Raw genomic sequence first — 57671 nt, 5'->3', positions numbered from 1 at the left:
AGATGTCCGCAAAACACGGCAAGCTGGGGGTTGCATGCGCCGCGGCATACCGCAGCGCGGCCGAATAGGGCGCGCGCAGAACCATTAAGTCTGGCGCAAGTTCAGCAAGAATAGAGTCTGCTTTGCCCGCATTCATTTGCGCCAAGGGCACGCCGATCGAGCGCAGGTTCGGGGCAAGAACCATGTCATGCGCGGCATCACAGATGGACAATGTGGTGACATTATAGGCTGCTGCCAGCCCCGCCACATACGCCACAGACGCATACTGATCACGGTAGGTCTCGGGCGCGCCGGACTGAGCTTTCGCGTGAGCCTCGGCAAAATGGCCGTGCTGAAAGACCACAAGAGTTGGGGCGGGGGAGGTCAAGGCAGGAGAAATCCATAGGCTTGGGGCATATATGCTCAAGACATGTCATATCAGGGCAACCCTGTTCACGACAGGTCTTATCCGAGCGAAAAGCGATTGCTGAAGGCGACGCGGAGCAGATATAGCCAAAGGGGCGGAACAGGAGCCAACATGCCGGGTGACACCCCCTCCATTGCCAACAGCTTTCTAATAGGAGCGCAGAAATCCGGCACGACCTTTTTGGCGGCCCTGCTGGACCAAAGCGCGGATGTCTGCGTCTCCAGCCCCAAGGAGCCGTTCTATTTCTCGCAAAAGGTTTTGCCGCCGCCAGCAGAATATCAGCGCTGCTTTTCGAATCCCGCGGCCAAGATCAGGCTGGATGCTTCGACCACCTACGCGTTTCTGCGGCCCGCCCATGCGTTGGATATCAAGGACGCGCCGGGGCTTTTGGCCCCGGTCCCCCAGCGTCTGCGCGATCACGCGGGGAGCCCCAAGCTGATCTATATTTTGCGGGATCCGGTCAAACGTGCCATCTCGGCATTGCGCCATCACATGCGCACGCAGCCACAGCCCAGCGGACCTGTGTCTTTGATGGCGGAGTTGAAGCGCGATCCGATGGTCGAGTTGATCGGACGTTATGCCGACCAGATCGAGCGATATCTGGAAGTGTTTTCGCGCGAGGAGATTCTGTTCCTTGATTTTGACGAACTGACGCGTGACCCAGAGGCGGTTGTGGCCAAGACCTGCACCTATCTGGGCATCGATGCAGAGGGCATTGACGTCGACCCAACCCGATCCGAGAAACATTCGGCGCATCGGCTGACCATCGCTGGCCGGTGGGCCAAATCCGTGGCGCGGCATTTTCCGGGCGCAACCCGCAAGCTCAAATCTACGCTGCCACGCAGATTGCAGGGGCAGGTGGTCGAGGCTGTGATAAAGCGCCCTTCCGAGATTGTGTTCACCGATGAGGCGCAGGTAGCGGAGCTGTATCGCAGCGACCGCGATCGTGTTCTGGCCCTGACAGGGCTAAAAATTTAGACCCTAAACCGGTGGATCAGAGGTCACTGGATACCCGAGAGCCGTCAAATCAAGTCCTGTCATCGCAGCCGTGCGCGCATTTGAGGCGGCGAAACTTTCGCCGATAAAGGCTTCAATCTCAGTATCAATCGCCGAGGCCCGAGGGGCGCGGGCCTCCAGACGGGCAAGCGGCTTTTCAACTTTACGAAGCAGGTTCTGGCGGATGCGGAACCACAACGGGTTCCGGCTATATGTCTTGGGACGCACTGCGGGCTTTGGAAGGATGCGGTTGACGACCCGTTCCAGCCGCATGGCTGTTTCGGGACGGCTTCCATAAACGACATCCTCTGGAACCGGCTCTTTCCAGTCGGCCCCCAAAAACGAGGCCAGAGAGGCGATATAGGCCGACGTGTCATATTTCAGCTGCTCAACCGGCAAAACCAGAATGTTCTCTGCGCCAAATAGCCGGGCATAATGGCGGATGGTCAGATCATACTCGAAATGTTCCATGCGCAGGGGCGGGCGGTATCCGGTCCGGCCCAAATTGGTTTGCAGCACTTCTGTGAGGCTTTGGCCTCCGCCTTCCCGAACATACTGAAAATAGATCGACCGCAGCATCGAGCGTTGCTCACGGATGCCGATCAGGATGCGTGCTTCGGGAAAGGCTGCATGCATGCGGCGGGCGACAATATCCATATGATATTGTGCGTAGAACGGGTTCCCGGACAGACTCTCATGGGAAATCACCGGCACCCGCGTATCATCCTTGTCGAGTTGATCGGTGAATATCGCACGGGTGGTTGCCGCGTCGAACCTTCGCGGATGCGCGAGTGCGAACTGCTCGATGGCCTGTGTCGGCATAGAGCCCCAAGGCTGGGTAAATATTCGCGTGTTTGTAAATACCAGCTTTTGCAGGAAGGAGGTGGCGGTCTTTGGATAGCCGATATTGATCAAAAACGGTGTCATGCGGCGGGTGCTACCGGATAAGCCAGCGCCGCAAGATCAAGCCCCGTCAGCGCGGCAGTCCGCGCGTTGGAGGCGGCAAAGGATTGCCCCACAAGCTCGGCGATCTCGTCCCGCAATCCAGACGGGGCGAGCCCGATGCCGGCCGCCTTTTGAAACCCCTGGTCGGACAAACGCAACAGCTTTTGACGTGCGCGGAACCAGGCGGGATTGTCATTATATTGCGAGGCCTTCTCGGCCGGGATGGGTAAGACGCGGTTGACCAGACGCTCCAGCCGCATCGCAGCCTCGGACCGTCGCGCATTCACCACCTTTGCGGGTGCCGGGGCGTGCCAGTCCAACCCCAGAAACCCGCTGATGCGGGCGATATAGGTATCAGGGCTGTGGCGCAGCAACTCCAACGGCAACACCAGTACATTGTCAGCCCCGAACAGCTGCGCGTAATGGGCAATGGTCAGGTCATATTCGAAATGATCCATACGCAGGGTAGGGCGATAGCCGGGACGGTCGCGGTTGACGCAGATCATATCGCGTAGCTTTCGACTGCCACCTTGTTTGATGTACTGAAAATAGATCGAGTTCAGCATAGAGCGCTGCTCACGGATGCCGATAATGATGCGGGCGTCGGGAAAACCGGCATGGATACGGCCCGCGACACGCTCCATGTAATAAAGCCCGTGGATAGGGTTACCCGAAAGCGCTTCGTGGGACACCACCACGGGCTTTCCATCCGCTACGGGCGCCGCGCCATAGAGCGCCGCCCGCACGGCGTCAGAGCTGTAGCGTTCGGGATGGCACAGCACGAAATGCTCGATCGCCTCGGCGGGCTGGTTGCCCCATGGCAGGGTAAACACATCCGCATTTGAGAAGACGGATTTTTGCAAATAAGTCGTAGCGGTCTTGTGGAAGCCAATATGGAAAACGGGCGCAGGGCAGAGACCCTGCTGGCCGTGATTAACTGTCATGGCAGGTGCTTTCCAAACTCTTAGGCTCGCTTAGGTCTTGGGCATGAACCGTGGCAGCGGCTCGACAACTCCCAGCAGAACTTCGTTCAAGCGGGCCTCGGCATCTGCGTCGGTCTCGTTGGGTGTGATCAAAGTGGTAAGGCGTACAATACCACCGTCAACCCGACCTGTCATGATGCCGTCAACCATAAGATAGAATTTGGCGGCGAAGTCCCACGCGATGCGGCGGCCTTTTTGCTCGAACCAGTAGTAGACCATCATCCGGGTCTCACCCTTTTGAATGATGGCGCGGTTGATGTTGAACTCGGTCTCGGAGCCGACTTGAGCTGCGATATCCGTGCGCTCCAGCCACGCGATTTCCCAGCCTGCACCGGGCAGGCAAATCTCGGGAGAGTGGACACCGCCATTGCCCTGATTGCGGTACCACGCCATGAACAATCCGACCGCCGGAGAGTTTGCATCACGCACCAGATTGACCTGATGATAGTCATCCGCTTTCAGGGTCTTGGCCACACGAGGTTTGAGCAGGATGGGCGGCCCCTCTTGGCGCCAGTCGCCAAAGCTACGTGGAAACACCGCAAAGCTGTCCCGATCCATGGCGCCGATGGCGCGGTCGTCCGGCACCAATGTCCACAAGCCTGCCGCGCCCACCATCAGCACCGCTGCTGTAATCATGGCTTTGCTTGCGCGCACCAGCCGCAGGCGCATGGCCTGTGGTACCAATCCGTCAGTGTCCAGATCCAGCGCGTCTATCAGCCCCATTTTGGTCGGGTGAAAAAACAGCATGATACGTGCCAGCAGAAACAACAATATGATGCAGGCGAGGAAAATAACCCAGCCTTCAAAGAAATGGGTGAACCCTTCGAGCCAATCGAGCCCGTAGCGCTGCGCCAACACACCCGCCACCGCGATACGCACGGAGTTCATCAAAATGGTGATCGGCACGGCCGAGACCAGAAGCACCGCCTTGTGCCACATCGGGCCGCGATAGAGCACCGCGAAAATGTAGGAAAAGCTGAGGATCGGGAACAGGTAACGCAGCCCCGAACAAGCCTCGGCCACATGCAGCTTCAGCACGCCCAGATCAATGATGTTGCCGTCCAGAAAGACCGGAACATTCAACTGCTGCAAAAACCAGACCCCCAACTCGGAGGAGACAAATTGCAGCCCGGTACTCATTTTGTAATAGATCACGCCCGGCAGCGGCAGCATGTAGACCAGATGCAGCACCGGCGGCCAGAAATGTTTGCCGGTGCTCCAGCCAAAGCTGATCAGCAGGATCGCGCCGACCCACAAGATCAACGCATAAGCCACGATATCGGAGATATTGGACAGCTGTCCCAAGGCGCCGATCAGCAGCGCGAAGACCAGCAGCACAACGCCGGGCCAACGGTCTGGGATCGCGCCGGGGCGCTCCGGAAATTCCTTGAGCTGGCGCAAAAATAACAGGGCCGAAAGTACAGGGATCAGCGGGCCATGGCTATATTCAGGCACCTGCCATGCAGTGAGCAGCGCATCGATCCCGTCGGCAAAGAAGAAACCTGCGCCAATCGTTGCGGCGATCAGCGCCAGCATACCCCAGCTAAAAAAGCCTCCAAAGGATTTGGCGGCGGAAATGTTAGAACTTGTTACCGACATGGTTAAAGTAACCTCGACACATTAAATTTCGCCCCATCCAGAGGCATTTATAGCAGATGGGCTATGGTTTTCACATAGGACAGTTTTCTTCTGTCAGAAAAGTGACCCGTTTGATCCAAAACGGCAAAATGTGACCGGATCCGGCCTGACCTAGACGTAATCTGTAAACCCGCCCAAGGGGGCCTTGTTCAAAACGGCCTCGTAAATTCCGAGTGTATAAGCCGCTTTGGCATCCCAATCGAAATAGGTTGTGGCGTAATGCTCTGCGGTCTGTGCGAGCTGCGCGTGCTCTTGCGGATTGGTGATGCACCCCTCCATCGCCGCGCGCAGGTCCTCGACAAGCCCGTCCATCGGTTGCAACGGCACCTTCACGCCACGCCCGTTGGCGACCAAATCACCCGGCGCGCCGTAATCGGTCACAATGCACACCATGCCCGACGCCATAGCCTCGATCACCACACCTGCCCCCAATTCACGAATGGACGGGAACACAAAGGCATCGCACCGGCGCATGAAATCAGCGACCTCGGCTTGTGTTTTTTGTCCTTCGAAGATGACCCGATCTTGTGCGCCAGCCTCGGCCACAATCGCTTCCAGCCGCTCAAGTTCGGGGCCGTCCCCGACGATATGCAGAATGTGGGGTTTGAGCGTTTCAGACCCTATAAAACCACGAATGGCTGCTTCCGCCACCTTGTAAGGGACCAACCGGCCCGCAAACAGGAAATGTTTCTGCCCCTTGCCGGCGAAGGGCACCTTCCGGCCTTCAGAATGAAATATCTTGCTGTCGAACCCGATTTCGGGGACCGGAACGATGCGGTCGGACAAGGCGGGGTCGATATCGTCGATTGTATGCTGAAACGCGGCCATAATGCAGGCAGCCTTGCGGTAGGTGGAGCGGGCATAAGGCAGGTAGCGATACAACCCGCGGAGTTTGCGCAGCCCTTCGCGCTCGCGCTTTTGCTCGCCCGAGAACGCCGTCGGCCAGTCCAGATTGCCATTGAGAGGCCCGATGACGAAAGGGAGTTTGGTGCGCCCTGACAGGTAGCTGGGCAGGGCTGGCGACATTGGCGTGATGCGGTGAATCACATCAAACTCCCCGTCCTGAAAAGCCTTTTTGAAGCTGGTGAACACAGCCCGCTCAAATGCGATATAGGGGGGGTAGGACATGATCTGGTTGGTTGACCACGCGACCTCGGTTCCGCCGCGCAAGGCTGTCGACAGCTTATACATTGGACCTGCGATCCATTCGGTGTCGATGTAGCGTGTAATCTGCGTCAGCTCGCCCGCTTTTTCGATATTTTCGCGATTTCTGACATGCGTCACAAGCGTCACGTCTGCAATCTTGGCCAAAGCCCGCGCATATTTGTAACCGACCACAGGCAAGGATGGCCAATCAGGGTTGCAGCTTTCAGCAAGGATCAGGACGCGCAATTTTGACATGGCATATACAGCTTTTCTGGCTTGTGAGGCGGATGAGAGATGTTGAGGTGAACCTTAGGGCACGACGAAAGAAACGACGAGAGGCTGTTCTTGATCCGCACCGCGCGACTCAAGTTTTTCATATCAAACACCTCTTACCACTCACTCACGACAGATCCCTGTCATGGCACCTCGCAGTTTGAGCATATCCGTTCACCGGTTGCCACAAAATACACAATGGTGATCTTGTCAGGGTCTATTTCCCGTCACATCTGTGGTGTATGGACTGACAGAGTAGAGACCAGTACAAGCCGAGAATAGTCCATGACCACCCCATCCGACGCGTATCTGGCTGCCGAAGCCGACATGGGGGTCCCCCCCGTTTCGGCGCGTGGACGCAGTGATCAGAACCCGAAAGATATCGGCTTTTGGGCCTTGGTCGCAGAAGATTTTGCCACCCATGAGCGTAAGCTTTTCGAGCAAGGGTTCTGGGCGATTTTCGTGCACCGTTTTGGCAATTGGCGGATGGGCCAGCCGAAACTTATCCGTGCGCCATCAACATTGCTTTACCGCATCATGTTCAAGCTGGTGGAATGGATCTGCGGCATCTCGCTGTGGTACACCGTCAAGCTGGGCCGCAGGGTGCGTATCTGGCACCATTCCGGCATGAGCCTTGGCGCGCGCGCCATCGGGGACGACTGCCATATCCGCCAGAACACTACGCTGGGTGTGGCGCAGACAGGGCGTAATAACGAGTTGCCAATCATCGGTCCGGGGGCAGATATTGGCGCAGGTGCGGTTGTTGCGGGCGCGGTTTATGTCGGGGCCAACACCAAGATCGGGGCGAACGCCCTGGTGATCGCGGATGTGCCGGACGGGGCCACTGCCATCGGCAATCCTGCGCAAGTTTATGGTGGCACGCCGGTCGCGGCGCCTGTTTTGACACCTGCACCGCCAGCCTCAACACCAGAAACCCATCTGGAAACCCCACGCGACATGGGGGTGATTGCGCTGTTGGGGTCGAGCAATCTCGACACGCTGGCCGAAGATATCAAGGACTCTGCGCGGCAGTATTCGCTTGAAATAGACACTTACGTGCCGCCATTCGGGCAGGCGCGGATGGCGCTTTTGCAAGAGAGCTCGCCTTTGGTCGAGGCGTTGGGCGACGGGTTTGCCGCGACCTTGATCGTCGAGCGCGCCGAAGACCTGCTGGGAGAGGTCTACACCGCGCCGCTCTCCTTAGACAAAGAAGATGCGAGCAGCTATCTGGATGCGGCCCTGGAGCCGCTTTTGGATCTGGTCCGCGACGCGCGCAAACGTCTGCCCGGGCCCGTTTTCGTGATGCGTCTCGCAGTAATGACGCGGTCAAGTCTGGGGCTGGCTGATGCCACCGCAGAGGCCGGCCTGACAACATTGATCGAAGCGGCCAATCGCAAATTGCACGAGGCCTGTGCGGCCCTGTCGGACGTGCATTTGCTGGATGCCGACGCCCTGATTTCCGAGACGGGCCGCGATGCGGCTCAACCCGGTCAGTTCTGGCATCTGGGGCGCATGCCTTTCAGCACCGTCTTTAACCGCCGTCTGGCGCGGCGGGTTTTGGGGGGGCTGCTTTCCCTGCGCGGGCAATCGGCGCGGATTATCGTACTTGACCTCGACAACACACTTTGGGGCGGCGTGCTGGGGGAAGACGGTATGGAGGGGCTGGCGATCGGCCACAGCGCCTATCCCGGGTCTGCCTATAGCGCGTTCCAAGAAGCGTTGAGGGCCTTGACCCAACGGGGAATTGCCTTGGCGGTCGCGAGCAAAAACGACGAAGATCTCGCGCTGCAAATGATCGACACTCATCCCGAAATGACCCTGCGCCTGAGTGACATCGTCAGCCATCGCATTGGCTGGGTGGAAAAATCGCATGGGATTGCCGAGATGCTGGACGAGATCGGGCTGGGTGCTGCCAATGCCATGTTTATCGACGACAACCCCGTCGAGCGTGAGAAGGCCCGCAAAAACGTTCCCGGCCTGATCGTGCCGCCTTTCCCTGACGCCCCGGAGGATCTGGCCCGTTGGCTGCTGGACAGCCCCTTTCTGGAAGCGATGAGCCTGACGGGCTCGGACCTCAAACGCACGGCGCAATACAAGGTGCGCGCGCGCGAGGTTTCGGCCAAGCGGGAGTTTGCCAATATCGAGGAATTTTACCGCGACCTCGACATGCGCCTGACCTTCGAGCCTTATAGCCCCGCCAACCAGCAACGCGTGTTACAGCTATTTGTGAAAACCAACCAATTCAACGCCACATTGCGCCGCCATGACGCTGGTGCGGTGCAGCAGATATTGGACGAGGGCGGCGAGGTTTTCGCCATCGGGGTGGCCGATCGCCATAGCAGCTACGAGTTGATGGGCGTGATTGCCTTGCGGCCTGATGCGGCGATGAAAACTGCATATCCAGAGGATGAGGCGGTGCAATCGCTCAAGGCGGAGGGCGCATGGTGGGTGGATTCTGTACTCTTGAGTTGCCGTATTTTGGGGCGCACCGTCGAGCAGGCCATCGTGGCCTGGGCCACGGCGCATGCGCAAGAAGCGGGGGCCACGGCCCTGATAGGCCAAGTGATCGAAGCCCCGCGCAACACGCCTGTACGGGACCTGTTTTCCAAGAGCGGGCTGGACCCGGTAGCGACAGATTTTGATCTTGGGGCAGGAGGGCTTTATCGCCATGACCTGTCGAAAGGCGCGCTGGATGTGCCGGATTATTTTACCCTGTCCGACACGGCACCTGCGCCCGTAGCGACAACGGCCAAGGCTGCATCAAAACCAAGACCACCAAAACCGGTCTCCACCGCCGCATCGCCAGCCATTGCCATACCTGTCGCAGATTTGGAGCATGGCAAGCAAGCAGCCCTCGCCGACACGTTCCGGCGCGTTTTCCGCCTTGGGGCGGATGACGATGTGCAAGACACCACGATGGACAGCCTTGCCGCGTGGGATTCTCTGGGGCATCTGCGGCTCGCCATGGAACTTGAACAAAGTCTGGGCCTGCGCCTTCCTGCCGCGCGGCTTGGTCAGATCAGCAGCTATGCCGAACTGCAAAAAGCCGTGGCGGAAGCCATGCAGGGAGCCGCCTGAGATGGGTCCGGATTTCATTATCATCGGGGCCATGAAATGCGGCACCTCGACCATCAGCGCCTATTTTGAAGCGCATCCGGATGTATTCATGCCGTCGAATTTCGAGCCGAATTATTTTAGCCGGGATGAAATATACGCCAAGGGCGCGGAATGGTACGAGGCGCATTTTGCCGCGCGCGACGGTGAAACCATGGCGGGGGAGGGGTCCAACAACTACGCTTCTGGTGACAGGTTCCCGGAAAGCGCTACGCGTATGGCGGCCTATAACCCCGATATGAAGATCGTCTATATAGTGCGTAATCCGTTGGAGCGGATTATCTCGGCCTGGATACAAAGCCGCGCCGATAGCGGGGACAACGTACCGCCGACGCTGGATCGCGCTGTGCGGGAGCGCCCGGAACTGTTTGTGGATCAAAGCCTCTATAGCCGCAATCTGGCGCGTTACGAGGCCGTCTTTCCAAAGGAGCAGATTTTTGTCGGCTTCATGGAAGATATGAAAACCGACCCGGACGCGTTTTTCTTAAGGCTCACCGATTTTCTTGGTGTGGCCCATGCCCCTCAGCTGAAGCCAGGTCATGTGAATCCAAGTGCCGGTAAGGTCGTGCTGTCACCGCGCTATACCAAGCTGCGGCAGTTGCCGCTGATGGATATGCTCAGCCGCCTGTCGCCGCGCGGATTCAAGAGATTTGTGAAGCAGACGTTCTTTAGCCAGAAACTCTCACAGCATCCGACCTTCTCGCCTGACGCGCATCGCGAAATTGTCTCTCGATTGCAAACAGATGCTACGTTGTTTCTGACGGCACATGGCAAGCCCGAAGATTTTTGGCGCTACGACCGGACCTAATCGCGCGATACGGGTTTGAGACCCAGAAGCGGACGCAATCCATTGGCCCAAAAGTCACCGAAGAATTGTTTGGGCGCGATAGCCTGACGGCCGCGCAACCGTGACAGGATCAGATTGCCTGCCACCCCCTTGATCCAAGCACTGGCGGCCAGCAATGCATAGGCGCGACCATAGTTTTTGCGGAAGTAATACTGCCAGGAATGATACCAATATGCGGGCCTGCGGGTCCGGCCTGCATTGGCGGTGCGCACATCGGTCGACGCGCCTTCAATATGCACGACCTCGGCTTCGGCCACATGCCAGCATTCCCAGCCTGCGCGGGCGCAGCGCAGTGTTAGGTCAACCTCTTCGTAATAAAGGAAATATTCCGGGTCAAAGAACCCTAAATCGCGCCAAACATCAAACCGTGCCATGACGGCTGCCCCGGACACCCAGTCTACTTTCTGCGTGTCCAGCTTTGCGCCAATGGCTACCGAAAAGCGGCGCAGGAACCGCGTGACCGGGCCGAAATTGAACGAAGCTGCGAAGGTGCTGACCAGTCCTGGGAAGCGGAAAGCGGCGGTCACAGGGTTAGGGTCTCCGGGATTATATGCCCGTGCACCAGCCATGGCGGCCTTGGGGTGGGTCTCCAGAAACGTAGCGAGCTGTTCGATAGCATCATTTTTCAACTGCGCATCAGGGTTGAGCAGAAATACAAATTCCGGCGGTTCAGGGTCTGTTTCCAACTTGTGCAGCACAAGATTGTTACCGCGCCCAAAGCCATGATTGGTGGTCTCAAGGTAAAGCGTCACCCGATCACCCCAACCGATACGGGCCTTTTCCAGAATTGCCGCCCCGCCATCCGTGGAGGCATTATCGACCAGATGCACCGAGACCTCATGCCCGCCATGCCTACGGGCGGGGTCGAGCACGCTGTTCACTGCTGTCACCGCCAGCTCGGTTGCGTTGTAATTGACTATGATGACAGCGATTTTGGCCATGCTGGGTGCGTCCTGTTCAAGCTGGGCCGCAAGGCCTTGAGCGCGGATATGCCATAACGGTGCTGGTATCGAAAGGTAGCGCGGATATAAAGGGGAGGTAATTGGTTCAGGCACGTTCTTAATGCGCAACGCTACGACATGAAATACCGTCCAGAAATAGACGGGCTACGCTCTGTTGCGGTGCTGCCGGTGATCCTGTTTCACGGCGGGCTTGGCCTGTTTTCAGGCGGCTTTGTGGGCGTGGATGTGTTCTTCGTCATCTCGGGGTTCCTGATCACCACCATCATTTTGCAAAAAATCGACGAGGGGCGGTTTTCGCTTCTGGATTTCTACGCGCGGCGCGCGAGGCGCATTCTGCCCGCGCTCATTTTGGTCGTGCTATGCACCACGCCTTTTGCCTGGATCTGGATGCTGCCGACCGAGTTCAAGGATTACGCGCAATCCGTGGCGGCTGTCGGGCTGTTTTCGTCAAACTTCCTGTTCTGGATCGAGAGCGGTTACTTTGCCGCTGCCGCCGAGCAGAAACCTTTGCTGCACACGTGGTCTCTGGCCGTCGAAGAGCAATATTACATTTTGTTCCCCCTGATGATGATGGCGCTTTGGGCACGGTTACCCAAAGCTACGACAATATTACTGGCGGCGATCTTTGTTGTTAGTCTGGCGTTGGCCGAAGTGATGTGGCGGGTTGCGCCTGATGCCAATTTCTACCTGCTGCCGACCCGCGCTTGGGAGCTGATGACCGGCTCTCTTTGCGCGATTTTCGTGCTCAAACGCGGAGTGCAGTCAAACAATTTGGCCTCGGGCATTGGGCTTTTGGCCATAACAGTCTCTATTTTCGCCTTTGACGCCCACACACCTTTTCCGTCTCTTTACGCATTGGCACCCGTGATCGGCACCGGATTGGTGCTGGTGTATGGCACCAAGGGCACTTGGGTGGCGGATGTGCTGTCGATGCGCGCGCCGGTTTTTGTCGGGCTGATCAGCTACTCGGCCTATCTATGGCACCAGCCTCTCTTTGCGCTGGCACGGTTGCGCGATCCGCAAGAGCCGGAACTGGTCTTGATGATGGGGCTGGCCGGGCTGTCATTGGGGCTGGCCTATCTCAGCTGGCGCTTTGTCGAGCAGCCGGCCCGTCATATACCTTGGGCCGCATGGAAAACCGTGAGTGCTGCGGGACTGGTTTCGATCGTGGCTTTGGGCGTGGGCGCGACGCTGAGCGTTATGCCATGGCAAGCACAGTCCTTTCGGGCCAATCTTGCGCCGCAAAACCTGGCGTTGCTGGAGCGCATCAACACGATGCGCAGAATGGAGCACAAATTTACCCCCGCTGACGAGGACGGTGCTTGCCGCTTCATGGTGCGCCCCGATGATCCGCAAAGTATCACGAGGTTCGAGACTTGCGCCGCGGAGCATGGCCCGGCCTTGCTGGTCATTGGCGACAGTCATTCCGAAGACGTGTTCAAAGCGCTGCTTGCAGGCTCTGATGCGCCATTTCTGTTGGCGATGGGGCAGGGGCAATGTCGCCCCCATGTGGCAGGCAGCGATTGCACAACCACGCCGATGCCGCTTTTCCTGACCGCCCAGAAGGACCGGATTGCGCGGATTTATTTTGCCCAAGCCGGATTCTGGCTGCTGGAGCGCGCCGATGGAGCCAAGCCCGACCGTAATCTGTTTACCGCGGCCGGCAAAATTGACGGCCAGTTGGACGTTCCTGCGATTGAGCGCGCACTGGATGTATTGACGCGCTTTGATGCGTTGGCCCCCGTCACTTGGGTGGGACCCCGCCTTGAGCCGCATGTCAGCTTCGATGCGATGTTGGCCTTGCCTTGTGACGAGGCCCCCGATGTCCTGCACCTGCGCCCCACGCATCAGGCCCTGTTCGAGACACTGGACGCCCATTTGAAAACCGCCTCACAGATGCGTGGGATCGACTATGTTTCCACAATGGAAGCGGTTGCGTTCGACATGGCCCACGAGCTTTATAGCTGCGAGGCACTATACTGGTCGGACGGGGACCACTGGTCGCCGCAAGGCGAGGCGCTGTTCGGCCCCCGGCTGGCGCGAGGGGTAGGGCTTTGAAAGAGGACGACGCTGTTATGACCGATCGCCGCTACCTGCTGATTTCGCCTTGTCGCAACGAGGCGACATATATGCGCCAAACCCTCGACACTGTGGTGGCGCAGACGGTGACGCCTGCCAAATGGGTGATTGTGGATGATGGCTCAACCGACGAGACCCCTGCCATTCTGGCAGAATATGCCGCGCGGCATGACTGGATCGAGGTGATCGCAAAGCCTGACCGTGGCCACCGTGCCGTAGGCCCCGGCGTCGTAGAGGCATTCTATTTCGGCCTTGATAGGGTCGATATGGGCGCGTTTCCCTATCTGTGCAAACTGGATTTGGATCTGGCCTTACCGGAGCGGTATTTTGAGGAATTGATGGACCGCATGGAGGCGGATCCACGCATCGGCACCTGCTCTGGCAAGCCCTATATTCGCCAAAACGGGGCTTTGATTTCAGAGCGCCGCGGCGACGAGATGTCTGTCGGTATGACCAAGTTCTACCGCACCGGCTGCTTCCAGCAAATCGGCGGCTTTGTCCATGAAGTGATGTGGGACGCGCTTGATTGCCACAAAGCACGGCAGTTGGGTTGGCGTGCCGTCAGCTGGGACACGCCTGATTTGCGCTTTGAACATTTGCGCCCCATGGGATCGTCGCAAACTTCCATCCATACCGGGAGGCGACGTCACGGGTTTGGGCAATATTACATGGGGTCCGATCCGCTGTTCTTTGCAGCCACCTGTATTTTTCGCATGGCCGAACCGCCTTATATTCTGGGCGGGTTCTCAATGATGCAGGGCTATCTTGGGGCGTGGATACGAGGTGTTCCGCGCCATGAAGATGCGGAGTTGCGGGCCTTTATCCGCACCTATCAACGGCGCGCCTTGCGTGTCGGCAAAGCGCGCGCGGTGGCCGAAATCGAGTCTGAACGGGCAGGGTTGCTCACGACCTCTGGGTCGGAAGCGACGTCATGAGGCTTCCTGATTTTATTATCATCGGGGCCGCGAAGGCGGGCACGACCAGCCTTTATGCAATGCTTGAGCAACATGACGACATTTTCCTGCCCAAGATCAAAGAGCCAGAATTTTTCGCCCGCGATGACCTCTATGAGCGCGGGTTAGAGACGTATGCCCAAGCGTTTGCGCCCGCAGGTGAAGAACAGATCACTGGTGAGGCCTCAACGCTTTATTCCCTGTCGCCGCTCTTTCCTGACACGGCGGCCCGAATGAAGGCGGCAGTCCCGCAGGTCAAGCTGATCTATGTCATGCGCCACCCCGTTGAACGAGCCTATTCCTATTATGTTCAACTGGTGAAGAACTACCAGAATTCCAGTGGTGACACGGGGGTGAACCGCAGCTTTGAAGAGTTTGCTTTGCCCAAGGCCCATGCGCAGGCCGCCCCGCGTGACCAGGCTTTCTCGCATCATGATACCCATTTGCCCGACACGCCGGAGCTGTGTTTGGCCGGCAGCGACTACGTCACGCAAATCGAGGCCTATCTGGCGCATTTCCCCCGTGAACAAATCCTGTTTTTGACCCAAGAAGACTTGCGCCGTGACCGTGTTGGCACGATGCGACAGATTACGGAATTTCTAGGTGTTAGCCCTCTATCAGACCCTGTTTTGAGCGGCGGAGCCGCCGCGCGAAATGTCTCTGCCACCTATTTCGAGGACCGCGGTAAACGTGCTGCGCTGCGCGGGATAGCAAAACGGCTGGGACCGCTTTGGACCTTGCGCAAGTTGCTACCGGCCAAGCTGCGGCACGGGTTGCGGGGGCAGGCGCTGAACCGGGTCAATCCGGAGCCACAAATCACGGCACCCCCCCCGATGACGCCTGAAACACGCACCGCACTTGAGGCACGGTTCGCCCCGATGCTGCCACGTCTTGAAGCGTTGAGCGGGCTGACTTTCGAGCACTGGAACCTGCGGTGAAGCGTCCCGTTTTAGCCCCGCGCCTTTATCCCTTTTTGAACAAGGTGCTGTTCTCCTCGCGTGGGACGAGGTCGGCAAAAGACGGCGCCTTATCTATCGAAGAAATCAGCCCGGCTGAAACATCAGACTTCCCCCCGGTTTTGATGCTGGATGGGGATTGGGACCGGATTACCGCGTTTCAGCGCCAGACCACGCCAGAGCTGGAACGCATTCGTGTGGCTGGGGGGATGCGTGAAAACCAGGCAACACTGCGCTATACCTACCGCGATGTGCTGGCGACACCCCGAGGCCAATACATGTTGGGCAAATCCCTGAACCACAAAGGCCCGGTCCCGCTACAAGCCCTCCTGAGTGGGCCAATTCCACGCTATTCCAAGGGATATTGCGCGCAAACCAGTGTCACGCGGGATTATTTCGGCCACTGGCTCAAGGATGGGTTGCCTTCGGCGCTTCTGCGGCGCCCCGACGAGGCCTTGTACCTTCCCGTAAAGGAAGGTTGGGATCATGCTCACGCATATGTCCGCCTACTGGGATGGGACCCCACCCCGGGGCAATTGGCCTATTTTGAAGAGATGTCGCTATGTGTCGATATCGGTCAGAATGCCAGCAGGCGGGCGCGAATTTCGCAGATTCATGATCACTTGAAGCAAGACATAGCGGCCTCTTCGGCCCCTGGCGCGTTTTTGCGCCGAGGCAATACCGGCGTGGCAAGACTTGTGGTCAATGAGGATGAGATCGCGGAGCTGCTGGCCGCACGTGGCTTTAACATCTGCCATGCAAGCGACGATCTGGCGACCATCCGGCGCGCCTGCGCGGGCGTACCATGCGTCGTGTCGATGGAAGGGAGCCATTGGGGCAACGCCTATTTTGCCGCGCGGCGCGGGGCGCTGCATGTGACGTTCAACCCCTGTGACCGGTTCAATTGCCACTATGCCGATTTCATGCCTGCACTTGACCAGCGGCTTGCCACTTTGGTGGTTGGGCAGGCGGAGGGCGGGTATTACGTGGACCCTGAACGGTTACTCAGACTGATCGATCTAGGGCGGGCTCAGTCAGGCATGTAAGGCTCAGGCCTTGGCATATCGCCGCCTGTCCCTGCAAAGAGCGCACCGATACGCGCAGCTTCCTGCGAGATATCAAATTCGGCCTGCACTTTGGACCGGCCTGCGATCCCCATTCTGACACGCAAGGCCGGATCATCAGCGAGCTGTCCAAGCCGCGCGGCGAATGTATCGACATCACCAGGTGGCACCAGAAAACCCGACACGCCGTCATCTACCAATTCGGGAACGCCGGCGACAAGGCTGGCGATCACCGGCTTACCGCTAGCCATCGCCTCCATCAGCACAACAGGCACTCCTTCGGCGAAACTCGGCAGGACCAGCATATCAGCCTCCGCCAAAATGGCCGCGACCTCATCTTGTGATTTGTAGCCCACAAACTGCACGGCATCCCCCAACGGCTTGGCCAGCTTTTCCAGATGCGCACGGTCATCGCCATCGCCTACCAAAGTCAGACGCAAATCGGGCCTACTGACGCGTGCGGCCGTGAAACCCTCCAACAAGATACGCAGTCCCTTCACGGCGGCCAGCCGGCCTACAAACACCAGATGCGCGCCAGATTGCGGATCAGGCGTGTTGGGCGTCTCAGAAGAGTGATAGCGGTCAGGTGTAACCCCGCAATGAATGATGCGCAGCTTGTGCCAATGTACGGGGTCGGAGAAGAGCATCACCTGACTGCGGGCAAAATTGCTGATGCAGGCCACGAATTCGGCGCGGGCGGTCTTCTCGCCCAACGCCCATCTGCGCGGCTCCAAAAGGTCAGCGGGCCCATGCAAGGTATAGCTGAACGGGATACCGGAAAGCTGTGACGCCAGCATGGCGACATTGGCGCTGCCCTCGGCGAAGTGATTGTGCAGATGCGTGACCCCTCGGCTCTGTAAATGGTCCGCAAGCACGGTGGCCTCGGCGAAATAGAATAGCTGATAAAGGGCCGCGCGCAGCCCGGCAGAGCGGGTTTTCCACGCCAGGGATAAAGCCCCGAAATAGCGCTTCGGGTGGCTGAAGATCAGCTTTTGCGCCTTGAGCAACGTGGCGGGGTTCTTCGCAGCCTGCAGAATGTAGAAAGTGGTGCGCGCTTCTTGCTGTTCGGCAGGGCCGGGGTGCTGTTCGGGGCTGGTGCGGCGCACGGAGCAGGTGAGCACCTCAAAGCCGAGCCGGCGCAGCGCCTCCACTTCGCGCAGAATAAACGTATGGGAGACGGTCGGGTATTGCCCGGTCAGATAAGCAATGCGGGGCAGAGAGAAAGTGTCATTCATAAGCGCCAATATGTCCCGTCTACTCTCACATGTTCACGCGCGCAGCATTGCAGCCGCGCGCGTGATTAGTAAAGTGTGAGCTGCTGCGGACTAGGCGGGCTCGCTGGCGCCTGTCGACGGGCGGGGCGGGCGGATTTTGCCAAACAGGTCACGTGGATTGAAACGCCCCGGGACGGCAGCTCCAATATTTATGTTCCCGAGCAAGGGCGCGTAACTTGCGATCGTGTCTGGTGCGGTGGCAGACCCTGCGTCGATCGTCAGTTGCTCGTCCTCAACAGGTTTCGCGCCATAGGCCACCAGATCCGCCGCATTTGGCGTGCTGCCACCCGCATAGGACATCCCCCAGCCGCCATTGGCGTTTGCCGTTTTGACGATCGAATACGTGCCAATGTCGGGATGGGTGAAATTGATCGTAACAGTCGTACCGGCGGCAATGCTGCCCCGCGCGCCCGCCACCGCGTTCGCCTGCCACTTGTAGCCAAGGAAATGTGGCGGCCAAAGTGGCGCCAAATCCAACGCGCCACCGCCATCCAGCACTGTCGTCGTATTGGGCCTATACGTCAGGTTGTTTTCGTCAAGAACGTCGGAAAACAGACCCCATAACGGTTTTCGGGCATGATGCTCGACCGCCCGACCTTTGGAACCAAGAGCGTTATCTGTGAACAGGAAAGCGAAGGTATTGCTGAACACGCGAATGGGGGCCGCGCGCGCAATCTCATTTGCAGTCTTGCCATAGCCAATCTGGAAGCCGGCATAGATGCCGCCATTGAACTTCGATCCATCCGTTGAATCATACTCGGGCTGGGTGAACACATTGTTGTAAATGGAGCATCCGGAATGCTCCACGTTGATCATCCGGGACGTTCTGGCATAGCCCGTAAACTGGTTCATGGCGATGATGTTATTGGCAACCTCGCTGTTGCCATTTCCGTTGACCGTGGACAGCGAAATGATTGTGTCTGACGCCTCCAAGACAGAGCGTGTGACGCAGCCTCGGTAGTTTGGCCCGTAACTGTGCATCCTGATATTCGACTGAACGGCACTCGGCGGGGCAGAGCCGTCCCAGCCATTGCGGCTGAAACTCTCATTTGCGTCCCATATGAACTGTTTGATGTTCTGGTAGCGGCACGGCCCGTGATCATTGGTCGGGTAATACGCGCTTTTTGCCCCGCCACCCATCATCGCCTCTGGATGTTGAACGATGCGCGATCCGATAACCGCAAAATAGCCGTCATCATATTTGGCATGATAACAGCCAAAGTCCTGAAAATTGGTGATGTCGCATTCGCTGATGATCAGGAAGCTGTCGCCAACCTTATTTGTCAGGGCCTCGGCGCTGGCCATCAGGTTCAGGCCCTCGCCCTTACAATTGTGAAGGACTGTAAATGACGCTTCCGAATGGATGAACCCTTTTGGGGGCTGTGTTCCCACCTGTGGACCTTCGATGGTGCTGTCCCAATCGCTTTGCAGCTTGATATGCTCCAGCACCGCGCCTCTATCATAGCCTCCCTGCGGGCGTAGAATGAAGTGCGCCGCCATACCTGCATAGAGCACCGCTGGAGTGCCCGTGCCCCCCTTGGAGCATAGTCTGAAATTGGGCAATCCGGTGCGCAGATATTGGTTCTCGACCGTCCAGACATCCCCGCCCTTCAAGACCATCCGGCCGGGTGCAGAAAGATTTTCATAGGCCTCTAGTGCGGCCTTGAACGACGCGAATTCCTGATACCCGGCAGGCAGGTTCATACTGGTAAAATCGCCATCGGCGGCCACTGCCAGCGTTTGCGCACCGGCATAAACAACCTCCGGATTTCCGACCGCGATCTCGACGGTATCCGTAGCCATGTTACCAGAGGCGTCCAGCGCCGTGACTGTTACACTATGGGTGCCGGGGGTTTCGAAAACATGCGCAATGTGGGGCGTGTAGCGCACCGATTTATCGCGATGGGCCTGATGCAGTTTCTGCGGCACATCATATGTTCCACCATCACCAAGCGACCACGCATAGGACACCTCGTGGAATGCGGGATCATATTCCTGCTCCACGGCTTGAGGTGCGACATCGAAACCAGATACCCGCGTGGTAAAATAGACCCCTTCGGGGGCCACTTGATCGGCGCTACGGTGAACCTCGATCACGATATCTGCGAGACCGGTCTCTACCGGGTCTTCGCCAGATGCGGCCACCAAAGGGGAAACTCCCAAGCAGAGACCAATCATTGGGCCATATCCGGCAATAAACCTGCGATAAGGGACAAATGGAGTATGTTTTTCTCCGCCCAAGCGGAGCAAGCCTGCGCAACGGCAAGCTGTTTCGTAAAGATCATTCTGTGACTTCCTGATGGGGCAGATGGCGAATGTGCAAACACGCCGTTGAAGTCGTGGAAACTTACATTCAGACCCTAAAAACTGGTAATGGCGGCGTACGCTGCTCTGAGCCGAGCAGCGTATGGAACCTGTTGCCCTCTCATCCGCGCTCCCGTATTTGACGGGGTGTTGATCCGGTATTGGGGCGCAAGGTCTTGAGAATTACGTTTATTCTTCCATATGCGTCCCTGGCTGGCGGCACCCGTGTCGTGGCAATATATGCACGCAAGCTGGTTGAGCAGGGGCACGACATCACAGTGATCTCGCAACCTGCCCCGCACCACCCGCGCTGGAGGCTGGCTCTGCGACGGCTGCTGGGACGCCCGCCTCTACGTGTCTTCAAGCCGTCCCCGCTTTTGGATTTTCTCGGCGCAAATCACATCATTCTCGACAGGTGCAGGCCCGTCACAAACAGCGACGTGCCCGAGGGTGACGCGATCATCGCCACATGGTGGGAGACGGCTGAATGGGTGGCCGGTCTAAGCGCAAGCAAAGGTGTTAAAGCCTATCTCATCCAAGGCTACGAGGTGTTCGGCACTCAACCCCGTAATCGGGTCGCAGCGACCTATGCGCTGCCCCTGCATAAGTTTGCGGTGTCCAGTTTCGTGCGCGACGCGCTTATGACCCGTCACGGTTGCAAAGAGGTCGAGCTGCTCCCCAACTCTGTCGACCTGGAGCAGTTCAATGCCCCTGTCAGAGCGCGCGGAACGCCCTTCACGGTTGGGTTTCTCTACACCGCCAACCCGATCAAAGATGTGGGGCTCGCCATCTCTGCGTTGGAGCAGGTCAGACACAGCCTGCCTGACATTGAAGCCATGGCGTTTGGCGCCCGCGCGCCCAAGGATGATTTGCCGTTGCCCGATTGGGTCACCTATCATCTCGATCCGCCACAAGACCGCATTGCAGCACTTTATTCCAACTGCGATCTGTGGCTGTTCACCAGCAAGGAAGAAGGCTTCGGGCTGCCATTGCTGGAAGCTATGGCCTGCCGCACACCTGTGCTGGCAACCCGTGCTGGTGCGGCCCCCGATCTGATTGACGGCACCAACGGTGTGCTGCTGGACAGTGACGCAGATGCCTTCGCCGCAGAGATTATCCGCATGGCGCAGCTGTCGGACCTGCAGTGGAAAACCTGCTCCGACACCGCCTACAAGACTGCCCATTCCTATAGCTGGGATGACGCCGCAAAGCGGCTGGCAAGACGGCTGAGCGAGATATCATAAGCCGCAGGCCGAGCAGAACGCCCCTTTCTCCCCTTGGCTCGGTCATTATAATGTTCCAATTCCCAGCAAGGGTTTGGCCTCTGCAAGACGGATATGGTAGTAGCAAGTATATGGCATTTTTAGAAACTGGACCCACGATGATAGATTGGTCAGGTCACCGCCAGAGCACCCCTTCAATTGCCGTCAACGTGGCCTCCGCCGCTGTGTTATTGACTGAGCTCGAGGACCGGGTGGCCGCGGGGCAGGGGTTTTCTGTGGCAACGCTCAATCTTGATCACGTCGTCAAAATGCGCGCATTGCCCGACTTCCACGAAGCCTATGCAAACCACTCTCATATAACCGCTGACGGCAATCCTATTGTTTGGCTGTCGCGCTTGTCCGGCCACCAAATCGATCTGGTTCCCGGAAGCGAACTGATCGATCCTATCTGTGACATGGCCGCCAGCCTCGATGCGCCAGTGGCGTTTCTGGGCTCGACCGAAGCCTCTTTGGCCGAAGCCGCACGCGTTCTCAAAGGGCGTTATCCGGGTTTGACAGTGGCCACATGTATCTCACCCCCTATGGGTTTTGACGCGACCGGCCCTATGGCCGACGCCTGTATAGAACAGCTGGCCGCCTCCGGCGCCCGCATCTGTTTCTTGGCTTTGGGGGCCCCCAAACAAGAGCTATTTGCCAGCTACGCGGCACCTAAACTGCCCCAGATCGGCTTCTTGTCTATCGGCGCCGGTCCGGATTTCGTCTCGGGGGTGCAGACCAGAGCGCCGAAAATCGTGCGGAAGCTGGCCGCCGAATGGCTGTGGCGGCTGGCCACCAACCCAGCCCGTTTCGCTGGTCGTTACGGTAAATGCATTGCATTGCTGCCGGGGCTTTTGCGCGATGCACTCCGCGCCCGCGCTGTCGGGAACAAGCGCGGCCAATGAAAATGTTCCGTCACATAACAACCAGTCCGGGGTAAGCTCATGTTCGCTTATTTTGCCCTATTTTCCTGGCCTGTTGTGGTGTTCATCCTGTTCGCACGGCTCAAGGCGACAGATGCCCTGATCTGGTCCATCCTCGGGGGCTATTTGCTGCTGCCGGTCCGGACTTTGTACAATCCGCCTATTTTGCCAACTCTCGACAAGAGCTCTGTCCCTGCCATTGCAGCTATGTTGGCGGTGGCCGTCTGGTTGGGTCAGCAAAGCAAAGCCGTAAGAACAGGCGCACAAGGCAATGGCGCGCAGACGTTTCAGGGCAGTGTTATTTTGCCCGGATGGCTACCCGGCAGCACGATCATGCGCATATTGCTTCTGGTGTTGATCCTCGGCACCTTTGCAACTGTCCTGAACAATTCCGTCCCGCAGATATATGGGCCGAAAATCTCGCGGGGGCTGCGCCCCTTTGATGCGTTTTCGGATACTCTCACGGCCCTGACCATGTTGCTGCCGTTCTTTCTGGGGCGAAAAATTCTGGCCCATCCCGACGCCCATAAAGATATTTTACGCATCGTTTGCCTTGCTGGTCTGGCATATTCCTTGCTGGCCCTCCTTGAGGTTCGCATCTCCCCGCAGCTCAGCAAAATGCTTTACGGCTATCATCCGGGCGGGTGGCTTCAAAACCTGCGTGGCGGCGGCTATCGACCGACCGTCTTTTTGGCACATGGCCTATTTGTTGGTCTGTTTTTCTCCACCGCGGTGCTCTGTGCGCTAGGTTATAAGCGTCTGGGTTACAAAAGATATCTATGGGCCATGCTTTGGCTGCTGATGACGCTCGTACTGGTCAAGTCCCTTGGTGCACTTATAATTGCTTTGTTGTTGATGCCACTGGTTTTGATTGCAACCCCGCGGATGCAGATGCTGGTGTCGTCCATCATTACGATTTGTTTTCTCAGCTATCCCGTCTTGCGCACCAGCGGCTGGGTGCCGGTAGATGCTTTGGTGTCGTTTGCTGCAAAAATAGATGACCGCCGCGCAGGCTCCCTGAGTTTCCGCTTTGAGAATGAAGATATCCTCCTCGAGAGGGCGGCACAGAAACCGGTGTTTGGATGGGGTGGGTGGTCACGCTCACGGGTGTTTGATGAAAAAGGCCGTGACATCAGCATCACCGACGGGACCTGGATCATCAAGCTGGGCGTAGGAGGCTGGGTCAAATATATTACCGAGTTCGGGCTCCTCACTCTCTCGGTGCTGCTCCTGACCTTTCGCAAACGACGATATGAAGTGGCTCTTTCCACCTCGCTTCTCTGCGTCGTGCTGGCGGGTAATCTGATTGACCTAATTCCCAACTCGGGGCTTACCCCTTTAAGCTGGCTGATCGCAGGGGCCTTGGCGGGGCGGCTGGAATTGACCAAGGCCGAAATAAGCCAAGCTGATGAGCCGGACCCGGTCGACAAAAAGACGCCCGGCTATTCCAGGCCACGACCTGAACACGCGCCTGCATCCGCACGCGCCCACGTTCCAAAAGCGCGATCCGAAAAGCAGTATTCACGCACGCCCGTAAGGCCCTCGCAGTGACCCGCCCGCATCTCAATGTCGGCGCGGTCGTAATTGGCCGCAATGAAGGTGCCCGCCTAAAGCGCTGCCTCAGCGCGCTCCGGCCACAGGTTGCGCGGGTGATCTATGTCGATTCCGGTTCCACAGATGGCAGCCGGGAAGCTGCGGCATCACTTGGCGCCGAAGTGATCGCCCTTGATCTGGAGCAGCCTTTCACCGCAGCGCGCGCGCGCAACGCAGGCCTTGCGCAGCTACGGACAGGTGAGGTCATTCCCGAACTGGTGCAAGTTATTGATGGCGATTGCGAATTGCGCGATGGCTGGCTCGATACCGCCTTGCAGTTTTTGGCACAGACCCCAAAGGCGGCAGTTGTTTGCGGCAGGCGGCGTGAACGCCATCCAGAGGCGAGCATCTATAACCGCCTCATCGATCTTGAATGGGATACTCCTATAGGCCAAACCCGCGCCTGCGGGGGGGATGCTTTGATGCGGCTGGAGGCCCTGCACTCCGTTGGGGATTTCAATCCAACGCTGATCGCCGGTGAGGAACCCGAACTATGCGTACGCTTGCGTCAGGCTGGTTGGTCGATCTGGCGGCTGGATGTTGAGATGACATGGCATGACGCGGCCCTGACCCGATTTTCGCAATGGTGGACGCGGGCCAAGCGGGCGGGGCATGCCTATGCCGAGGGGGCCGCACTTCACGGGGCACCACCCGAACGCCATAACGTTGTCCAAACCCGCAGGGCCTTGATTTGGAGCGCAGGCACGATGGTGATCATCCTTGCCGGGCTCTTTGTGTCACCATTGTTTTACATCGCCCTGCTGGCATGGCCTGCGCAAATCCTGCGCCTCGCGTTACGCAGCCGGGATCCGGCACAAGCATTTTTCCTGAGCTTGGGGAAACTTCCCGAAGCCCTTGGCGTATTGAGCTACTACCGCGCGCGGCTTACCGGCCGTAAAAAGAAGCTGATCGAATACAAATAGACGGCAGTCCCTAGAAGCGCGGCTGCAATCCTTGCTCCAACATCCTGCGTCCCAGATATCTGGCACCCGGTAAGGTCCAATGCCCGTAATCATAATAGATCGCGTCCCCCCGGTCGGTCACGCTTTCGCAATATTCCAGTCCAGAGTCGCATATAAAGCCCGACTTTTCGATGTAAGAGACCTCGGGATACGTGGTGACGAGCGCTTTCAGGCTGTCGTTAAAAGCGGCGATTTGAGGATCGACGCTGTTATAAAACAGCTGCCCCGAAACATTGGACGGGAATGTCTGCGCCCCGGAAAACCCGCTGTCGCGCGCCACTTTGCGCAGCAACTTCGGGGCCTCCGGTGCATATTCGACGGTATTCGAAAACACACTCACTGCTTTACCCATATCCGCCAAACCGCTCAGATAGGCGCTGACGATATCCAAGGGGCGTTCCATCTTGTGCCAACGCCCTGTCAAAATGACATGGGTCGCACGGGCAAAGATATCAGGCGCGCGCGCGGCAAACTCGCGTGGGCAGGTTTGATAGATATTGCCGTCCTCAGAGATCGCACGCGCCGCGACTTTGCAGCCGACATATAGATCCCGCCGCAGAAAAACAGCGTCTGGATAGGCGTCTTGATTGAGAACGAAAGCATTGAAGATGTCTTTGGAATGGGAGTCCCCCAAGATCAGCACGCGCGCGCCGGAACCCTGAGCCAGAAAATCACGCAAACGCGTCTCTTCTTGCCCTGTATCGCGCAGCAGGGCATAGCTGCGGTCGCGCGCTCGGGCCGGGTCAATCAATGGTTTTTGTAGAAGCGCTACCGACCGGCTCGGCAGACCATCTTTTACATGGATCGCCAGCCCCAGCCCGATCAGCGCGGACAAAGCCAGCGCCGACACCGTAAAGACACCCCGTCGATCTAAAAGCGGCGCGGGCTTCTTGCGAAACGGCGCTTCAACGAAGCGCCAGCTTAGATAGGCAAGGCTGAAGGAGGCTAGAACCAGCAGCGCAATCACCCAAGGGTGTGGCTCGAAAATCGCTTTGATGCGGGCAAAAGCCAAAAGCGGTTGGTGCCACAGATACGCAGAGTAACTGATCAGCCCCAGCCCCAAGACCGGGCGTAGAGACAAGGCTTTGGCGACAAGAGTACCTTGGGCCGCAAACAAGATAATCAACGCGGTGCCGCCGACAGGGAGCAGCGCGTAAAACGATGGGAAGGGGGTCGTTTCGTCGAAGGCGAAGATAGAAATTCCGATCAGACCCGTCCCCAAGATCGCCAGCCCCTCATGTGTCTTTTGACCGTAAGATGACTGCGCAAAGGCACATAGAGAGCCTGCCAGCAATTCCCAGGCCCGGGTCGGGGCAAGGTAGAAATTGCCGCTGGGATGCACACGCGAAGCCCAGTCACTCAACACAAGGCTGATCGCAGCCAGGCCCATGATAATGAGGCCGACCCGCCGCGCCTTCAATGGCCACAGCAGCACCAACAAAATCGGAAAAACTACGTAATATTGTTCCTCAACCGCCAGAGACCATGTGTGGAGCAGCGGGTTTTCCTCTGCTGCAGGTTCAAAATAGCCGCTCTGGCGATAGAACAGAATATTGGAGGCAAACACCGAAACCGCCACAAGACCCTGCCCGAAATCTTTCAGCTGCGAGGGGAGCATCCACATCCACGCAAAGGGCAGACAGCATATAAGCACGGTGAACAATGCGGGCAAAATTCGGCGCGCGCGCCGCTCGTAGAACGTCAGGATCGAAAACTGCCCCCTAGCCAAATCAGCCAAAATAATACTGGTGATCAGGTAGCCCGAAATCACAAAGAAGATATCCACTCCGACAAAGCCGCCCGCAAACAGCCCGAGCCCGGCGTGGAACAAAATGACCGGAACCACAGCAACTGCGCGCAGCCCGTCGATCTCTGGTCTGTATCTCATGGGATCAACGCCATGATGTCATCCAGGTGCAGCCAACACGCAAAGCCCGTTAGCCCAAGCCCCAGAGCCAAAAATCTCAGATCGCTCCAATGATCATTGGCCTTGTAGCGGGCCACAAAAACAATGCGCATCGGGTAGGTGGTCAAGGCCGCCAGACCCGGCGCCAGAATTGCACCGAATAGACCATACCAGTTCACGCCAACAAACAGATAGATCAGCTGCGCCGCAGCGGTGCAGGACAGCAAAATAAAGTGGCGCTTTGAATCGCCATTCGCGAGCAGCGCCCCCCCATAGCCGTTGAAGACCAGTTGCGGCACGGCCGCGAGGCTGACCAACACGACAATCGGTCCTGCCAGAACATAGCGGGGATCATATAGCGTCTCGATCAACGCTATGCCCGCATAAGCCAACGGAATGTTCAAAATGAACGTTGCCGTGACCAGAAGGCGGCGTGCCCGTGAAATCTGCCTGCGGTTGCTCATACTCTCGGCGGGCGGCTTCATTCGGTAAAGCGGCAGAACAATCTTGCCGTTCAGGGCCATGCCCAACATCAACGGCATTGTGCCCAAAAGCATCCCGATGCTGTAGACGCCAAGCTCGCTCAAAGAGACGTAGCCGCCCAAAACCGCGCGGTCCCCTTGGTTGATAGCAAAGCCTGCAACCGTGCCAAGGAAGATGTATTTACCAAACCGGATCAAGCCGGACGCAGTCTCTCGCTCCCAATATAATCGATTGCGAATACCCGGCAAAATCAGGTGGAACAGCACAACCCGCAGCACCTCGGAGATCAGGCCGCCAATCACCAGCGCCCAAACGGATCTGAGCATGTAAGCCAGCGACACGGTGATGATGATCCCGACCACTTGTGCGCCCAGGTCTATAACGGTCTGGCGTCCTAACATCAGATGCCGGTTTGCCGTGGCAATCTTTGTTGTCCTGAACCCTGCAATTAATGCGCTCAATCCCGCCACAGGTAAAAGCTGGCTCAGCATCGGCTCGTCATAAAGGCTCGCCGCCGGCAGGGCCAACGCACAGGCCGCCAGCCACAAGAACACGCCTCGGGCAATTTGCATCGTCCATGCGGTATTCAAAAACTCGGGCTCGTCACCACGAGGGTTCTGGATGATCGACGTCTTGATGCCGATATCGGAAAACATCGCCAAACCAGCCATGAACACCTGCACCAAGGCCATCAGGCCAAAGGCTTCGGGAAACAGCAATCGGGTCAGCAGCAGGTTCGACGCAAGCCGCAGCACTTTGCTGCCCCCGAAACCGACCACCGTCAAGGCACTGCCGCGCAAGGCGCGCTTACCGACTGAATCGCCTGAAAATGTTGAACGCAGCCTGTTTTTCACAATGTCCGTCCTTCAAGATACCGCGGCCATAGCCCACTCATCAGGCCCGCACCAGTTTGATAGCTGTCACTTTCGATAGCGAATACCCGCGCGCTCAAACGTGCCGATCAGCGCCTCCCCGAACATGGCGTCAACAGTCCTCGTATAATGGCCATCCGGTTGAAAACCGCTGGAATCCTGTGGGTCGAAATGTTCTGTCGTTGCGAAATAGACGATGTCATCCGCGTCGAGAACGGGGCGGGCAATCGCCAACAGGTCCGGATCGCCTTGCTGTCGGGACTGGATAAGAAACACAACAGGGATCAGCCCGTCCGCGCGCGCTGATCGGGCAAATTGCCCAATCATGCGGCGCAGCACCTCGGGGTAATCATAGTCTTGCGTATTTTGGATCAGCTCCCGCTTCCTGTCTTGAATGGTGCTGATCGCAAGGGCGCGTCGCACTAACCTGACAAACGGGGAGGCATCCAGACCGGGCCAATAAAATGCGGCTTTGACGTATAACGCATCTTCCGCTTCAAGCTGTGCCGCCCAGTCCTGTGCCGCTTGCGGATCTTCTCGGAGCGCCAGTTCGTCTGCCATGCTTTCAACCAAAGGGTGAACTGCACGCAAACCTCCCTCAACGGTATTGGCATCATCAAGATGAAAGACAGGGTAGGTCAAAGGCGCTGGCTGCTCAAAATTCCAGGTCCGGTTGCTCATCGCGGACATCGCTGACACCGACGAAGACAAGAGCCCCAGAATGGCAATATCACCCGACCGCCGGTTTGGCTGGTCGCGCAAGAACGCTTCATAGACCAAATTGGGAGGCGCCGCCGGGCCACCATGCAAATCAAAGCTCAGCTCTGGGTCAGCCTTCTTGGCGCCGTTCAAAATCCGGCCTGAAAACGACATGCCGTAAGACCGCAAAACCGGGCCAGCGCCGGCATCTTCGTCCCGAAATCTCTGGGCGGATTTGTCCATCTCCGCCGGAAGCCACGCGACTTTGAACAGGCTGTCTTTCAAGCCCGGATTCTCGATCCAGCGATCCAGCTTTCCCGGAACACTGCGCCCATATTCAAAGAACCTCACCAACGAAGTCACCGCACCGCGCGTCTCGGCAAGATGAAGGATTCCGGCCACAGCCAGATCAAGGACGACGAGCATCATCAAGGTTAAGCCAAGCACACCAAGTTGTCGTTTCATGCCTGCCTCCTAGAACTGAAAATAGATGAAGGCCGAACTGGCCGAAGTGGAGCCGAACGCCAGAAGGTAAATCATACCGGCATATAAGGCCGCTCGCAGGGGCAGATAGCAATTCCGGTAGAATTGCACATCTCCCGTCATTTCCACGAGAAGATCCCACATCGTTAAGAACACCAGCCCTAAAAGTGCCGCGAAGGGGACCGAAGGCATCGACATGGAAAGATACGCCCGGTCGCCGCCGCCCAAAAGCCGGGAAGTGAACTCTACAATCTGCGCAAAAGACTGCGCCCGGAACAAAAGCCAGCCATAGCAGACCACCTGAAAAAACGCGCCAACCGCCAGCAACCGCCACAGCCAGCTGCCCAAACTACGGCGTTGACCCTCACCCACCCTGTCATGACGCCCTGCAAATGCGCGGTGCGCCGACAAGAGGCCACCTTGATAAAGCCCCCATAGCACAAAGTTCCATGCCGCGCCGTGCCACAGGCCGCCAAGCACCATCGTGGCCATCAGGTTGCGGTAGGTAAACCAACGTCCGCCGCGGTTGCCCCCTAGCGAGATATAGAGGTAGTCACGCAACCATGTGGACAGGCTGATATGCCACCGCCGCCAGAATTCTTGCGGATCGGCCGCGAAATAGGGTTGGGCAAAATTGCGCATCAACCGGAATCCCAACATCTTGGCTACTCCGCGTGCGATGTCGGTGTAGCCGGAAAAGTCGCAATAAATCTGGATCGCAAAGAGCCAAGTAGCAAAGGCAATATCCAGCCCCGACGGGCTAGGGTTGGCATAGACCGCATTCACCGATGGTGCGATGGCATCCGCGATAACCACCTTTTTGATCAATCCCAGCAAGCACAGAACCGCACCGCGGCCAACCGCATCCCAGCTTAGGGTGCGGGGGAGGGCTATATTGGGCAAAAGGTTGCGGGCGCGCTCGATGGGGCCGGCCACCAGCTGCGGGAAAAAGGCCACGAACAGCGCAAAATCCAGAAAGTCACGGGTGGGCTTCAGGTCGCGGCGATAGATATCGATCGTGTAGCTTAGGGTCTGGAAGGTGTAGAACGAGATGCCCACCGGCAGCACAATGGACAAGGTGATTGGCCCGGCCTCCAGCCCCGCCATCGCCAGCAGCGCCTGAAAACTGTCGGCAAAGAAGCCAAAATATTTGAAAACGCCCAACAGCCCAAGATTAACGGCCAGTGATGTGCTGACCAGGATCTTCCGGCGTCGGGTGTCGTCCTCGGCCCCCAGCCGAATCCCGATCAGATAATCCACCACGGTAGAAAACACGATCAGGCCAAGAAAACGCCAGTCCCACGCGCCGTAAAAGACGTAGCTGGCCACCAGAAGCATCCGGTTCTGCCAACGATGCGGCAGCACCACATAGAGCCATGAGACAATTGCAAAGAAGGCCCAAAATCTCAGCTCGGTAAATAGCATGGAAAACTGCGTCCCGCTTAAGGCTTCTTATTTTTCAGGCCACCGGCCCGGGTCCAGAGGATCACCCCGATATAGAACACCCGCAGCATCTCACACAAAAGAAAAGAGCCGACCCAGAAAGGCCGGCTCTTTCAAATTAGCTAAACAGTCTGGCTTAAGCAGCTTTGCGCTGCTTGCGGCGACGTGCGACGCCCAGACCACCCAGTGCCGTGCCCAGAAGCAAGAAGCCTGCTGGCAGTGGAACCGGAGCAACTTCAACCGCAGCCAAAGCGAAGTCGGCTTTGCCGATGTCGTCATTGGTCAGGCTTGCGAAGAAGGTAAACTGAGTTCCAACAAGGCTCAGGTTTTCCAACTCGGCATAGCCGCCTTGGGTTGGGAAGACATCGTCGGCATCTTTAAATGCAGCAACAGCACCTGGCACAGCGCCAACGGTGATGTTCGCAACTTCATGGGACAACCCAGTACGTGCGATGAACAGGTCAAGGAAGTAGGATCCAACCAGACGAACATTGCGATCAAATGTCAGGGTCAAATATTCGGAAGGAGCGGTCACTTCGTCGTTGTCGATGCCGACACCGTCGTTGTCACCGGCAATAACACCCACCGGGCCTCTGCCAGTTTCGTCCGTATTCGGAGCGACTGGAAAACCGGTCAATGTCCAGTTGTTTGAACCAAGCGAGCCGGAAAAGCCGGTCCCGGTTGCACTAAAGTCAATCAATGCGGCGGAAGCTGATAGCGACCCAGCCACAGTCAGCACAGCGGCAGTAGTAGTCAGTTTCAGAAAGTTTTTCATTGGTTACGCCCTCAAATAAACATACAAGAAGGTGCAAAAAATCACTTAAAACACCTAATTCACCTATAATCTTAACATATCCTTAACGTCATGGCAGCATAAATTCCGCATATTCTCCTTATTTTTGCCAATTTCTGGAATTTACAAAATATAACAGCAAACCACTGAATCTAAAACGATTAAAGCGTACACGCGGCCAAATTGCTCTGAACAAGTTCAGCTGCTTACCCCCCAAAAAGAGGCACTGTTCCCTGATTGGAAACAATATCCGGCGAGGATTAGCCTATTGTTACGGCTTCGATATTTTTCCCTTTTAAGGTGATTCTCACCCCATCCCGCGCCAGCAAATCAACACGTGCGACGACCCTGCAACCTTGGCAATTCTGCGTCTATTGCGGCAGCTAGGTTGGGAACATCTTCCTGAGTAAAGAGTGTGTTATGTAGTCCCGGGACATATGCCACCGTAAGGCCGTTCTGTGCCATCTCCTGCACACAAGACAGGTTGGCGCGCCGCCATTCCTGAGACACGAACAGGGCGACCTGACCTTCAAAAACAGACGGGCGATAGGCCGTAAAAAGCTCGGTGTAGCGACGATAAAGCCTCTGATCATTTTGCGACTTGCCCATGAGTGCGGCACGTCGTTCGGGGTCAATGTCGGCGAAACTATCCTGCGCCTTCTGCTTTCGCAGCATCCCTTTGAGCTTCTTGAAATAATAGGACGCCCCCAGATCGACCGCCCTCATCAACAACATCTTTGGGTTCGTCCTATGCTCCATGAAGAACGTATCAATAAGGAGAAGGCTGCATATAGCCCCGTGCCGTTGTTGCAGAACGCGCGCGGTCTCAATCGCGAGGCAGCCGTCCTGACAATACGCGAGCAACCTATAGGGACCGGTTGGGTGGGCGTCATATATCTGCTCTGCCAGTCGAACAGCCAAATCCTCGAGGGCCACAGTGTCGAGGGTCTCGATCAGATCATTCGTCAGGCCGAATATATTCAGATTGTAGACTGGATATGTCCCACCCAGCTGGGCCGCCAATACGCTGTAATTTCCGGTCGCATTCACAGTAAAGAGTGGCGGCTCTTCACCATCTCCGTTGCGCAAAAGCCTAAGCGATGCAGCCGCGTGACCACGCCCCGAGGCAATCGCCTCAGCAATATCCAACAATGTTTCGGTGTTGAAAATAAGCGTGGTCATGATGTCCACACCAAGCCTCTCGCTCAACGCCAAAGAGCAATGCACGGCAAGAAGGGAATTCCCTCCAGCGGCAAAAAAATTGTCCCTGCCAGAAAGCCCTTCGACGTTTAAAATTTCCTCGGCCACATCAATCACGACAGGGAGAAGGGCTTCAATCTCCGACGACATCTTACCGGGTTCCGGCAGATCCCCCGTGATTTCGGTTTTCGATGCAGATGCAAGAAAAGCAGATGCCTCCTGCGCCAGTTTCTGGATGTCCAGCTTGCCGTTCGCGGTGAGCGGAAAATGATCTCGCTCAATCAGCGCACGCGGCACAGCAGCAGACGGCAACAGCGAGGATAACTCCGACTTCAGGCCTCTTGGTGCAGCATCGACCCCATCCGTAGCAACATAGTGCGCGACAAGTATCGGGTCGCCCCCCTGTGCGGTCGTGACAACGCTGACCCATGCATCCGCGACCAAAGGCAAACTGCCAAGCGCCTCTCTTATTTCAGGCAGGCTGACGCGCACCCCATGGATTTTGACTTCACTTAAATCTAAGCGGCCCAAGACTTCTATGCGCCCACCGTCCAAACGCCGCCCCAAATCTCCGGTGCGATACCATTGCGCGCCATCCCGTTGAACGAACTTTTCAGCGGACAGGTCCGGTTTGCCTCGATATCCCCGCGCAACTGCGCAACCTCCGATCCAGATCTCGCCTGTCTCTCCCACGTCGACATCCCGGCCGTCAGCGCCTGTGACGCAGATGGCCGCAAACACTTGCGGCATGCATATACTCGTCTCAAGTGGCGGCGCATTTCGATCATAGGCGTGAAACGCGACACCGGGGGCCTCTGTGGCTCCATAAAAGCCGACAATGTCGGCGTTGAGCAAATCATGCGCCCTCTTTTGCAGATCCGCGGACAGCGTCTCGCCGCTGCAAAAGATACGTCGCACACCGCCAAGCCGGTCCGCGACACCCGATCGCAGGAAAACGTCGAGAAGACTTGGTGTGATCCTGAAAGTCGTAATTCCTTCACGGGCAATAAGGTTAGCAAGGTCGCGAGGTTCGGTACGACCGTTCGGATCAGCGATAACAGCACGAAAACCCATAAGCAGAGGGTAGAATATTTCATCAAGCATTCCGATGAAGCTTGAGGGGGTCCATGCGAGATCCACGGTTCCAGCGCCTGAGGGGCTTGCTTCGATGATCTTCTGCAATCTCCCAGTGTAATTGGCGTGCGTAATCTCGACCCCTTTGGGGCCGCCACCGGACCCTGACGTATAGACGACAAAGGCCAAATCGGGATCTGCGGGGACCACCTGTCCGGGCCCGTTATCCACGATATCAATTGAAGCCGAGGAGCCGGGGGGGCAGGAGGCGGATTTCTGTTGCGATCTCGTCATGACAAGTCGCGGATTGATATCAGCGAGAATGGCACGGCGGCGCTCCTCCGATGCCGTAGGATCAATTGGGACCACGCACCCTCCTGACATCACGACGCCGCACATTCCGATGACGAGCTCAAAAGAATGCTCGATCTCGACGGCCACAGGCTCCCCTGCAACAAGGCCGAGCCGGCTCAGCCTCGTTGCTGCATGGCGTGCTGCTTTGAGCAGATCTGCGCAGGTCAGCTCCGCACCACGAAACCGAAAAGCGCAGTGATCCGGATTCGCTTTAAGCGCCGGTGTGATCAGTTCGTGAAGATAGACAGGTGCGATCTTGGCCGTCGAAACTTGCGTTTCGGCGGTCGTCATGGCCGCCATCGATGAAGCAGAAGGGTACCGACATCAGTGAAGCCAAGGCCGCTCAGACCCCGCATTGAGGCTTCAGAATAAGCATGTACAAAGGCGTGCGTTCGGCCCTGCTGCGCCGCATCGTGCAGCCGCCGTTTCACAAGTGCACGGTAGATGCCGCGCCCTCGATGCCCTTCTTCGGTGCAAGATACTCTGAGCAAGACCGTAGGGCCCGTCCCAATATAGGATAAATACCCAACGCCCACCGGCGTATCGTCATCATCAACCATTGCGACATAGACGTCCGAGTTTTGAAGCGGGGAAGACGTCATATAGGCGTTATGAAATATTGTCCCGACCTCGTCGGGGACGTCGAACCCTTTTGCCATAAGCCGCCAAACACGGTCATCGGTATGATCAGAAACCTTCCGAATGCGGATACCAGCCTCTTGATCCAGCGGCTCGCCCGGTGCGATGGCCCTTACCATCGCTGTAACCTCCAGAGGCGGGCCGACGAAACCACGGCTTTCCAAGAGGGATAGCAGCCCGCTCTTGGCGCAACTCGGCCCGGTCATCCAGTCAAACCCGTGACCCATTTCGCCGCATCGCTCCAACACTTCGTCAAGTGCTGCGGTCGCAATAGCTTCGTCGTCTGTCGTCCAGCGCATCAAGCTGAGTACCGGATGTGGATGCGGCGATGTCCAGCCGTCAGCGCCAGCGATATTAACACAGTCAATCGTCCCGGGCTGAGAAATCAAACTGAAATGACTCGCAAGAATTTCTTCTGCGGATATTTCAGACGCCCCATCAGGGCGGCCGTCGATATGAGTCATTTTTTTCCGCCCCCTGAACGGTCGTGCGTATCCAGATAAAGCATGGAACGTCCGGCTTTGGTTAGGGCGGTGAGTTTTGGCAGTTCCTGTTCAAAAAGGCCCATCTCGATTTGCCAAAAGAACTTGGGTTGCGGGCCGGGATAAATATCCATCGTCGGGCCATTGCTGTAATAGGCATGAATCAAGACCGGCACTTCGCACAAAAAGAATTCGGCATAGCGCTCGAAACATCTCTCCGAGTCCAACTGTTTCACCGAGCTGATATGGTCATACAGGATGTCTCGAATACGTGTCCTGCCATGGAAGGCTGCGCTGAGTTCCTCGCGGTAGGTCTTCGGTGTGTTCTCTTCGATGTCGCGCCACTTCACGATATCCACACGCTCGGTTCGCTTGCCGTTAATGGCTTTCTGCACCATGCGCGTTATATCGGTAGACAGACGTTCGATTTTTGCGGCCTCTGCCTCTGGCAAATCATCGCTCTTGAATTCCGCCATGCTATTGTAGCGATACGGATCGTCGACCGGACACACATGACCATTGAGCCCGAAGCCGTCGCACAGGTCGATAAACCTATCAATATAGGGCCGGTTGAAGCCTCTGTTCTTGATGCTGATAAAAATCCATGCGTCACGCCCCTCCAAATCAAAATCGCCGGCGCGGTTCGTTAGAACACCACCAATTCCGGGCAGCATGCTTTCCTGGGCGGGGACCAACTCACTGACATTGAGCCCGGTTCGCGAAGATACATCCGCCGCGTCATCGGCAAGCGAATTTATCATTCGACCGCTATACATGACGTGCTTTGGCAGGCGCACTATGTTCAATTGACGTTTCGGTAGAAAAAGCTGTTTGCGCGAATTCGTGGTTTACCATGGCAAGAAAACACCTTTCGAATTTCGAAAAACACAATAAACGTACGATAATAGCACATGGTCCGCTATCTTTGGTTTCTAGTCAAGGTAACGCCGCTTGTAGAGAGCAGGACTTCGCGCATAAGGCTCTACCGGTAAACCTCATACCCCGTCGGCGTTTTACTACTTCAAAAAGCTTTCAAACTCAGGATATCCGCGACCGCTTTTCAGCTTCTTTTCCGGGTTCGGGTAGGCAGCTTTTGAATGACTAATACCGGTTTCCACCAAGGCTTTTGCAATTTTGACAGTGATCGGAATCGGGTCGATCACTGGCACAAACCACCCCGCATCGCGCAATTTTTCCTGAAGCGATTGTGCAAGGCCCACCATGCCGGTACAGCCGATTATAAGCGTGTCAGCCCCGTCATTTTCCAAAGCCAGAATGGCCTGCTCGAATAGCTTTTCCTTTAGCAAATCGCTTTCGCAATCCAATTCAAGGACCGGGACATCGACAGAGCGGGTGGACGCGTATTTGTCCCAGGCGCCATAAATGCGGGCTTGGTTCTCAAATCGGACGCGCATATTCGCAGCAACCGCCAAGACACTGTAACGATGCCCCAAAATGCACGCGAGGTTCATTGTCGTCTCGCATGGTCCAAGAACGGGAATTTCGACACATTCACGCGCGGGTCGCAAACCGGGGTCGCCCATACAATCGATAACGACAGCGTCAACGCCTTCGGCCTCAGCTTCAATAATCTTCGCGACGGTATCGGGCGCGGAAAGTATCTCATCAAGCTCGGTTTCAATAGAGGCTGCGCCCTTGCCGATTTCAACATAACTCAGGCGGTCTTCGGGCCCCAAGATCCCTTCAAAATCTGAAGCCTGAGTTAAACCGGTAGGAATGATCGGGGTAACGACGCGAATATGTAAGCTCATGGATTCTGGGCTAACATGATAACATCTGCCTACAAAGAGATTTGAGCTGGCGCAGATTTTGCCTGGCCCTGCGGGCTTTGGCCATGGATCGCGACCCAAGACGCATTCAGGCGCTTTTGTCGAATTCTGCTGCGGTCTTTGCCTCATGATAAAGCGCATTATCGGCAGGATAATACTCAGCAACAAATGACATCACGGCTTCCGAGGACATGAGAGTTTCATTAAGTTTTGGAGCACCGCTTTGCGTGAACGCTCGAAACGCGATTTCGCGTAGCGTCACATAGGCTTTCATCGAAAGATGCTTTTGGCCAACGCCCTTCAGCCACTTTAAAGTCTTTGTCAAAGCAGGGTAGCGATAGGTCACGGTCGGATTCCAGACCTTGTCTCGGATCAGGGTCAGCCCATGCCGGCGTTCCAACACCTCAAACAGCGCATCAACATGGTCCATCGCATAGACATGGGTGATCACGCGCGCGCCTTCGAGAAAGACATAATCTTCTTGCCGTGCAAACAGAATATGGGAGCGGTCGGGCAGCCCTTCGAGCCCTTGCATATACGCAATGACATCTTCGGCATGCGCTGCGATCTGCGCCGGGGTTAACTCACTCGGCTCCTGACCCTGATCTCGGATATATTGCGACATGCCGGAAACAAAGCGGTCCACGGGATCGCGCACGATCGTATAGGATACCACCGCGCGCAGCGCCTCGAAATCTTCTGGAAAATAGCGCGCCAACACGTCTAACGGCACATGGTTGCCGTTAATCCAGCCGAGTTGGGGGTGGTCTATGGAGTGATAGAATTTGCCTGCCGCATCATCTTGCTCACGCAATTGTTGGCGAATTGTTGACCCTGCGCATTTCGCAATATGGACAAATCCAAAATTCTTATCGCGATTTATTATCATCGTATGTCTACTTCAATCCGGTCCGGCAGGTAAGTTACTGTTTTATAGAAAGAGGCGCGGTTGAAGATACCGCGCGCCGGAAGCACTAAAGCTTCCCTGTAATCAAGGTTATGTTAATAATTACCAACATTTCCTTACTGCCTCCAGCTGAGCGGCTTAGCTATATTCGCCATAATATTGCTCTTCATCTGCTACATGGCGACAATTGTTCAGCACCACGCCCAAGACATTGGTGTGCTCGCCGACTTCTCGCTCGCAGATATCGAGCTCGCTCATGCGGGTCTGCTCGGCCCGCGCGACGATCAGCGCGCAATCAACATTTTTCAGGAAAGCCCGCGCATCATCGGTCACCAGCATCGGCGGCAAGTCAAAGATCATAATATCCGGAGTGAACTCCGTCTGAATGTCGTCGAGCACCTCAGAGGTCTGCTGCGCCAACAGCAACTGTGTCGGGTCGGAAACCGGATTATGCGCCATCGACAACGCCACATTCGTACGCAATCGCAGCATCTGTTCTTGCGGCGTCACATCACCTGTCAGCAGTGACTTGATGCCGTGCTGTGGTTTATGCCCCAAAACCTTGGCCACCCCGGGCCTGCGTAAATCCACGTCAAACAGCATGGTTCGGTTTTCACGTTGCCGCGAAAAGCCGACGGCCAAATTGCATGCAGTTGTCGTCTTGCCGCAGGATTTTGTCGGCGAGGTGATCGCCACGCGCTTCCAGCCGTTCTGGCGCATCAACAAGAACACCTTGGTGCGCAAAATGTCGAACGGGTTCGGCACGGCCTGCGCATTCAACGTCATGACGCGATTATGCATCAAGACGTCCAGGTTCGGCTCGAACGGCGTCAACTCATCCCAGACGGGCGGAACAGGCAACAGTACGCCACCTTTCAACGTGTCCGACGCCTTGCGTCCCGACGCGTCCGAGGTCACGTCACCACGCTGTTTTCGCGCTTTCCCGAGGGCTTTTTGCAGTTTTTCCATATCAGTGCGCTACTCGATCATAAATTTGTGACGACAACATCGTATCAGACAAGCTTGTCTTTGATCTTCTCGAACAGAAGATCCAGCGGCAGGTAGTATGTATCAATCGCCCATAAAGCTGCAGGCACACCAACCACAATGATCACCAGCAAGAGAACCTGATTGACCCGCCGCCATCGACGATGTGCCAAACTCTCGATACGTGGCACCGTGGCCAGCGGCGTGATCTGAAGCCCTTTGACGATATCGGCCGGGCGGCGGATGGTCTGGTTGATAAACTCTAGCAAAAGAAACAAGCCCGCTGCCAAACCCAGCCCCGCGGCGATACCCATGGCGACGATGGCGGGGCGGTTGGGGCTGGAGGGTTGCGTTGGCACACTGGCCGCTTCCAGCACCGAGATCCGCTCGCCCGAACCGGACAGCTCGACGCGCTCGCTCATGCGCGCCTGCGCCAGCCGGTTTACCGCACCGGAATACAGCGCTTGGATGTTTTGCAAATCGCGCTCCATGGCGCCAAGTGCGATGCCATTAGCCGGCGTGCGGTCGATCGTATCCTGCAAGGAGTTCAGCTCGGTATCTGTATCCGTGATTTCCTGACGCAAGGTCGAAATGCGCGAGTCCAGCTCTGCCAGACTAAGATCAAGCGCCGTGACCTGCGGGTTTTCTGATGACGTGCCGTCGCCAGCTTGCGGCACCTGCGCGGCGACCTCGGCGGTGAGCGCCGTTATCTGAGCCCGCAGATTTTTGATCTTCGGATTGTTCTCCGAGTAGACGCTCAGCGCCACGCGCAGCTGCCCTTCAAGGTTGCGCAGTTGCTCTTGCGCTGGCGTCAGCTTGGCGAACCGCGGCGCCTCGATCGTGCCTGTCGTCTCGAAGACACGCTGGATGGTGGCGCGCTGTGCCTCCAGCCCCTCCAGATCGCGTTCTGCGCGGGACAGCCGTTCTTGCAAAAGTGATTGCCGTCCCAAGCGGTAATCAAGATTTTCCGGTAGAGCCTCGGCGTTCTCGGCTTTGAAAGAAACAATCTTGGAGCTTTGAATATCAAGGTTCTCCGACAGGGTATTTACCTCCTGCTCGAAAAACGACAGCGTGCCTTCGGCGCTTCTGGTGCGGAAGGCAGAGTTGGTCTCCAACACGATGGACACATAGCGGTTGACCACCTCGGCGACCTTTCTAGGGGACCGCCCTTCGAAGCTGATCGACATCAATGTCGCCTTATCGCGCCCCGAGGTGCGCCTGATTTTGGTGGCAGCGCGCATCGCCCCGACAATCTGGTCAGGGCTCAACTCGGCGGCGTTTGGAAAGACATTTACCTGATTGGCGATGTCGATCAGGTTGGCGCGGGTCATCAGCCGTTGCTGGATCACCTCTAGCTGCTCGGACGCGTTGACCTGCACGGTCGAGCGCACCAGATCATCCGAAATCTGGGCAGACTCAACCAGCAGCGTGGCCTTCGTTTGGTATAAGGTCGGCAGTCGGAATGCGATTACGGCCCCTGCAATCGCCACCATCAAAAACAGCAGCACCATCACCGGCAACCGCCGCGACAGAAGCTTCAAGTAAAATTTAAAATCCGAAATCATTCTGCTATTTTTCCGCCTGAGCTAATCTGGTTGTGCAAGACATACACCTCGCGCGGCTCTATTTCTTTGGTCTTTATGAACAGCCCGTCAGCCAACAACTCACGGATCAGGTCAATCCCGACGCATGTGCGCTCCACGGACGCGGCATAAACCAAGGCCATGTCGCAAAGCTTGTTGACCAGACGCGGTACACCACCGGTTTCCTGATAGATGAGCTTAATCGCAAAACTTGAAATCTCATCTCCGGTGCCGCCCACATGCTGTAGCCGGTGACGAATGTAGTCGCGGGTCTCGCTGGCATCGAGCGGGCGCAAATGGCAGGTCGCCGATACCCGTTGGGCAAACTGGCGCAATCCGGGGCTTGTGACCATGTCGCGTAATTCGGGCTGGCCCACCAGAACCATCTGCAACAGCTCATCCTTGCCGGAATTGATGTTGGTGAACATACGCAGTTCCTCAAGCGCCCCGATCGTCAGGTTCTGCGCCTCGTCAATCACCAGGATCACATGCCGGTTCGCCGCGTATTCCGAAATCACAAAATCCTGAAACCGCTGGAACATTGAAATGTAGTTGTCTTGCGGATCCGTCGGCAGGCCCAAAGAGTACAACACCCAGTGCAGCAGATCGCCCTTGCCCCCTTGCGCATTGGAGATCAGGCCCACGGTCGTCCCCGGGCCCAGCGTCGACAGCAATTGCTGGACCAGTGTGGTTTTGCCCGCCCCGACATCGCCGGTAACGACAGTCAGCGGCGCACGGGTCATGACCCCATATTCCAAAACGGTGAAAGCGCGTTTGTGGCTTTTGGACCAAAACAGAAAATCTGGGTCGGGCGACAAGGTAAAAGGCCGCTCGGTGAAGCCGAAAAACACTGTGTAGAGCTCAGAACTCATAATATCGGCCACCCTCAATCAATAGCGACGTCTTAACGAAGTCTGCTCATACCGTGAACGCTTGTACATTTCGACCACGCAAAGCGCAGCCTGTCGTCTCATTATATATGAAAGGCGGCAAAAATAGGAACCACCCGCGTCGCTATTTGGTCACAACACTGCCGTCCTAATGCGGCAAACACTGACTACAAGAGCATTTTGACGTCGATTCGAGAGTGCTCGGACCTGAAATGGACGGAAATCTTAGAAATTCGTTAACAAAACCCGACTTTTTTGAAGATTGTCCTGCCCAACCTATGTAAATCTCAGTGTGATGACGCGCCTAATTCAGGCCGGATGCCTATAAAACAGGCGTATGCTCCCATAAATACTGGCGTTTCATCAAAGAAAGACTCGCAAATTAGCCGGTATCAATATATTTATATTAATTGTCGCTAGGCGATATCTGCTCACGCGACCGTGTGTAAATTGGCACATTGATGCCAAATGTATTTAGTTTAGGGGCCGGTACTGCTGCCGGAAGTTTATATGCCTTTTGATATTAACGATGGTGAATACGACGCCAAGCTGGCATCGCATCTAAGAACGCTGCCAAGCCAGCGCATAACCAACAACCCGCAGTTTTACCGCAATACCGGCAAACGTGTTGCTGATATCGTTTTGGTAGTTCTCACCCTGCCGATCAGCTTGGTCCTGATTTTGGGAGCCGCACTGTTGGTGGCGCTCGATGGCGGCAATCCATTCTATACCCAACGCCGTATCGGCCAGGGTGGCCGCGAATTCCGGATGCTCAAACTGCGCACGATGGTGCCGAATGCCTGCTCCAAACTCGAACAATATCTGGCCACCAATCCGGCGGCCAAAGCTGAATGGGACGCCACCCAGAAGCTGAAGAATGATCCGCGTATCACGACTATTGGTCGCGTTTTGCGCAAATGCTCCATCGACGAGCTGCCACAGCTGCTTAACGTCCTGTTTGGCTCCATGTCGCTGGTCGGACCACGTCCGATGATGGTATCGCAAAAAGGCATGTATCACGGCCATGGATACTATGCGCTGCGCCCCGGATTAACCGGGTTCTGGCAGATCACTGATCGCAACGAATGCGACTTCCGTGACCGCGTGCAACATGACGACGCTTATAACCGGTCGGTCTCGTTTGCCACGGACGCAGTTGTGATCTTGCGGACCTTCAATGTGGTGCTTCGCGGCACTGGGTATTGATCTCAGTCTGAAAACTGCGTCATCTTAGCATTTCAAAAGGGGCAAACATATTGTTTTGCCCCAAAATGCATCATGTCGATGACAAAGTGTCTTTGGCTGATAAAATAAAGCACAATCGCTTTAAATACATGAGGTATCGCACGTGCGTTTGGGTTCCCTAAGAAAATCTGTCCTGCCCTTATTGGTTTGTCTCGCCGTCGCCGGCTGTTGGAAATCCTCCGAAGAACGTGCTGCAGAGCATTACGATAACGGCCTCAAGCTGGTCGCAGAGGGTGACTTTGACCGTGCATTGGTCGAATTCCGCAACACGCTGAAACTGTCCAAAAACAATACTGACGCGCGGCGCCAGATGGCGCAGATATTCAAAGAGCGCGGCAATTTTCAGGCCGCCTACCGAAATTACCTAAGCGTGGTCGAGAAGAACCCCGAAGATCTCGAAGGGCGCATGGCGCTGAGCGAGCTGTCCTTTGCGATACGTGACTGGGAAGAATTTGACCGCCACTCCGCTGTTGCCGTCAGCCTCGCCCCCAATGACCCGGCGGTGCAAGCCATCAATACAGGCGTGCAATACCGCAATGCGGTTTTGGCAGAGGACTCGGCACTGCGCGACAGCTTGCTGGCCCAAGCCGAAACCCTTTCCCCTGACCAGCCAGATAATGAAATTTTGCGCCAGATTCTGATCGACGGCTATGTCTCTCAGGAAAAGTTCGACAAAGCCTTGTCGGAACTGGAAAAATCCATCGAAAACGACCCTGACGAGCTGAAGCTCTACTCTGCCAAGCTAGAACTCTTCGCGCGCCAGAACCGGCCCGACGCCATGGAAGAGGAAATGCGCCGCATGGTGGTGCAATTCCCGGAAGACGCGAATGTCAAAAGCACCCTGCTGCGCTTCCTGATCAGCCGCGATAAGCCCGATGAGGCCGAAGCTTTCCTACGCAACACCATGGCCTCAGCACCCGATGACAAGACCCGGATCGGCACATATACCAGCCTGATCCAGTTCCTGCTCGCCACTCAAGGAACAGAAGCCGCCTTGGCCGAACTGGAAACGGGTCTGGCCAAAGAGCCCGGTCAGGACACGCTACGCACCTTGCGCGCGTCGATCAATTTCGACACCGGCAAGCGCAGCGAAGGCATCACCGAGTTGCAGGACATCCTCAGTGCAGAATCCTCTACCCTGAGCAAAACCGAACAGCAGAATATCAAAGTTGCCCTCGCCAAAATGCTGGTGACCGATGGCAACGAGGTTGGTGGCCGCAAGCTGGTCGAAGAAATTCTAGCCGAAGATCCCAATTCCGTCGGTGCCTTGAAAATGCAGGCGGTCTGGTTGACCCGTGAGGACAACACAGACGGAGCCATCAACGCTCTGCGCACCGCGCTCGACGCGGCCCCCCAGGATGCCGAAGCTATGACCCTGATGGCCGAAGCTTATAAGCGGGCCGGCAACACCGAGTTGATGCTGAACTTTCTGTCCCTCGCAGTCGAAGCCTCCAACAGTGCCCCGCTTCAAGCGTTGCGCTATGCAGCGGCGCTCAATCAAGCGGACAAGCCGCTACAGGCGGAATCGGTCCTGATCAACGCGCTGCGTATCACGCCGGGGAATGTCGATGTGCTCACCGCGTTGGGTCAGATTTACCTTGCCATAGACGACGTACCGCGTGCCAGACAGGCGGTTGATACTCTGCGCAAAATAGAAACTGACAACGCGCAAAGCAACGCAAACGCACTCAACATAGAGCTGCTGGCCCGCGAGTCCGGTGTAGAGGAAGCCCTTGGCTATCTCGAAGGTCTCTCGCAGGAGTCAGGGGCCACCGGGGCGCAAGCCAAACTCGCCCTGCTGCGCGCGCGACTGGAAAATGGCGAAGGCGATGCCGCGCTGGAATACGCCAAATCGCTGGTGGCAGAGGATCCCGAGAACCTGCAATTGCGCAACGCTCTGGCCCTGACCTATGCCTCCGTACGCGATTACACGGCGGCAGAAACCGAATTCAAGGCCGTACTGGACGCCAATCCTACAGTTGTACCGGTCTGGCTGCAGTTGGCCCGCGTCTATATCGCAAAGGGCGATCAGCCAGCCGCTATTGCCGCAATCGACGACGGGCTTGAAGCCGTGCCCGGGGCCCCCGACCTGCTTTGGGGCAAAGCCTCTTTCATGCAGAACGCCGGTGACGTTGGCGGGGCGATCGACATTTACGAGGAGCTTTACAAAAGGTTCTCCGGATCGCCGGTGATCGCCAATAACCTCGCCAGCCTGCTCAGCACCTACCGCGCCGATGATCCAGACAGCATCGCACGGGCACAGGTTATCGCGCGGCGTCTCAAAGACAGCGATCTGCCCGCGTTCCAAGACACCTATGGCTGGCTCCAGCACCTCGATGGCGACCATGAGGCCGCCCGCAGCTACCTTGAGCCTGCCGCCGAAGGACTGCCAGACGATGTCTCGGTACAAGTGCATCTGGGGATGGTCTATGCGGCTCTTGACCGGAAAGAAGACGCCCTGCGCCAACTGCAAAAGGCCATCACCACGGCCGGCCCGCTCGGCACAGAAGCACTGGTCGAGGCCGCCCGCGCCAAAATTGCGGAGCTAGAGGCACAATAATGCCCGTGAAATGAGATTTCCGGGCCTAAAACCAGAGGCCGGACCACAATCAGAGTGGCCCGGCAGGCACATTAGCCGCCCTAGAGTCATCTGAGCACTTTATGTTTGGTAAAAATCAGCACATAACTTGCATAATCAGGTCCGCTTGCGGCACCATAATGCCGTTACCGAATGAGGTTTGATATGAAACAGTTGATGACCGCCCTGACGGGCTTGATCTTTGCGCTCACCTTAGGGTTCGCCGCGCAAGCACAAAGCAATTACCGCATCAAGTCCGGCGACACGATCACCGTCGAGGTACTCGAAGACAGCCAGCTGAACCGTTCGCTTCTGGTTCTGCCCGGCGGCACGGTCGACTTTCCCTATGCCGGCACCGTGACAGCCAGCGGGCGCACCGTGGGTCAGGTCCAGCAGGCGATCAAGGCCGGCATCGCGCCGCAATTCGCCAGTGAGCCAACCGTTTTTGTTTCTGTCAGCGCGCTGCGCCCGGTCGTTCGGTCCTCTGGCGGCGGCGCCCCCGCTGCTCCGGCGACAATCGACATCTATTTCACCGGTGAAGTCAGCGCCCCCGGCATCAAGAAGGTGGCCCCAGGCACGACCTTCCTGCAAGCCATGGCGCAAAGCGGCGGGTTTTCCAACTTCGCCGCCACCAAGCGTGTTCAGCTACGCCGCACCGATACCAGCGGGCAGCAGACAACCAGCATTATCAATTACCGCGCCCTCGCCAGAGGCGCGCGTCTGGCCAACGAAATCTATCTCCAGGATGGCGACGTGATCCTGGTACCCGAACGCAGACTGTTCGAATAATCCAAAGCCCGTGGGGGCCGCAGTGACAATAAAAAGAAAAAGCGCCGCAAACGGCGTAAAACAGGCACTACTCGCAAGCGTATTGATCGCAGTGCCACTGGCGCTGCCTTCCGGGCTGTCTTGGGCCGCCGAAGGCTTGAGCGGGCAATTCACCTTGGGCCAAAAGCTGCAGCACACGAATAAAACCGGCGTGACCTCGCGCCAGGACGAGGGCGCAATCTCGCGTACCGATCTTGGGGTCAGCCTGACATCGGAAACCCGCAGCCAGACCTTGTCCTTTCGCGCCGATACCGGGCTCAGCTACAACTTCTCCGACGTCGGCATCATGGACCGCTTTCAGATCGAGGATCCGCGGGTCGAGCTTGCCTACAAGCTACAAAGCCGCAACTCGGAGCTGACATTCGACGCCGATTACCGGCGCGCAGATCTGGATGAAACCGCCTTTATCGACAACGGGCTGATTGTGCAGGAGATCGTGACCGGCACAGGGCGTCGCGAGACCTATGCCTTGCGCTCGGGGCTAACGGTCGGCCGCGAGGGCCCGACAAAGCTGGAGCTGAACCTGCTCTATGGCGAGACAAACTACTCAGGAACCACCGATCCCGGTCTGGTCGACACCACCACCCAACAGATCGACGGGCGGCTGACCTTCCAGATCAGCCCCGTGGCCTCGGTCAATGTTTTCGCCTCCCACAAAGAGCTTGATGCGGAAACCGTAGGCTCCAATGACCGCACGACAGATCGTGTCGGCATCGGGGGCAGTTATGACATCACCCCGACCCTGACCGCCACGGCTGAAGTCTCCCATGACAAGATCGAAACCGACAATAACGCGGGCACGATCACCACCACAGATGGCATTGGCTATAGCTTCGGCCTGAGCCGCACATTGCCCAATGGCGAGCTGACCTTCGATTTCTCCGAAGAAGAAACTGTCAACGGCAAGCGCCGGCAAGCCACTGTCGGGCGTCAAACCACCTTCAAGCGCGGCACGATGGCCTATTCGCTTGGCGTAACCAAAACCGATGGGCTCTCGGCGCAACCGCTGGCCAATCTCAACGTCAATTACGAGCTCGACAAGCTGTCTTCCCTGAAGCTGACGGTCAGTCAGGCCTCTAGTGTAAACGATGACGACGAGACAACCATCAACAGCCGCCTCGGCCTCACCTATGCGCGCGAACTCAGCGCGCTAAGCTCCCTGACAGCGGGGCTGCAAGTTACCGATCGAAATACTTTGACAGCAGGCGGCGAGGATCAGACCTCGGTGCGGCTGAACCTGTCACATCGCTACGAAGTCGGCGGAGACTGGGAGTTGGTGTCGGGCTATACTTATACAAAGACCAAGCGTGACACGCAGGCCGACCGCAAGACGTCAACGCTGTTTGTCGGCCTTGAGAGGGCATTTGATTTCCGCCCCTGACCTCTTGGCTTTCTGTCAGGCACGGCTGAGAATGCAGCCATGAAGCTCGACCTCCCTTCCCTTCCCGACCGGGCCGATATCGCGCGGATGTGGCCGGTCTATGGATTGATCGTGATTTGCGTCGCCGTAGAGGCCGTGCTGCTTTTGGGGGACTCCGGATGGATCGCCGCGCCCCGATTGCGCCAAAGCGCTTATGAATATGCCGGCTTCTGGCCAGGGCTTTTGGGCCGCTGGACCCCGAATTACGCAGTACAGCCCTACACCATGTTTCTCACCTACGCTGTTTTGCATGGGGGGCTGACCCATCTTGTGGTCAACATGTTCACCCTGTTCAGCCTTGGCCGCGCGGTCGTGGACAGGGTTGGCCAATGGGGGTTCGTGGCTCTTTATACCGCGTCTGTCCTGGGCGGTGCCTTGGGGTTTGGGCTGCTCGCCAAATCCACGCAGCCCATGGTTGGCGCGTCGGGCGGGCTGTTTGGGCTCATAGGCGGCATTCTGGCATGGAACTATATCGACCGCTTCATCACCGCGCGCAGGCTCTGGCCGGTGTGGCGCGCGGTGGGGCTACTGGTGCTGCTCAATCTGGTCTTATGGTGGGCCATGGACGGGCTTTTGGCCTGGCAAACCCATTTGGGCGGCTTCCTTGCCGGTTGGGTGGCTGCCCTGCTGATTGATCCGCGCGCAGTACCGGCGGATTCCAGCGAGATGCTGTCACCCGACGGGCAGAATGGCGCCGATGACGCCCCTGCCCCGCTCTCAGGGGCTTCCCACAAGGATCGCGACACGCGGTAAAGGTCGCGCGCCGCGGTTCGGGCACATGATTTCGAGACGGCTCAACATGTGGATTGCCACATCAGCGCCTTGAAACCTCACGAGATTCACCCTCAGGACCCTCGATCATTTCCAAATCAGAAACACTGATTTGGGTCGGGTTTTCCCTACTTTTTTTAACCCGTCCCCTCCCCTTGCCAGATTAAGGCAAGCCCGCTGCGTGCGGAACTTCGCCACCCCGCGCGAGGAAATTCGCCGAGCGGGTCCATACAGGCTTGGCGCGCAGGGTTGTTTCGCATCGACAGATGCCGCACTTCCGGCCCCTCAAATCAGCAAAAAAACCCAAAAGGAACGCCACATTCCTGCCTCGAAAAAATCAGCCTGCGGACACCCTATTAACCATAAACCGACACGGAAGCAGGTGATGGATTGTTCACGACTGTGCTGGAATGAAAAAGCGGATAACGTATAAATGGAATTTAGAAACCTTGTTGTGGGCCAGGCCCTGCAAGCACGTACCATTTGTCTGGGGATACATGAGTACCAAACGAAATCCGCCTGCGCGGCCCATCATCTGGGCTCGTGTTAAGATGCTGGCTGCAATTCTCGCACTCTTAGGCGCTCTCGCTGGCATGGCTGGTGGCGGCGGTGGTGGAAGCAAGGCTGCGACGCCTGCTGCCCCGGCTCAACCAGGAACCTCTCCGTCAGACCCCGAGACCGTGGTCACACCGGATCCCGAGGCTGATGTCGTCGTAGAACCCGTAACAAACCCTGACCCTGTTGTGGTTCCACAGCCGACCCCTACAACGCCTGTCGTCGTTGTAGAGCCTACTCCCGAACCGGCCCCCGAGCCGGACCCCGTTGTCGTCGTAGAACCAACACCCGACCCTGTTGTCCCACCGGTCGTCGTGGATCCGACACCTGATCCAGAGCCCCCGACCGACCCTGTTGTCGTGGAGCCTTCCGGTCCCCCGACCCTTGGCTCGTTCAACGCCACTGCGACCGCAGGACGCGTGACAACGCTCGAAATCGACAACGCCGAAAATCTTGTTGGAGTGAAAATCATCTCCGGCCCGGACTATGGCAATGTGACAGTCAATCCAGACAACACCCTCGCCCTCGTGCTTACGGGAACGTCCGACACCACAGATCTGTCCTTCAGCTTTGAAGCCACCTACGCAGACGGCACCAGCACGATCTATGATGCCGGTGTCGACGTCTCTGCGGGCAGTCAGGCTGGCGGCTGGGGCATGGGCGAGTTTTACATGCTCCAAACCGATCAGGACAACAATCTGGTCGTCGAGCATGGCTTCAATCACGTCAAAGTCCACATCTCGGGCGATAACGACGCGCTGAGTCTTCAAGACATTGCCAATCTCGAGGGTATCAACGTCTCTGAAATCAACGGGAAGTGGTTTGAATCCCATTCCGAATACGGCGCCGATCCCGATATGGCGCTGGCCGAAGATGCAGGCAGAATGCTGTGGTCGCAACTGACCGGCACCGGCACTGAGCCCTCCTCGCACTGGCTGCTGTTCGAAGCCGGCCACGAGTATAGCGAAATGGGCCCCATCCTTGACCGGGGGACGACAGGCGAAAGTGAATTGAACCCGATCTATGTCGGATCTTATGGAAACGGCGAGCAACCGATCATCTCCTCACCAATGAATTTGGCTCAAGACGGCTATGAAAACGTTGTTTTTCAAGGCATTGAGTTCACTGGCGGCATCCGTTTCCTGCGCGGTGAGAACATCGCATTTGACGATATCAGCATCACCGGCGAAGAAGCTGTGTTCCAAAACATCGAGAACATTACTTTCCGCAATGCCGATGTGACCGACGTCGTGCACGAGGTTCCAAACGAGCTCAATGCAACAATCTGGTCCCCGCATGTCAACCGCATGACCGGGATTTACGGCAACAACAATCACGGGATGCTGCTCGAAGACCTGTATCTGGACCATAATGCCTGGGCAGATGACTATGAGGCAGATTTGTCTCTCAGCGGCGGCATGCCTCCCAGCCTTTATAGCCATAATATCTACCTCAATTATGGCAACTCCGATGTTACGCTGCGCGACACGATCACCGCGCGCGGGGCCTCATTCGGGGCGCAGGTCCGCTCTGGCGGATTCATCGAAAACAACGTCTTCTTGGACAATAACGCCGGTGTAAATTTCTTGGGCGGGACCGTCGAAGACGGCGTCAACCAAGGCAATTACACACTCTTCATGGACAATGTCGTCACATCCGGTGCGCATAAAGAAGTCACTGTGGGCCCGAAAGGCGGATTGACCATCGGTGCCGTTAGCAAAGCTGCGGATGCGACACTGATCAACAACATTATCACCCATCTTGCAGACCCCAATGATCCTGCCGATCTGGCCGGAAAATATACCGGCCATCAGGCTCTAAACCTGCAAGAAGCGCCCCTTTATAACGACACGATCATCTACAATTGGGTCGGCGGGCGCAACGTAGACAAGCAAGACCAGTTTGACCAGAATATCGACGGTCTGAACACCTCGGTCCTTGACGCCACCACCATCCAGAACTTCGCAGCCGACCTGCTGGGCGATCCTGACGCCACCATTGCTGACCTCGCAGAGCACCTGCGGGCGCAGGCCGATGGCGCACTTGCCGATGTCGTCGATGCCGACCTGATCATTGCCTTCTTCCAGAAAGGCTTCGGCATTGAAGTCGACCTGCGCGAAGATGCGGGCTCCTTGCGCTTTGTTCCCAATCATCTGGGCGACGGGGTGCGGTGGGACAACAGCCTGAACTGGGATAGCGGCTATCTGCCAGGGTCTGACGAAGGTCCGGCAGCCAATGATAGTGTCGATTTGGGCGGAAACTGGGTCAATTACGGTGGCACCACGACGATCGAAAACCTCGATCTGGGCGAGGGCGGCAAGCTCAACGTCACCCATGGGTATCTGGAGGTCGACGGCGACCTGAATGTCGGTGACACCGGCGGCGCGCTTGATATCGACGGCGCAGGTCAGATCTGGCTGAGCGGCTATGGCGACGACGACCTTCTGAAAATCAACGTCGATGGTGGCCGGTTTGCCAACACCGGGCTGGTTGATGGCACGGTCGAGGTAAACATCACCGATAATGCGCAGGTTCTTCTGGGCACCGACGATGACATATTCGCCGTGGACGCAAATAGCAGCCTCACCATCGACGGTGATGACAGTAAAGTCGGCTTTGATGGCGAGGAAGGCGGCACTGGTGTGCTGCTGCTGAACGATAACTCGACCTTGTCCTACATCGCGGATCAAGATGGCCTGGGTCAGGTCAGTGAATTCTACAGCGGCCATTTCGACACCCCGAAAGACGGCTCTGGCATTCAATCCGGTGTCAATCTGGGCAATGCCGACCTGCATATCGACGTTTCGGCCTTGGCCGGCGGGATCGCCATCAGCGAGACACTGATCACCGTCGACGACATCATCGGCAGCTTTGACGAGATCGTCATCACCGGGCTAGGCAACACACAAGACGCCAAGGTCTGGTATGATTATGACGCTGACACCGTCACCCTGACGCTCAGCGCAGCCGGCACAGGCACCGGTGCTGTCAGTACAGTGGTGGCAGGCGATGAGACCAACGCGCAGGCCAATGACGACCTGTGGGCGGCTCTGACCAGCGGTCACGGCACATTTGCAGAAGATGCGCCCGAAGATGACCCTCTGGACGGCATGGCAGATAGCTTCATTCTCTAAACAAGCTCCCAGAGCCTATATAAGACCTCAGGAGGGGCGTGACGCCCCTTCCCCCTCGCCAATGGGTCTGCTGCGCCCCTTGAGGCGCAGGAAAGCCGCTTCGAGGCTGCGGAAGCTCACTTCGGCAATGAGGATCGAGATCACGGCAAACAAAAGCGTTTGCGCCCATGGCTCCAGCGCAGACGGAAGCCCCAGCCGCGCGCCTATTTCGACGCCGAAATGCCGCCCGATCATGTGATACAGGTAAAGCCCGTAGCTGATCTCGCCGATCCGCGCAGGAAGGCGCCATGAGAATACGCCTGCCAACAGGTGATCCTCACGCAGCACGATCGAGGCCAGACACAGCGCCATCACGCTGTGCATCACAACATTTGGCCACCCTTCCAGCATCCCCGGAATAAACTGCAACACGGCCCCAAGCGCCACAAACAGCACCACAGGGGCGACGCGATGGCCCAGCAGTCGGTAAAGCCCTGCAAACCCGCTAGGCATATGCAGCACCACAGCCAAAAGCGCGCCAATCAGAATGGCGCTGTACCCCGTAGCCGGAAGCCGCCACAGCGCGTGCTCGGTGCGCAGCCCGCCGCCCTGCCCGATCATTCCGGTGGCAACGGCAATGCACCCCGCGATCAGCCCCAGCAACATCCAGATCCGCGCCCTGCCCCGTCCAGCACGTGCGGGCACCAGCAACAGCAATAGCGGCCAGATCATGTAATATTGCTCTTCTACCGCCAGCGACCATGTGATCGTCAGCAACGGGATGTCCTCAACCAGCATGTTGGACAGGAACAGGTAGTAATACGGCACCAATGGCACCAAGGCGCCCTGCCCTTTCACGAGGATGAAATAAGCCGAGACCACCGTGACGACGAAAAAATAAACCGGAACGATGCGCAGGATCCGCCGCCAGTAGAACCCGCGCAGCGAAAAACGGCCTTCGCGGTCTTCTTCACGCAGCAGCAATGTGGTGATCAGAAACCCGCTCAGGACGAAGAAAAAATCCACGCCCACAAAGCCACGCAGCAACGCCAACGGTGCGTCCGGCCAAGCCCCGCGCACAGGGCTGTGGTGCCACATCACGGCGATGATACACACGAAGCGCAGCCCGTTCAGGGACCCGAAAAAACGCGTTGCGCGATAGCGGCTGTAAGGCGTGTCGTCGGGTAAATCTGTGTCGGGCAAATCGGCACTCGTATTGGTTGGCGAAACGGGGCGGTTACGCTCCCTGATAACTCATTCCACAAGGCGAGGCGAGGGCGCAGCGTTTCGCGCGCGAAACAGACTCTATAGATGGGCAGACTCGCCACGTATAAGTGCGTCCGGCAAAAGTGCTTAGAAAATTTATAAATTTTTCAATGACTTAACAATATCGGTTTCGCACGCGAAACATTAGCGCGTGCCGAGCCAACGGATCAGGTCTTGCTCCAACGCGTCAGTCACACCCCGTCCTGACAGGACAAGCCGACCGGAGCGGGCGCTTAACGCAACACCGGGGGCGACTTCGACAGGGGCAGGTTTGGCCGGCTTGGCGGCACCGCCCTTACGCAACACCTGCTCCAACACCGCGCGCTCGGCATCCGGATCAGCGCTGCCCGCCTGCTGCAACGCGTCGTCCACCCGTGCGGCAAAACCCGCATCCGCGTCCAGCGCCTTGACCAGCGCGAGGCCCAACCGCTCCGGGATATGGGCCGGGAAGGACAGCTGGCTACCGAGCCCCTCGTGCAGTCTGACAAAGGAATTGATCTTGGACCGCCGCGCCCGACTGCCAGAGGCAAACAATGCGCGTACGGCTTCCATGCTATCGGGGTAGACCCCAAGACGCGCCGCCTCGCTGGCAAGCCGCGCCCGTTCGTAGAAAGACAGATTGGAGCGAATTTCGTTCTCTTCGACCATGGCGACATAGCTGTCGGTCACAGACGTAATCGGCTTGATTAGAGCCTGAATTTTGGCAAATCGACTTTCCCCCGTCTCTGCATGCAGCGCGGCAAAAGCAGACAGCCGCCGCCAGCCCGAGATCAACCCGTAGCCACCGCCCTCAAGCGCGATCACCTCGATCGGGGTTTGCTGTCCGCGCGCCAGCAGGCTGGTTTTCAACGCATCCATTTCCTGCGTATCAACACCCATACGGTCCCGCAAAAGATGGTCCGCCTTGATGTCGTCCAACGCAATGTCTTGTACCAGCCGTCCTGACACCCGCGCCGTTTCCAGCGCCGTCGCCAGCTCCTCCAACGCCGCGTGGGCCGCCGTGTCCCCTGCCACCTGCGCGATAGGGGCACGGGTTACACCACTCGGGGCGACACCCAACGGATAATGCGCCTTGGTCTCCAGCGCGGCCGAGGACGCGAGGGAGGGGGTGCTCTCGGTCAGAGCCGCGGGGGTCAGACGTTTGCGTTTGGCCATGGGGCGCTCCTTTTGGAAATGTCCGCCGGAGATATCCCGACACGGTTAGCAACCTGTGAGCCCTGCGCGCGCATCACTCGGCCGCCTTGGCTGTCTCCAGCTCGTCACGCCGCCAAATCCCCAGCAATAGAGTCTTGAATGCGGCATATGTCTCGTCGAAGGTGGCGCGCCCACGGGCATAGGTTTCGCGATTGAAGTCGCGGTAATCCGCCTCGTAGATACCGTTTACGCTTTCACCGGCCTGCCCGATCAGTGCGGTGAAATCCTGCCTGTAGGGCTGCAAGGTGCGCCCCAGATAGGCCTGGATCAATCCCGCCATCTCGGCCTGTTGGGCGCCGTCATATCGTGTGATCACCGCCCGCACGGCATCCCATTCAAACGCCATTTCAGGCCGCCCGAGCGCGCGCGCCGCGACGTTCTCGCCTTCTTCAATCGAATGAAAGGTGGAATGCAGCATGTCGAAGAACCGCCCCGTGCTATCAAATTCCAAAAACGACGCGCCCAGCGGCACCAGCAGAATATCCGCCGCCGACAGTCCATTGATCGTCAGATAGCCGAGGGCAGGGGGGGTATCGAGGAAAACCAGATCATATTCGTCCAGCACGCCGTCTGCTTCCAGCACGTCCGTCAGCGCATCCCAGAGCTTCCAGCCACGCGACTGCATGCGCCAGACGGGGATCTGGAACTCGGACCAATACAGGTTCAGCTGCGCGCCGATCAGGTCGATATTGGGCCAATGGGTGGATTGGATGACATCCTTTGTTTTGACATCAAGGGCCTCGGATAGAGTCTCTTCCAGCGCAATCGGGGCCTCACCGCGATCAAGGCGGCGTTGATTGTCGGCCTGTAGGGTCGTGGCGTAGTGACGGGCAAGCAGGGGGAAGACAGTGGTCCATTCGTCTTCGACCTTGCCGCCAAAAATCGAGGTCATCGAGCCTTGGCTATCAAGGTCGATGACCAGCACCTTATAGCCGTCCAGCGCCGCAGACATCGCCAGATGCGCACAGGTGGAGGTTTTACCCACACCGCCCTTGAAATTGGCCACCGCCACGATCTTGGCAGGCTGGCCTTTGGGCCGGTAGGGCAGGTAGTCCTTCGATTTCGAGCCCTCAGCGGCGAAATGGGCGCGCAGACGCAGCACCTCGTCCAATGTGAACCACTTGGCCCCGCCATCGGTCTCCGAGCGCCCCTGAGGCAGATCCGGGTTGCTGCGGAGGACCCTCCGGAAATGGGCAGGGGCCACGGGGATCAGATATTTGGTGATTTCCCATGTCGAGAACTGGCGCAGCATTTTGCCGCCGCCTTCGCTGAGGCCCCGACCGGTCAGATCGGTGCGCCCTTGCTGGCAGGCTTGTGCTATTGCTTCAAAACCGTTTGTCCCCATAGGAGGCTCAAGCTGGCTCAGCGCCTCGTCGGGCGAGATGTTGAAATACGGTGGCAGGCTGTCACTGCTCATGACGCAACCTCTTTGTTTTATGATCCATCGCGTCTTATGTGACACGTTTAGGCTCAAGTAACACAAAAGCTGTGACATGGGAAGAAGGAGCGCAGGTTGTTCTGCTTTTCTTTAAGTTTTCTTAGCAAAATCCCGTCTTTTGCCAGTTTGCACTGAACTGGCAGGGAAGGAAAAGAAAAAAATACCTGTTATGAATCTAGTTATATATACGTTACGGGCTTTGCCGCGTTTCCTCAGGCGCTTATAAATAAAGGCTATTCTGCCATTCCTTTAAGGCTGCCCGACTCTGAACCCACGATAAAGCGACTCTGATCCCACGTTCATCCGACTCCGATCCCCCGATAGCAGAGGCTGGACCGGACCCCTGTGGATAACTAATGTGGGTGTCAATGAAACAACGAATCCTCCCGCCGCATAAACGCGGACCAAACGAGGGGGATCGCGCCTGAGGTCAAAAGGCCCGGGCATTGAGAGCAGGACGGTGACATGAGTGCAGCAGCACCAATGTCTGGTGCGGGCGGAGTGCCCAGCCAGACGCGCGATTTTTTCGTATGCGATTTTATGGGTGCAGTGCCCAAGCATGATTTGGCCTCGATGGAGCATCCGATCTTTTCGCTATCCACAAGACCGGACCGTCGCATCCTGAGCTATTCGCACAATAACTCTGAAATCACTGTGACCCCGTCGGTCAAAGGGCGTGCCACGATCTTTGACGCGGATATTCTGATTTTCTGCATCTCTCAGCTGATGGCGGCGATCAATGCGGGCCGTGCGGTCAGCCGGACCTTGACCCTGACCGCCCATGATTTGTTGCTGGCCACACAGCGCGAAACTTCTGGTGACAGCTACCGCCGCTTGCGTGACGCGTTCGAGCGGCTGGCGGGCACCCGCATCACCACCAATATCGTCACCGGTGATCGGGAAGTTACATCGGGCTTCGGGCTGATCGAAAGCTGGGAAATCGTGCGCAAGACCAGAGCGGGCCGGATGGTGTCGGTGAGTATCACGCTGTCGGACTGGCTGTTTCAGGCGGTGTGTTCCAAATCGGTGCTGACGCTCAGCCGCGACTACTTCTCGTTGCGCAAACCGCTGGAGCGGCGGTTATACGAATTGGCGCGCAAACATTGCGGCCGACAACCCAGCTGGCAGGTCTCGGTAGAAACGCTATTGAAGAAAACCGGCTCTGCATCCCCGCGCCGTGTGTTCCGTGCGATGGTCCGCGAGATCATCAAGGCGGATGGAATGCCGGATTACACGCTGGTCGAGGAGCCCGGTGACATCATCCGCATCACCCCGCGCAGTGCGGTGATCGAGCCCGGAACCGGCCCTCATCTCAGTGCCGATGCGCTGGAAGACGCCCGTCGTCTTCTGCCCGGCGCGGATGTTTACGCATTAGAGGCGGAGTGGCGTGACTGGTGGGCCAGTTCCGGCCGCCCCAAATTGCGCTCCGCTGATCGGGCGTTCTTGGGCTGGGTGGGCAAGAAGGCGGGGTAACTGCCGTGGAAAAACTCATAGCATGTGTCCGCGGAGGAGCCGCCGCACCAGGGGGGAAGGGGGATGGCTGGCAGCTTGTTGTCGGAGATCCCAGTATTTTGGGTTGGGCCATTGCCGCGCTGTATTTGGCAAGCTGTCTGGCTGCTTTAAGTATGCTTTTGCCGGCGCAAAACCACATGCAGGAACGACGTGTCTGGCTGTTTCTAGCACTTCTGTTGGGTGCGCTGGCCATCAACAAAGAGCTGGACTTGCAATCGCTATTGTTTGCGACCGCGCGCTGTGCGGCGCGGCTGCAAGGTTGGTACGAGGCGCGCTACGTTGTGAAACTGGCGGCCTTGGGCGTGCTGATCTTGCTGTGCCTCGGAGCGGGCCTGTGGCTGCGACGCGGGCAGCAAGGCTATGGCGCAGAATTCCGCCCTGTTGTGGCGGGGGTCGTTTGCGTTGCCGGTTTTTTACTTCTGCGCGTGGCGCAAATTGAAAAGCTAGATCGCGCGCTCAATACACCAGTACTGGGTGGGATGGCGCTTT

42 protein-coding genes and 1 pseudogene (1 of these 43 running past the window's edge) are annotated in these 57671 nt (G+C 57.3%); 19 read left to right on the top strand and 24 right to left on the bottom strand.

The window, feature by feature from the left end; genetic code table 11:
• Positions 1 to 367, bottom strand: partial view of a glycosyltransferase family 4 protein gene (locus tag BCF46_RS19245; RefSeq protein ID WP_121028340.1) — the beginning only. The gene continues 824 nt to the left of window position 1, outside the view; only the first 367 of its 1191 coding nucleotides appear in the window; it begins with the start codon at positions 365 to 367; its stop codon lies off the left edge, out of view.
• 150 nt (positions 368 to 517) lie between these two features.
• On the opposite strand from BCF46_RS19245, the gene BCF46_RS19240 reads away from it, so the two are divergent.
• Positions 518 to 1384 carry a sulfotransferase domain-containing protein gene (locus tag BCF46_RS19240; RefSeq protein WP_170157994.1) on the top strand — a complete coding sequence of 289 codons (867 nt, stop codon included), beginning with the start codon at positions 518 to 520 and terminating at the stop codon, positions 1382 to 1384.
• Between the two features lie 3 nt (positions 1385 to 1387).
• On the opposite strand, the gene BCF46_RS19235 is transcribed toward BCF46_RS19240, so the two are convergent.
• The 4 genes from BCF46_RS19235 to BCF46_RS19220 form a co-directional block, all read right to left on the bottom strand.
• Complete coding sequence (locus BCF46_RS19235; protein ID WP_121028336.1) at positions 1388 to 2329, bottom strand: sulfotransferase; 942 nt, start codon at positions 2327 to 2329, stop codon at positions 1388 to 1390.
• Positions 2326 to 3291 carry a sulfotransferase gene (locus BCF46_RS19230; RefSeq protein ID WP_121028334.1) on the bottom strand — a complete coding sequence of 322 codons (966 nt, stop codon included), beginning with the start codon at positions 3289 to 3291 and terminating at the stop codon, positions 2326 to 2328. The genes BCF46_RS19235 and BCF46_RS19230 overlap by 4 nt, the downstream gene beginning before the upstream one ends.
• 30 nt (positions 3292 to 3321) lie before the next feature.
• Positions 3322 to 4929, bottom strand: coding sequence for a VPLPA-CTERM-specific exosortase XrtD (gene xrtD / locus BCF46_RS19225; RefSeq protein WP_121028332.1), 1608 nt, complete (start codon positions 4927 to 4929; stop codon positions 3322 to 3324).
• Positions 4930 to 5079: 150 nt separating this feature from the next.
• A complete protein-coding gene (locus BCF46_RS19220) occupies positions 5080 to 6369 on the bottom strand; it encodes a glycosyltransferase family 4 protein (protein WP_121028330.1) in 1290 nt (429 codons plus the stop codon).
• Between the two features lie 303 nt (positions 6370 to 6672).
• Between BCF46_RS19220 and BCF46_RS19215 the strand changes: the two genes are divergently transcribed.
• Both BCF46_RS19215 and BCF46_RS19210 read left to right on the top strand, forming a co-directional pair.
• Positions 6673 to 9465 carry an HAD-IIIC family phosphatase gene (locus tag BCF46_RS19215; protein WP_121028328.1) on the top strand — a complete coding sequence of 931 codons (2793 nt, stop codon included), beginning with the start codon at positions 6673 to 6675 and terminating at the stop codon, positions 9463 to 9465.
• 1 nt (position 9466) lies between these two features.
• Complete coding sequence (locus BCF46_RS19210; RefSeq protein ID WP_170157993.1) at positions 9467 to 10309, top strand: sulfotransferase domain-containing protein; 843 nt, start codon at positions 9467 to 9469, stop codon at positions 10307 to 10309.
• Here BCF46_RS19210 and BCF46_RS19205 read toward each other — a convergent pair.
• Positions 10306 to 11289 (bottom strand): glycosyltransferase family 2 protein, encoded by a 984-nt coding sequence (locus BCF46_RS19205; protein ID WP_121028324.1) that lies wholly within the window; start codon positions 11287 to 11289, stop codon positions 10306 to 10308. The genes BCF46_RS19210 and BCF46_RS19205 overlap by 4 nt on opposite strands.
• A gap of 138 nt (positions 11290 to 11427) precedes the next feature.
• On the opposite strand from BCF46_RS19205, the gene BCF46_RS19200 reads away from it, so the two are divergent.
• From BCF46_RS19200 to BCF46_RS19185, 4 genes are read left to right on the top strand one after another with little or no spacing between them, the layout of a single operon-like run.
• A complete protein-coding gene (locus BCF46_RS19200; protein WP_121028322.1) occupies positions 11428 to 13368 on the top strand; it encodes an acyltransferase family protein in 1941 nt (646 codons plus the stop codon).
• Between the two features lie 17 nt (positions 13369 to 13385).
• Positions 13386 to 14324 carry a glycosyltransferase family 2 protein gene (locus BCF46_RS19195; protein ID WP_121028342.1) on the top strand — a complete coding sequence of 313 codons (939 nt, stop codon included), beginning with the start codon at positions 13386 to 13388 and terminating at the stop codon, positions 14322 to 14324.
• Complete coding sequence (locus BCF46_RS19190) at positions 14321 to 15280, top strand: sulfotransferase domain-containing protein (RefSeq protein ID WP_121028320.1); 960 nt, start codon at positions 14321 to 14323, stop codon at positions 15278 to 15280. The genes BCF46_RS19195 and BCF46_RS19190 overlap by 4 nt, the downstream gene beginning before the upstream one ends.
• Entirely contained in the window at positions 15277 to 16344 is a 1068-nt protein-coding gene (locus BCF46_RS19185) for a glycosyltransferase 61 family protein (protein ID WP_121028318.1), read from the top strand. Before BCF46_RS19190 ends, BCF46_RS19185 begins: the two co-directional genes overlap by 4 nt.
• On the opposite strand, the gene BCF46_RS19180 is transcribed toward BCF46_RS19185, so the two are convergent.
• Both BCF46_RS19180 and BCF46_RS19175 read right to left on the bottom strand, forming a co-directional pair.
• A complete protein-coding gene (locus BCF46_RS19180) occupies positions 16329 to 17597 on the bottom strand; it encodes a glycosyltransferase family 4 protein (protein WP_121028316.1) in 1269 nt (422 codons plus the stop codon). The two genes, BCF46_RS19185 and BCF46_RS19180, sit on opposite strands and share 16 nt — an antisense overlap.
• Positions 17598 to 17687: 90 nt before the next feature.
• Positions 17688 to 19814, bottom strand: coding sequence for a PKD domain-containing protein (locus BCF46_RS19175; protein ID WP_121028314.1), 2127 nt, complete (start codon positions 19812 to 19814; stop codon positions 17688 to 17690).
• A 302-nt stretch (positions 19815 to 20116) separates the two neighbouring features.
• Here BCF46_RS19175 and BCF46_RS19170 point away from each other — a divergent pair, with 302 nt between their 5' ends.
• The 4 genes from BCF46_RS19170 (at position 20117) to BCF46_RS19155 (ending at position 24638) form a co-directional block, all read left to right on the top strand.
• Entirely contained in the window at positions 20117 to 21184 is a 1068-nt protein-coding gene (locus BCF46_RS19170; RefSeq protein ID WP_147436030.1) for a glycosyltransferase family 4 protein, read from the top strand.
• 254 nt (positions 21185 to 21438) lie between these two features.
• Complete coding sequence (locus tag BCF46_RS19165) at positions 21439 to 22104, top strand: WecB/TagA/CpsF family glycosyltransferase (protein ID WP_245990289.1); 666 nt, start codon at positions 21439 to 21441, stop codon at positions 22102 to 22104.
• A gap of 39 nt (positions 22105 to 22143) precedes the next feature.
• Entirely contained in the window at positions 22144 to 23673 is a 1530-nt protein-coding gene (locus BCF46_RS19160; RefSeq protein ID WP_121028308.1) for a hypothetical protein, read from the top strand.
• Complete coding sequence (locus tag BCF46_RS19155; protein WP_121028306.1) at positions 23670 to 24638, top strand: glycosyltransferase family 2 protein; 969 nt, start codon at positions 23670 to 23672, stop codon at positions 24636 to 24638. Before BCF46_RS19160 ends, BCF46_RS19155 begins: the two co-directional genes overlap by 4 nt.
• Before the next feature lie 10 nt (positions 24639 to 24648).
• Here BCF46_RS19155 and BCF46_RS19150 read toward each other — a convergent pair whose 3' ends face one another.
• From BCF46_RS19150 to BCF46_RS19090, 13 genes are all read right to left on the bottom strand, one after another.
• Positions 24649 to 26565: an acyltransferase family protein gene (locus BCF46_RS19150; protein WP_121028304.1), complete on the bottom strand. Its 1917-nt coding sequence runs from the start codon at positions 26563 to 26565 to the stop codon at positions 24649 to 24651.
• Entirely contained in the window at positions 26562 to 27920 is a 1359-nt protein-coding gene (locus tag BCF46_RS19145; protein ID WP_121028302.1) for an oligosaccharide flippase family protein, read from the bottom strand. The genes BCF46_RS19150 and BCF46_RS19145 overlap by 4 nt, the downstream gene beginning before the upstream one ends.
• Before the next feature lie 66 nt (positions 27921 to 27986).
• Entirely contained in the window at positions 27987 to 29102 is a 1116-nt protein-coding gene (locus BCF46_RS19140) for a hypothetical protein (protein WP_121028300.1), read from the bottom strand.
• A 9-nt stretch (positions 29103 to 29111) separates the two neighbouring features.
• Positions 29112 to 30545 (bottom strand): MBOAT family O-acyltransferase, encoded by a 1434-nt coding sequence (locus BCF46_RS19135; protein WP_121028298.1) that lies wholly within the window; start codon positions 30543 to 30545, stop codon positions 29112 to 29114.
• A 154-nt stretch (positions 30546 to 30699) separates the two neighbouring features.
• A complete protein-coding gene (locus BCF46_RS19130) occupies positions 30700 to 31338 on the bottom strand; it encodes a VPLPA-CTERM sorting domain-containing protein (RefSeq protein ID WP_121028296.1) in 639 nt (212 codons plus the stop codon).
• 348 nt (positions 31339 to 31686) lie between these two features.
• Positions 31687 to 34275, bottom strand: coding sequence for an AMP-binding protein (locus tag BCF46_RS19125; protein WP_170157992.1), 2589 nt, complete (start codon positions 34273 to 34275; stop codon positions 31687 to 31689).
• On the bottom strand, positions 34272 to 35087 hold the full coding sequence (locus tag BCF46_RS19120; RefSeq protein WP_121028292.1) for a GNAT family N-acetyltransferase: 816 nt from the start codon (positions 35085 to 35087) through the stop codon (positions 34272 to 34274). Before BCF46_RS19120 ends, BCF46_RS19125 begins: the two co-directional genes overlap by 4 nt.
• A complete protein-coding gene (locus BCF46_RS19115) occupies positions 35084 to 35902 on the bottom strand; it encodes a hypothetical protein (RefSeq protein ID WP_147436029.1) in 819 nt (272 codons plus the stop codon). Before BCF46_RS19115 ends, BCF46_RS19120 begins: the two co-directional genes overlap by 4 nt.
• 219 nt (positions 35903 to 36121) lie before the next feature.
• On the bottom strand, positions 36122 to 36877 hold the full coding sequence (locus BCF46_RS19110) for an aspartate/glutamate racemase family protein (RefSeq protein WP_121028284.1): 756 nt from the start codon (positions 36875 to 36877) through the stop codon (positions 36122 to 36124).
• Positions 36878 to 36983: 106 nt separating this feature from the next.
• Complete coding sequence (locus BCF46_RS19105; protein WP_121028282.1) at positions 36984 to 37784, bottom strand: sulfotransferase family protein; 801 nt, start codon at positions 37782 to 37784, stop codon at positions 36984 to 36986.
• Between the two features lie 156 nt (positions 37785 to 37940).
• Complete coding sequence (locus BCF46_RS19100; RefSeq protein WP_121028280.1) at positions 37941 to 38771, bottom strand: tyrosine-protein kinase family protein; 831 nt, start codon at positions 38769 to 38771, stop codon at positions 37941 to 37943.
• 44 nt (positions 38772 to 38815) lie between these two features.
• Positions 38816 to 40354: a GumC family protein gene (locus tag BCF46_RS19095; RefSeq protein WP_121028278.1), complete on the bottom strand. Its 1539-nt coding sequence runs from the start codon at positions 40352 to 40354 to the stop codon at positions 38816 to 38818.
• A complete protein-coding gene (locus BCF46_RS19090) occupies positions 40351 to 41244 on the bottom strand; it encodes an ExeA family protein (RefSeq protein ID WP_121028276.1) in 894 nt (297 codons plus the stop codon). The genes BCF46_RS19095 and BCF46_RS19090 overlap by 4 nt, the downstream gene beginning before the upstream one ends.
• Before the next feature lie 528 nt (positions 41245 to 41772).
• On the opposite strand from BCF46_RS19090, the gene BCF46_RS19085 reads away from it, so the two are divergent.
• The 6 genes from BCF46_RS19085 (at position 41773) to BCF46_RS19060 (ending at position 51793) form a co-directional block, all read left to right on the top strand.
• Complete coding sequence (locus BCF46_RS19085; RefSeq protein WP_121028274.1) at positions 41773 to 42468, top strand: sugar transferase; 696 nt, start codon at positions 41773 to 41775, stop codon at positions 42466 to 42468.
• Between the two features lie 142 nt (positions 42469 to 42610).
• The gene (locus BCF46_RS19080; RefSeq protein WP_121028272.1) at positions 42611 to 45067 is read left to right on the top strand and encodes a tetratricopeptide repeat protein; all 2457 of its coding nucleotides are present in this window, start codon (positions 42611 to 42613) and stop codon (positions 45065 to 45067) included.
• Positions 45068 to 45250: 183 nt separating this feature from the next.
• The gene (locus tag BCF46_RS19075; RefSeq protein WP_121028270.1) at positions 45251 to 45874 is read left to right on the top strand and encodes a polysaccharide biosynthesis/export family protein; all 624 of its coding nucleotides are present in this window, start codon (positions 45251 to 45253) and stop codon (positions 45872 to 45874) included.
• A 22-nt stretch (positions 45875 to 45896) separates the two neighbouring features.
• A complete protein-coding gene (locus BCF46_RS19070) occupies positions 45897 to 47294 on the top strand; it encodes a TonB-dependent receptor (protein ID WP_121028268.1) in 1398 nt (465 codons plus the stop codon).
• Positions 47295 to 47333: 39 nt separating this feature from the next.
• Entirely contained in the window at positions 47334 to 48086 is a 753-nt protein-coding gene (locus tag BCF46_RS19065; RefSeq protein ID WP_121028266.1) for a rhomboid family intramembrane serine protease, read from the top strand.
• A gap of 515 nt (positions 48087 to 48601) precedes the next feature.
• Positions 48602 to 51793: a hypothetical protein gene (locus BCF46_RS19060; RefSeq protein ID WP_147436028.1), complete on the top strand. Its 3192-nt coding sequence runs from the start codon at positions 48602 to 48604 to the stop codon at positions 51791 to 51793.
• Positions 51794 to 51820: 27 nt separating this feature from the next.
• On the opposite strand, the gene BCF46_RS19055 is transcribed toward BCF46_RS19060, so the two are convergent.
• The 3 genes from BCF46_RS19055 to BCF46_RS19045 all read right to left on the bottom strand — a co-directional run bounded on the left by BCF46_RS19055 (position 51821) and on the right by BCF46_RS19045 (position 55649).
• Positions 51821 to 52975, bottom strand: coding sequence for an acyltransferase family protein (locus BCF46_RS19055; RefSeq protein ID WP_121028262.1), 1155 nt, complete (start codon positions 52973 to 52975; stop codon positions 51821 to 51823).
• A gap of 207 nt (positions 52976 to 53182) precedes the next feature.
• A complete protein-coding gene (locus BCF46_RS19050) occupies positions 53183 to 54193 on the bottom strand; it encodes a ParB/RepB/Spo0J family partition protein (protein ID WP_121028260.1) in 1011 nt (336 codons plus the stop codon).
• Positions 54194 to 54266: 73 nt separating this feature from the next.
• Complete coding sequence (locus tag BCF46_RS19045; RefSeq protein WP_121028258.1) at positions 54267 to 55649, bottom strand: AAA family ATPase; 1383 nt, start codon at positions 55647 to 55649, stop codon at positions 54267 to 54269.
• Positions 55650 to 56135: 486 nt separating this feature from the next.
• Between BCF46_RS19045 and BCF46_RS19040 the strand changes: the two genes are divergently transcribed.
• Positions 56136 to 57143, top strand: coding sequence for a replication initiator protein A (locus BCF46_RS19040; RefSeq protein WP_245990287.1), 1008 nt, complete (start codon positions 56136 to 56138; stop codon positions 57141 to 57143).
• Between the two features lie 176 nt (positions 57144 to 57319).
• Positions 57320 to 57671, top strand: a pseudogene (locus BCF46_RS19035) (hypothetical protein); the annotation flags it as partial.

Origin of the sequence: Litoreibacter meonggei, from assembly GCF_003663885.1 — a bacterium.
GTDB classification, from domain to species: domain Bacteria; phylum Pseudomonadota; class Alphaproteobacteria; order Rhodobacterales; family Rhodobacteraceae; genus Litoreibacter; species Litoreibacter meonggei.
Note: the sequence above shows the minus strand (reverse complement) of the source record. Positions and strands in the feature narration are given on the sequence as shown.

What these genes read in the sequence shown, in the direction of transcription:
- BCF46_RS19095 (WP_121028278.1), bottom strand. Translation starts at nt 40,354, where the DNA reads ATGATTTCGGATTTTAAATTTTACTTGAAGCTTCTGTCGCGGCGGTTG.
- BCF46_RS19140 (WP_121028300.1), bottom strand. Translation starts at nt 29,102, where the DNA reads ATGAAACGACAACTTGGTGTGCTTGGCTTAACCTTGATGATGCTCGTC.
- BCF46_RS19110 (WP_121028284.1), bottom strand. Translation starts at nt 36,877, where the DNA reads ATGAGCTTACATATTCGCGTCGTTACCCCGATCATTCCTACCGGTTTA.
- BCF46_RS19150 (WP_121028304.1), bottom strand. Translation starts at nt 26,565, where the DNA reads ATGAGATACAGACCAGAGATCGACGGGCTGCGCGCAGTTGCTGTGGTT.
- BCF46_RS19190 (WP_121028320.1), top strand. Translation starts at nt 14,321, where the DNA reads ATGAGGCTTCCTGATTTTATTATCATCGGGGCCGCGAAGGCGGGCACG.
- BCF46_RS19100 (WP_121028280.1), bottom strand. Translation starts at nt 38,771, where the DNA reads ATGGAAAAACTGCAAAAAGCCCTCGGGAAAGCGCGAAAACAGCGTGGT.
- BCF46_RS19130 (WP_121028296.1), bottom strand. Translation starts at nt 31,338, where the DNA reads ATGAAAAACTTTCTGAAACTGACTACTACTGCCGCTGTGCTGACTGTG.
- BCF46_RS19210 (WP_170157993.1), top strand. Translation starts at nt 9,467, where the DNA reads ATGGGTCCGGATTTCATTATCATCGGGGCCATGAAATGCGGCACCTCG.
- BCF46_RS19160 (WP_121028308.1), top strand. Translation starts at nt 22,144, where the DNA reads ATGTTCGCTTATTTTGCCCTATTTTCCTGGCCTGTTGTGGTGTTCATC.
- xrtD (WP_121028332.1), bottom strand. Translation starts at nt 4,929, where the DNA reads ATGTCGGTAACAAGTTCTAACATTTCCGCCGCCAAATCCTTTGGAGGC.
- BCF46_RS19075 (WP_121028270.1), top strand. Translation starts at nt 45,251, where the DNA reads ATGAAACAGTTGATGACCGCCCTGACGGGCTTGATCTTTGCGCTCACC.
- BCF46_RS19060 (WP_147436028.1), top strand. Translation starts at nt 48,602, where the DNA reads ATGAGTACCAAACGAAATCCGCCTGCGCGGCCCATCATCTGGGCTCGT.
- BCF46_RS19045 (WP_121028258.1), bottom strand. Translation starts at nt 55,649, where the DNA reads ATGAGCAGTGACAGCCTGCCACCGTATTTCAACATCTCGCCCGACGAG.
- BCF46_RS19120 (WP_121028292.1), bottom strand. Translation starts at nt 35,087, where the DNA reads ATGACTCATATCGACGGCCGCCCTGATGGGGCGTCTGAAATATCCGCA.
- BCF46_RS19065 (WP_121028266.1), top strand. Translation starts at nt 47,334, where the DNA reads ATGAAGCTCGACCTCCCTTCCCTTCCCGACCGGGCCGATATCGCGCGG.
- BCF46_RS19200 (WP_121028322.1), top strand. Translation starts at nt 11,428, where the DNA reads ATGAAATACCGTCCAGAAATAGACGGGCTACGCTCTGTTGCGGTGCTG.
- BCF46_RS19135 (WP_121028298.1), bottom strand. Translation starts at nt 30,545, where the DNA reads ATGCTATTTACCGAGCTGAGATTTTGGGCCTTCTTTGCAATTGTCTCA.
- BCF46_RS19125 (WP_170157992.1), bottom strand. Translation starts at nt 34,275, where the DNA reads ATGACGACCGCCGAAACGCAAGTTTCGACGGCCAAGATCGCACCTGTC.
- BCF46_RS19085 (WP_121028274.1), top strand. Translation starts at nt 41,773, where the DNA reads ATGCCTTTTGATATTAACGATGGTGAATACGACGCCAAGCTGGCATCG.
- BCF46_RS19235 (WP_121028336.1), bottom strand. Translation starts at nt 2,329, where the DNA reads ATGACACCGTTTTTGATCAATATCGGCTATCCAAAGACCGCCACCTCC.
- BCF46_RS19175 (WP_121028314.1), bottom strand. Translation starts at nt 19,814, where the DNA reads ATGATTGGTCTCTGCTTGGGAGTTTCCCCTTTGGTGGCCGCATCTGGC.
- BCF46_RS19205 (WP_121028324.1), bottom strand. Translation starts at nt 11,289, where the DNA reads ATGGCCAAAATCGCTGTCATCATAGTCAATTACAACGCAACCGAGCTG.
- BCF46_RS19105 (WP_121028282.1), bottom strand. Translation starts at nt 37,784, where the DNA reads ATGATAATAAATCGCGATAAGAATTTTGGATTTGTCCATATTGCGAAA.
- BCF46_RS19180 (WP_121028316.1), bottom strand. Translation starts at nt 17,597, where the DNA reads ATGAATGACACTTTCTCTCTGCCCCGCATTGCTTATCTGACCGGGCAA.
- BCF46_RS19040 (WP_245990287.1), top strand. Translation starts at nt 56,136, where the DNA reads ATGAGTGCAGCAGCACCAATGTCTGGTGCGGGCGGAGTGCCCAGCCAG.
- BCF46_RS19050 (WP_121028260.1), bottom strand. Translation starts at nt 54,193, where the DNA reads ATGGCCAAACGCAAACGTCTGACCCCCGCGGCTCTGACCGAGAGCACC.
- BCF46_RS19090 (WP_121028276.1), bottom strand. Translation starts at nt 41,244, where the DNA reads ATGAGTTCTGAGCTCTACACAGTGTTTTTCGGCTTCACCGAGCGGCCT.
- BCF46_RS19240 (WP_170157994.1), top strand. Translation starts at nt 518, where the DNA reads ATGCCGGGTGACACCCCCTCCATTGCCAACAGCTTTCTAATAGGAGCG.
- BCF46_RS19195 (WP_121028342.1), top strand. Translation starts at nt 13,386, where the DNA reads ATGACCGATCGCCGCTACCTGCTGATTTCGCCTTGTCGCAACGAGGCG.
- BCF46_RS19230 (WP_121028334.1), bottom strand. Translation starts at nt 3,291, where the DNA reads ATGACAGTTAATCACGGCCAGCAGGGTCTCTGCCCTGCGCCCGTTTTC.
- BCF46_RS19220 (WP_121028330.1), bottom strand. Translation starts at nt 6,369, where the DNA reads ATGTCAAAATTGCGCGTCCTGATCCTTGCTGAAAGCTGCAACCCTGAT.
- BCF46_RS19215 (WP_121028328.1), top strand. Translation starts at nt 6,673, where the DNA reads ATGACCACCCCATCCGACGCGTATCTGGCTGCCGAAGCCGACATGGGG.